Source organism: Ancylomarina sp. YFZ004 (genome assembly GCF_054254355.1).
In genome coordinates this window covers 1-57,671 of record NZ_JBTCHQ010000019.1, presented here as the reverse complement: position 1 = coordinate 57,671, position 57,671 = coordinate 1, and the positions used below count along the sequence as shown (strand labels likewise).

At 37.0% G+C, this 57,671-nt stretch carries 45 protein-coding genes and 1 pseudogene (1 of these 46 running past the window's edge); 18 read left to right on the top strand and 28 right to left on the bottom strand.

The genetic code is table 11. The features are described from left to right. A protein-coding gene (locus tag ACXR6G_RS19615; RefSeq protein ID WP_458363150.1) for a hypothetical protein crosses the window boundary here: on the top strand, positions 1–349 show its final stretch. 1,472 nt of this gene lie to the left of the window's left edge; only the last 349 of its 1,821 coding nucleotides appear in the window; its start codon lies off the left edge, out of view; it ends in the stop codon at positions 347–349. 85 nt (positions 350–434) lie between these two features. Here the strand turns inward: ACXR6G_RS19615 and ACXR6G_RS19610 are convergent, their stop codons facing one another. The 5 genes from ACXR6G_RS19610 to ACXR6G_RS19590 form a co-directional block, all read right to left on the bottom strand. Then, the gene (locus ACXR6G_RS19610; RefSeq protein ID WP_458363149.1) at positions 435–2,621 is read right to left on the bottom strand and encodes a S9 family peptidase; all 2,187 of its coding nucleotides are present in this window, start codon (positions 2,619–2,621) and stop codon (positions 435–437) included. Positions 2,622–2,778: 157 nt separating this feature from the next. Further along, entirely contained in the window at positions 2,779–5,142 is a 2,364-nt protein-coding gene (gene hypD / locus ACXR6G_RS19605) for a trans-4-hydroxy-L-proline dehydratase (protein ID WP_458363148.1), read from the bottom strand. A 45-nt stretch (positions 5,143–5,187) separates the two neighbouring features. Beyond that, on the bottom strand, positions 5,188–5,982 hold the full coding sequence (locus ACXR6G_RS19600) for a glycyl-radical enzyme activating protein (RefSeq protein WP_458363147.1): 795 nt from the start codon (positions 5,980–5,982) through the stop codon (positions 5,188–5,190). A gap of 449 nt (positions 5,983–6,431) precedes the next feature. After that, a complete protein-coding gene (locus tag ACXR6G_RS19595) occupies positions 6,432–6,902 on the bottom strand; it encodes a GNAT family N-acetyltransferase (protein WP_458363146.1) in 471 nt (156 codons plus the stop codon). An 82-nt stretch (positions 6,903–6,984) separates the two neighbouring features. After that, positions 6,985–8,343, bottom strand: a complete 1,359-nt coding sequence (locus tag ACXR6G_RS19590) for an MFS transporter (protein WP_458363145.1) — start codon at positions 8,341–8,343, stop codon at positions 6,985–6,987. 226 nt (positions 8,344–8,569) lie between these two features. Here ACXR6G_RS19590 and ACXR6G_RS19585 point away from each other — a divergent pair. The 4 genes and pseudogenes from ACXR6G_RS19585 to ACXR6G_RS19570 form a co-directional block, all read left to right on the top strand. Further along, a pseudogene (locus tag ACXR6G_RS19585) lies at positions 8,570–9,256 on the top strand (NfeD family protein); the annotation flags it as partial. A gap of 39 nt (positions 9,257–9,295) precedes the next feature. Then, the gene (locus ACXR6G_RS19580; RefSeq protein ID WP_458363153.1) at positions 9,296–9,985 is read left to right on the top strand and encodes an NfeD family protein; all 690 of its coding nucleotides are present in this window, start codon (positions 9,296–9,298) and stop codon (positions 9,983–9,985) included. A 107-nt stretch (positions 9,986–10,092) separates the two neighbouring features. After that, entirely contained in the window at positions 10,093–10,803 is a 711-nt protein-coding gene (locus ACXR6G_RS19575; protein WP_458363144.1) for an MgtC/SapB family protein, read from the top strand. A 30-nt stretch (positions 10,804–10,833) separates the two neighbouring features. Next, the gene (locus ACXR6G_RS19570) at positions 10,834–11,706 is read left to right on the top strand and encodes a class I SAM-dependent methyltransferase (protein WP_458363143.1); all 873 of its coding nucleotides are present in this window, start codon (positions 10,834–10,836) and stop codon (positions 11,704–11,706) included. Here the strand turns inward: ACXR6G_RS19570 and ACXR6G_RS19565 are convergent, their stop codons facing one another. The 5 genes from ACXR6G_RS19565 to tamL form a co-directional block, all read right to left on the bottom strand. Continuing rightward, positions 11,707–12,492 carry an NAD(P)H-binding protein gene (locus ACXR6G_RS19565; protein ID WP_458363142.1) on the bottom strand — a complete coding sequence of 262 codons (786 nt, stop codon included), beginning with the start codon at positions 12,490–12,492 and terminating at the stop codon, positions 11,707–11,709. Between the two features lie 209 nt (positions 12,493–12,701). Then, a complete protein-coding gene (locus tag ACXR6G_RS19560) occupies positions 12,702–15,254 on the bottom strand; it encodes a bifunctional aconitate hydratase 2/2-methylisocitrate dehydratase (RefSeq protein WP_458363141.1) in 2,553 nt (850 codons plus the stop codon). Positions 15,255–15,594: 340 nt separating this feature from the next. Next, positions 15,595–16,956, bottom strand: coding sequence for a sodium-dependent transporter (locus ACXR6G_RS19555; RefSeq protein ID WP_458363140.1), 1,362 nt, complete (start codon positions 16,954–16,956; stop codon positions 15,595–15,597). Between the two features lie 175 nt (positions 16,957–17,131). Then, positions 17,132–18,208, bottom strand: a complete 1,077-nt coding sequence (gene fbaA, locus ACXR6G_RS19550; protein ID WP_458363139.1) for a class II fructose-bisphosphate aldolase — start codon at positions 18,206–18,208, stop codon at positions 17,132–17,134. A 232-nt stretch (positions 18,209–18,440) separates the two neighbouring features. Beyond that, positions 18,441–20,762: a translocation and assembly module lipoprotein TamL gene (tamL, locus tag ACXR6G_RS19545; protein WP_458363138.1), complete on the bottom strand. Its 2,322-nt coding sequence runs from the start codon at positions 20,760–20,762 to the stop codon at positions 18,441–18,443. Between the two features lie 172 nt (positions 20,763–20,934). Here tamL and ACXR6G_RS19540 point away from each other — a divergent pair, with 172 nt between their 5' ends. Further along, positions 20,935–21,702, top strand: coding sequence for a TrmH family RNA methyltransferase (locus ACXR6G_RS19540; protein WP_458363137.1), 768 nt, complete (start codon positions 20,935–20,937; stop codon positions 21,700–21,702). Positions 21,703–21,781: 79 nt separating this feature from the next. On the opposite strand, the gene ACXR6G_RS19535 is transcribed toward ACXR6G_RS19540, so the two are convergent. The 5 genes from ACXR6G_RS19535 to ruvX all read right to left on the bottom strand — a co-directional run bounded on the left by ACXR6G_RS19535 (position 21,782) and on the right by ruvX (position 28,055). Next, positions 21,782–23,230, bottom strand: coding sequence for a TrkH family potassium uptake protein (locus ACXR6G_RS19535; RefSeq protein WP_458363136.1), 1,449 nt, complete (start codon positions 23,228–23,230; stop codon positions 21,782–21,784). 33 nt (positions 23,231–23,263) lie between these two features. Beyond that, positions 23,264–24,604, bottom strand: a complete 1,341-nt coding sequence (gene trkA, locus ACXR6G_RS19530) for a Trk system potassium transporter TrkA (RefSeq protein WP_458363135.1) — start codon at positions 24,602–24,604, stop codon at positions 23,264–23,266. A gap of 229 nt (positions 24,605–24,833) precedes the next feature. After that, a complete protein-coding gene (locus tag ACXR6G_RS19525; RefSeq protein WP_458363134.1) occupies positions 24,834–26,888 on the bottom strand; it encodes a ComEC/Rec2 family competence protein in 2,055 nt (684 codons plus the stop codon). A 145-nt stretch (positions 26,889–27,033) separates the two neighbouring features. After that, a complete protein-coding gene (gene def, locus ACXR6G_RS19520; protein ID WP_458363133.1) occupies positions 27,034–27,588 on the bottom strand; it encodes a peptide deformylase in 555 nt (184 codons plus the stop codon). A 44-nt stretch (positions 27,589–27,632) separates the two neighbouring features. Next, complete coding sequence (gene ruvX, locus ACXR6G_RS19515) at positions 27,633–28,055, bottom strand: Holliday junction resolvase RuvX (RefSeq protein WP_458363132.1); 423 nt, start codon at positions 28,053–28,055, stop codon at positions 27,633–27,635. Between the two features lie 324 nt (positions 28,056–28,379). On the opposite strand from ruvX, the gene ACXR6G_RS19510 reads away from it, so the two are divergent. The 7 genes from ACXR6G_RS19510 (at position 28,380) to ACXR6G_RS19480 (ending at position 38,699) form a co-directional block, all read left to right on the top strand. Then, entirely contained in the window at positions 28,380–30,722 is a 2,343-nt protein-coding gene (locus ACXR6G_RS19510; RefSeq protein ID WP_458363131.1) for a TolC family protein, read from the top strand. A gap of 33 nt (positions 30,723–30,755) precedes the next feature. Then, the gene (locus tag ACXR6G_RS19505; RefSeq protein WP_458363130.1) at positions 30,756–31,841 is read left to right on the top strand and encodes an efflux RND transporter periplasmic adaptor subunit; all 1,086 of its coding nucleotides are present in this window, start codon (positions 30,756–30,758) and stop codon (positions 31,839–31,841) included. 24 nt (positions 31,842–31,865) lie between these two features. Then, positions 31,866–34,979: an efflux RND transporter permease subunit gene (locus ACXR6G_RS19500; protein ID WP_458363129.1), complete on the top strand. Its 3,114-nt coding sequence runs from the start codon at positions 31,866–31,868 to the stop codon at positions 34,977–34,979. Between the two features lie 55 nt (positions 34,980–35,034). Beyond that, the gene (locus tag ACXR6G_RS19495; RefSeq protein ID WP_458363128.1) at positions 35,035–35,925 is read left to right on the top strand and encodes a DUF6268 family outer membrane beta-barrel protein; all 891 of its coding nucleotides are present in this window, start codon (positions 35,035–35,037) and stop codon (positions 35,923–35,925) included. A gap of 248 nt (positions 35,926–36,173) precedes the next feature. Continuing rightward, positions 36,174–37,286 carry an adenylate/guanylate cyclase domain-containing protein gene (locus ACXR6G_RS19490; protein ID WP_458363127.1) on the top strand — a complete coding sequence of 371 codons (1,113 nt, stop codon included), beginning with the start codon at positions 36,174–36,176 and terminating at the stop codon, positions 37,284–37,286. Between the two features lie 167 nt (positions 37,287–37,453). Further along, positions 37,454–37,948 carry a TlpA disulfide reductase family protein gene (locus tag ACXR6G_RS19485; RefSeq protein ID WP_458363126.1) on the top strand — a complete coding sequence of 165 codons (495 nt, stop codon included), beginning with the start codon at positions 37,454–37,456 and terminating at the stop codon, positions 37,946–37,948. A 154-nt stretch (positions 37,949–38,102) separates the two neighbouring features. Further along, on the top strand, positions 38,103–38,699 hold the full coding sequence (locus ACXR6G_RS19480; RefSeq protein WP_458363125.1) for a thioredoxin family protein: 597 nt from the start codon (positions 38,103–38,105) through the stop codon (positions 38,697–38,699). Positions 38,700–39,251: 552 nt separating this feature from the next. On the opposite strand, the gene ACXR6G_RS19475 is transcribed toward ACXR6G_RS19480, so the two are convergent. Then, on the bottom strand, positions 39,252–39,698 hold the full coding sequence (locus ACXR6G_RS19475; protein WP_458363124.1) for a hypothetical protein: 447 nt from the start codon (positions 39,696–39,698) through the stop codon (positions 39,252–39,254). Positions 39,699–39,727: 29 nt separating this feature from the next. Next, complete coding sequence (locus ACXR6G_RS19470; RefSeq protein ID WP_458363123.1) at positions 39,728–40,180, bottom strand: FKBP-type peptidyl-prolyl cis-trans isomerase; 453 nt, start codon at positions 40,178–40,180, stop codon at positions 39,728–39,730. A gap of 504 nt (positions 40,181–40,684) precedes the next feature. Between ACXR6G_RS19470 and ACXR6G_RS19465 the strand changes: the two genes are divergently transcribed. Together ACXR6G_RS19465 and ACXR6G_RS19460 are read left to right on the top strand one after the other, a co-directional pair. Beyond that, the gene (locus ACXR6G_RS19465) at positions 40,685–41,071 is read left to right on the top strand and encodes a BlaI/MecI/CopY family transcriptional regulator (RefSeq protein WP_458363122.1); all 387 of its coding nucleotides are present in this window, start codon (positions 40,685–40,687) and stop codon (positions 41,069–41,071) included. Positions 41,072–41,075: 4 nt separating this feature from the next. Continuing rightward, positions 41,076–42,671 carry a M56 family metallopeptidase gene (locus ACXR6G_RS19460; protein WP_458363121.1) on the top strand — a complete coding sequence of 532 codons (1,596 nt, stop codon included), beginning with the start codon at positions 41,076–41,078 and terminating at the stop codon, positions 42,669–42,671. An 88-nt stretch (positions 42,672–42,759) separates the two neighbouring features. Here the strand turns inward: ACXR6G_RS19460 and ACXR6G_RS19455 are convergent, their stop codons facing one another. Then, on the bottom strand, positions 42,760–43,080 hold the full coding sequence (locus ACXR6G_RS19455; protein ID WP_458363120.1) for a thioredoxin family protein: 321 nt from the start codon (positions 43,078–43,080) through the stop codon (positions 42,760–42,762). A 266-nt stretch (positions 43,081–43,346) separates the two neighbouring features. On the opposite strand from ACXR6G_RS19455, the gene ACXR6G_RS19450 reads away from it, so the two are divergent. Next, on the top strand, positions 43,347–44,351 hold the full coding sequence (locus tag ACXR6G_RS19450) for a TolB family protein (protein ID WP_458363119.1): 1,005 nt from the start codon (positions 43,347–43,349) through the stop codon (positions 44,349–44,351). A 361-nt stretch (positions 44,352–44,712) separates the two neighbouring features. Here the strand turns inward: ACXR6G_RS19450 and ACXR6G_RS19445 are convergent, their stop codons facing one another. The 4 genes from ACXR6G_RS19445 to ACXR6G_RS19430 form a co-directional block, all read right to left on the bottom strand. Continuing rightward, positions 44,713–44,877, bottom strand: coding sequence for a hypothetical protein (locus tag ACXR6G_RS19445; protein WP_458363118.1), 165 nt, complete (start codon positions 44,875–44,877; stop codon positions 44,713–44,715). A 32-nt stretch (positions 44,878–44,909) separates the two neighbouring features. Then, positions 44,910–45,890: a permease gene (locus tag ACXR6G_RS19440; RefSeq protein ID WP_458363117.1), complete on the bottom strand. Its 981-nt coding sequence runs from the start codon at positions 45,888–45,890 to the stop codon at positions 44,910–44,912. Positions 45,891–46,509: 619 nt separating this feature from the next. Further along, positions 46,510–47,082, bottom strand: a complete 573-nt coding sequence (locus ACXR6G_RS19435) for a sigma-70 family RNA polymerase sigma factor (protein WP_458363116.1) — start codon at positions 47,080–47,082, stop codon at positions 46,510–46,512. Positions 47,083–47,223: 141 nt separating this feature from the next. Beyond that, the gene (locus ACXR6G_RS19430; RefSeq protein ID WP_458363115.1) at positions 47,224–47,766 is read right to left on the bottom strand and encodes a hypothetical protein; all 543 of its coding nucleotides are present in this window, start codon (positions 47,764–47,766) and stop codon (positions 47,224–47,226) included. Positions 47,767–47,906: 140 nt separating this feature from the next. Between ACXR6G_RS19430 and ACXR6G_RS19425 the strand changes: the two genes are divergently transcribed. Continuing rightward, positions 47,907–48,428: an RNA polymerase sigma factor gene (locus ACXR6G_RS19425; protein ID WP_458363114.1), complete on the top strand. Its 522-nt coding sequence runs from the start codon at positions 47,907–47,909 to the stop codon at positions 48,426–48,428. After that, the gene (locus ACXR6G_RS19420; RefSeq protein ID WP_458363113.1) at positions 48,418–48,954 is read left to right on the top strand and encodes a hypothetical protein; all 537 of its coding nucleotides are present in this window, start codon (positions 48,418–48,420) and stop codon (positions 48,952–48,954) included. The genes ACXR6G_RS19425 and ACXR6G_RS19420 overlap by 11 nt, the downstream gene beginning before the upstream one ends. Before the next feature lie 221 nt (positions 48,955–49,175). Here ACXR6G_RS19420 and ACXR6G_RS19415 read toward each other — a convergent pair whose 3' ends face one another. The 6 genes from ACXR6G_RS19415 to ACXR6G_RS19390 form a co-directional block, all read right to left on the bottom strand. After that, on the bottom strand, positions 49,176–49,721 hold the full coding sequence (locus ACXR6G_RS19415) for an REP-associated tyrosine transposase (RefSeq protein WP_458363112.1): 546 nt from the start codon (positions 49,719–49,721) through the stop codon (positions 49,176–49,178). 285 nt (positions 49,722–50,006) lie between these two features. Next, entirely contained in the window at positions 50,007–52,157 is a 2,151-nt protein-coding gene (gene yccS / locus ACXR6G_RS19410; protein WP_458363111.1) for a YccS family putative transporter, read from the bottom strand. A gap of 813 nt (positions 52,158–52,970) precedes the next feature. Next, on the bottom strand, positions 52,971–53,765 hold the full coding sequence (locus tag ACXR6G_RS19405; RefSeq protein ID WP_458363110.1) for a YjbH domain-containing protein: 795 nt from the start codon (positions 53,763–53,765) through the stop codon (positions 52,971–52,973). Between the two features lie 254 nt (positions 53,766–54,019). Then, a complete protein-coding gene (locus ACXR6G_RS19400; RefSeq protein WP_458363109.1) occupies positions 54,020–54,721 on the bottom strand; it encodes a hypothetical protein in 702 nt (233 codons plus the stop codon). Positions 54,722–54,747: 26 nt separating this feature from the next. Further along, entirely contained in the window at positions 54,748–55,914 is a 1,167-nt protein-coding gene (locus tag ACXR6G_RS19395) for a hypothetical protein (RefSeq protein WP_458363108.1), read from the bottom strand. Beyond that, a complete protein-coding gene (locus tag ACXR6G_RS19390; RefSeq protein WP_458363107.1) occupies positions 55,911–57,122 on the bottom strand; it encodes a YjbH domain-containing protein in 1,212 nt (403 codons plus the stop codon). The genes ACXR6G_RS19395 and ACXR6G_RS19390 overlap by 4 nt, the downstream gene beginning before the upstream one ends. Between the last annotated feature and the right edge of the window lie 549 nt (positions 57,123–57,671).

Sequence of the window (57,671 nt, the reverse complement as noted above, 5' to 3'; positions counted from 1 at the left end):
ACTAATAAACAATGAATATCAAATTATAAACACCGATTTAGGTTCTATCTCGTTTCATCCTACAAAAAATATACTAATTTCGGAGAAAGAGGGTAAATATTTCTTTTACGATCTCGATACTTTTACAATTGTAGATCGTTTAGATATCAATGGAAAAGTAATATCTGTTTCTAATGACTGGAGTAAATTATTGATCTATGATGAAAGCAATAATCAGATTAGAGTTTTTTCGGTGGATGAAAAAAAGATTCTTTTTTCTTTCAATTCTAATGAGTACAAAGGGGATGGCTACTATTTAATTTATGATAATTACATCTATTACAAAAATACAAAATTGAAGTATCAATAATAAGAAATTAAAGTTCTAAAAAAAGCCAACAGAATCAAGTTCAGTTGGCTTTTTTTATATCTGGGAGTAAATAAAAAATGCTGCCCTATTTCAAATTCTCTTTCAAGAAATCTGTCATCATACTATAAAGGTGCAAACGTGTTTTCCCTCCATAAATACCATGATTACGGTTGGTGTACATGTGCATTTGGAATCTCTTATTATTCTGGACTAATTCTTCAGCCAACTCAAGACTATTCTGCATGTGCACATTGTCATCTGACGTGCCATGAATTAAAAGGAACTTACCTTTTAACTGATCAGCAAAAGAAATGGGAGCATACTTGTCGTAACCTTCTGGATTCTCTTGTGGTGTGCGCAGATAGCGCTCCGAATAGATACTATCGTAATAGCGATACGAAGTGACAGGTGCAACAGCAATTCCTGCAGCAAATACATCTGCTCCACGGAACATACAAAGCGATGACATTTGACCACCAAAACTCCAGCCAAACACGCCAATCTTCGATCCATCGATATAATCCAATCCTGCCATGTATTTACCCGTCTCAATCAGGTCGATAGCTTCCAAATTCTGAATTTGCATGTAGGTGCACTTCTTAAAAGCCTCTCCGCGAGCACCTGTTCCACGATTGTCAACACAAACCACTACAAAACCTTCCTGAGCTAAATATTCGAACCATTCGAAACGGTAACGATCCAAGACACGCTGCGATCCCGGACCTCCGTAGAAAGTCAATAGGGCTGGGTAGTTCTTCGTCGCATCAAAGTTCGTAGGCTTAATCATAAAAGCATTCAGCTCTACATCTTCCGACGTTTTGAAAGAGAAGAACTCTCGCTGAGGTAATTGATAATCTGCCATTTTCTTTTTTAGTGGGGCATTATCCTCAAGTACACGAATTTGCTTGCCCTTGGCATTATGCAAGGTCACCAAAGTAGGTGTCTTTGTATTCGAAAAGTAGTTGATATAGTACTTGAAGCCCTTGCTGAAAACAGCCGAATTCGTTCCCATATCTGTACTCATCTTCTTCGTTCTTTTACCTTTGATATCAACAGCATAAATCTCGCGCTGAAGTGGTGATACTGCAGCTGCCTGATAATAGAAAAGTTTATGAGCCTCATCATAGTCTAAAAATTTAGTCACCTCCCAATCTCCCTTTGTAATCTGACGCTTAAACTTACCGTCAATATCGTAAAGGTAAATATGATTGAAGCCTGATTTCTCACTGGTCAGAATAATAGACTTAGCATCTTCGGTAAAGGTCAAATCATCGTTCACATCAATCCAAGCTTTGTTCTTCTCTTCATAAATCAACTTGGTATCTCCCGTGTTGACATCAGCAAACAAAAGCTCATAATGATTTTGATGGCGGTTCATTCTCACCATGCTCAATACCTCAGCATTACGTGTCCACTTAATTCTTGGGATATATTGATCGGTCTCCTCCCCAACCTGTATAGTTTGCGTTTTCTCCGACTCTAAATTATAAACATGAACACTCACAATAGCGTTATCTTCACCTGCTTTAGGGTACTTAAATGTATAATTCTCGGGATATAAGGCATTGGCTTTTTTCTCAGGGTATCTGCCCTTAAAAACCGTCATATTAAATTGCTTCACGCGAGATTCGTCGAAACGCATAAAAGCAATACGCTTGCCATCGGGTGACCATTGAAAACCTTTCCAAAAAGAGAATTCTTCTTCGTAAACCCAATCGGGTGCCCCATTTATGATGTGATTGTATTTACCATCAAAAGTAAATTGCGTCTCCTTATTAGTCATCAGATCTTTAATAAACAAATTGTTATCGTGGAAGAAACAAACCTGATCGCCTGCTGGAGAAAAATCGGCTAATTGCTGACGTCCTGTTGAAAGCGCATACAGCTTTTTGCTTGCTGTATCGAAAACAAAAAACTCAGCAGAATAAGAATGTCTGTAAATGTTAATTCGATTACTTGCTAGTAAAAGCTTTTTCTCGTCTGATGAGAATTGGTAGCTATCAATTCGCTTGATGGCTGTATTTTCCATTGTAGACAAATCGAAAAGAACTTCGATCAATTTTCCGGTGGCATAGGCATATTTTTCAACGCGTTCACCTTCCTTAAGTATCGTATAATGTAGACCATCATTCATAGAACGTAAGCCGTAAACCGATCTGGCATTGAAAGTGCCATTCATACTCACATTTTCGAGAGTAAAGGCTTTGTCACCATTTTGTGCACTAACAAGAAATGCAATAAGCAGTAAGGGGATTAATAATAATCGTTTCATATATAAGGTTAAAGTAAATGAAGGTTAATCCCGATTCTCGGGACCAGCAAAGCTGGAGTATAAAGTAGAAAGGTTAAAGTTGATGCTTGTTGTCAGTTATCGGTTTTCTGTTATCACATATTGACAACAGAAAACCGACAATAGATAAACAGTACAATTAAAACTCAGTGTGCTCGTTTCTTCGAATGATCTCGTTTTGTAAATCCTCACCCAAGTCGTTGAAATAGTCACTATAACCTGCCACACGCACAATTAGGTCTTTATGAGCTTCCGGGTTCTTTTGTGCATCGCGAAGGGTGTCGGCATCCACCACATTGAATTGAATGTGGTGACCATCCATACGGAAATATGAACGAACCAGATTCATCACCTGAGAAATTCCTGCCTCATCTTCCATAAACTGTGGGCTGAACTTCTGATTCAAAAGAGTTCCGCCTGTTCGAAGATGATCGATTTTTGCAGCTGATTTTACCACAGCAGTCGGTCCTTTGGTATCTGCTCCCTGATAAGGTGAAATGCCTTCGGACAATGGCATTTCAGCCAAACGACCATCTGGTGTTGCTGCCATTATATTCCCGAAATAAACGTGGCAAGTGGTTGGTAGCATATTAATGCGAAACACCCCACCCTTTGCGGTTGGTCTACCATTAATGGCCTCATAGAAAGTTTCGAAAATATCCACAGCGAAATCATCAGCGAAATCATCGTCGTTACCATATTTAGGTGTCTTATAAATTAAATCGCTTCGCAACTGATCGTAGCCTTCGAAATTAGCATCCATTGCTTTTTTCAAATCCGTCAGGCTCAACATTTCCTTCTCAAAAACATTCAATTTAATGGAAGCCAGCATGTCACTCAGACTTCCCAATCCCACGCCTTGAACATATGAGGTATTATAACGAGCACCGCCCGCATTATAGTCTTTGCCATTGCTTATACAATCGTCAACCAAAACCGAAAGGAAAGGCACTGGTAGATAAGTTGAATATAAACGCTCAATCACATTATTACCTCTAAGCTTGATATCGGCAAAGTGTTTCACCTGCTTCTGCCAAGCTGCGAATATCTCGTCATAGGATTTAAAACTAGATAATTCGCCTGTTTGTAAACCAATCAATTTCCCTTTACGAGGATCAACACCATTATTCATGGTTATTTCAAGAATCTTAGCCAGATTGAAGTAACCACTCAGACTATAATTTTCTGTTCCGAAAGCACCTGTTTCAACACAACCAGAACAACCCCCATTACGGGCATCCTCTATGCTTTTTCCTTGGAGTATCATCTCCTGAATAACCGCATCGGTATTAAAAATAGAAGGCTGACCAAAACCAGTCTTCACAATTCTAAGTGCTCGCTTGATAAAACGATCTGGGTTTTTCTTGCTTAATTGAACCATTGAACTAGGCTGCAATAATCGCATTTCCTCAATCACATTCAAAATGACATAGGACATTTCGTTTACAGCATCAGATCCATCTTCTTTTAAACCACCAACATTAATCAGACAGAAATCGGTATAGGTACTACTTTCCATGGCCGTTACACCCATTTTAGGTGGCGCTGGGTGATTATTGAACTTGATCCAGAAAGCCTGCAGTAATTCATACATACTGTCTTCAGCTAAATCACCTGATTTCACTTCCTTCTCGTAAAAAGGCAAAAGGTGTTGATCTAATCGACCTGGGTTGAATGAATCCCAAGGGTTCAATTCTGAAATTACACCCAAGTGAATAAACCAGTAATGCTGCAATGCCTCGTGCATGGTTTCAGGAGCATGAGCAGGAACACGACGGCAAACCTTAACCATCAGCTCTAATTCTGCTTTCCTTTCAGCATTCTTTTCTGCCTTAGCTAAGCTTTCCAATTCATCAGCATGGCGCTCTGCAAAATGGATGATACCATCGCAAACAATATCCATGGCCTTTAGTTCTTCCTGCTTGTCGTAGGCATTGGTATCATTTAAGAAATCTAATACCTCAATGGCTGTAGCGATATCCTTTTTCACATCAAGGAAACCTCTTTGGAACATTTTCTTACCTAAGACAGTATGTCCAGGTGCACGTTGCTCTTGAAACTCAGTAAAAATACCAGCTTCATAAGCATTCAACCATTCTGGAGTCATATTACCAATCAGCTTATCGCGATTGGTTTTTCCTGTCCAGAAAGGAATGATGCTATCCTCATATATCTTGAATGTTTCCTCATCAACCATAAAAGAAACCTTCTCTCTATCGTTTAATATCTTAAGATCGTCCAAAGAGTGAATGCAAATCTCTGGATATGTCGGGCAGGACTTTGGCGCAGGTCCACGCTCACCAACGATCAATTCATTGGGATTAATACAGATCGTCTTGTTGGCAAAAAAGTGCTTAAAAGAAAGGGCACGTTTCACTGGTGTAGAAACCATTTGCGCCTCATCTGACTTATAAAATTCGGTCATTAACAAAGCGCGCTCAGGCGATATGCAGTTGATTGCATTTAAACTTTGTTCTCTTAGTTTTTGTATTCTAATGTTCATCGTTTTAGTTTTTTTGAAATCAATAATTGTTCATTATTAATTTGGTTATCCGCCCACACTTACTTTAAAACCTGATTCTCTGAAAATAGACTGAACCCATTGCGTATCCTCTTCTAATAAAGATGCCATATTAGGCATCGAACTCTCTATACCAAAGCGTCGGAACTTATCCTGTCCGGTTCGGTGATAAGGTAGAATATGGAATTCAGGTTTCTGGGGTAATTCATTAAGGAAATCTAGCATCAAATTGATGTTTTCCTGAGAATCATTGAAGCCTGGAATCATTGGAAAACGAATGATTATATGCTTGCCTTTCTCTGACAAGTACTTCAGATTATTAAGAATCAATTTATTAGATACGCCTGTATTTTTCAAATGGTCGGCATCAAGCATGTGCTTCAAGTCAAAAAGGAATAGATCCACATTGTCAACAATGCGATCAATTTTATCCTTCGAGGCATAAGCCGTAGTATCCAAAGCGGTGTGGATCTCTCTTTCTTTACAAGCTTTAAGTATAGCCTCAAGAAAATCGATCTGCATCAGAGGTTCTCCGCCACTGAAAGTTACGCCTCCACCCGATTCATCAAAGAAAAGCTGATCGCCTTCTATTTCAGAAATCAATTGGTTAATAGTATAAGCTTTGCCTATTTCAGCTTGATCGGCAACTTCCACATCACCCAGACGATTATTTCGGCATATGGATTCAATCCCTGCCTTATAGGATTCGGGGTTATGACACCAAACACAGCGCAATGGGCAGCCCTTAAAAAAAACAGATGTGCGAATCCCAGGGCCGTCGTGCACAGCATAACGCTTAATATCAAAAACAATTGCTTGCATTGTTTCAAACTTTCGAATACGAATAATCAACAAGTTGCAATTATCCCATTAAGGATATGCCTTGGTATTCGCAATTCAATTAATAAAGTGTGAGTTAATTCTTCGACCGGGTAGGATATGGTCGATTCTTACTTCTAAAAAGTAAGGTAAAGGAATGCTTGTGGGATCAGCAAATCCAACATTCATAAAGACCTTTGTAGGAAGGTTTTTGTATAACGGTATTAATCATCATTCTAACAGTCTTTTATCAACCCTCTAAAGATATGATTTTTTTTGGATTGAGAAACTGACATTTAGCAGCTTTCAATACTTAAGCATTATTGATTTCTAACGCAAAGCCGCCAAGCTAAACGCAAAGGGCGCAAAAAGTAGAAGAATTATAAATAAACTCTGCACTCTTAACGATATACTTTGTGATCTTAGCGGTTAAGTTTTAATACTCTATGGATTTAATTCACTTTTATCATGCCGATATGTGGAATGCCATCTTCCAAGTACTCTTCTCCTTTTTGAACAAATCCATGACTTTCATAGAATTTTTTTAAATACTTCTGAGCTGATATTTTGATTATATCTTCTCCATAGTATTCCTTAATGGCTTTTATACTCTCATTCATCAGAGTATGACCATAATCATAACGACGCTCATCTTCTGCAACAATTACACGCCCAATACTACATGTATCAAAATACTCTACCTTATCGAATAGACGAGCGTAGGCACATATTTTCGTGCCCTTAAATCCTAGTACATGTATGGCTTTCTTGTCTTTACCATCCTGATCGAGATAAACACAATCTTGCTCCACAACAAAAATCTGCGATCTCAATTGCATTAAATCATACAGTTCATTAAGGGTGAATTCCTCAAACTTTAAAACCTTCCAATCAAGCTCTTTCCCTTTATTTTGATCTTGCATGCTCATCATTTTAAATACTTAAAAATAATCCACGAATTCAAAGACTCGTGGATTAATCTATTTTATAACTAATCAATATCTGTTACTTTCCATTTGAAGGCAAGTCAAGACCATATCCTGAAATCTTATCTTCACGCTTTAGAAGAATTGCAAACAACAAACCAAGAATACCTAATGCAGCAAACATGATCATCGTATAGGTGTAGTCAAGACTTTCAGCTCCTGGAGCATTGGTTTTATCCAATACTAGTCCTGCCAAAATTGGGAAAATCCATAAGCCAATATTCTGCACAGAGAACATGAAACCATAAGCCGTTCCAATTCGTTTCTCATCAACAATTTTAGCCACTGATGGCCACATTGAAGCTGGAACTAATGAGAATGCAATTCCTAAAATAACCATCAGCACATAAGGGTTAATGGTCGTAAAGGCAAAACAAGTGTGTACTAAAACTAAGATTAGCGATCCATAAATCATCAAGGTAGCTGCTCGTCCGTATTTATCTACAATAAAACCAAAGAGTGGTGTGAAAATCATGGTTCCAATAGGTAACATAGATGAGATATCACTGGAATCATCTATGGATAGATTAAACTTGTTTAGGAAAAAATCTGCAGAGAATGAAAAGAAAGGGAAAACTGCTGAATAGAAGGTTAAACACAAAAGAGTCACATACATAAACGATGGATTCGTAATCAAGTCCTTCAAATCAGACATTCTAAATGGATCACTTTTTGCAACAACACCATCCTCTTGACTTTGCTTATCCAATTTCAAATCATACATCATGTAAATCATGAAAACAAGCAAGGAAATACATACGAAGAGAGCTGCAAACCAAATGGCAGTTGTCCATCCTGAAGGTGAATCAATTAAATAGGGTGACAGCTGAAAAGCCAAGAAAGAACCTGTTCGTGCCAAGCCTAATTTTACGCCAAAAGCTAAAGCTAACTCTTTACCTTTAAACCATTTCACAATAATTTTAGAGATAACCACAATACTGGTTTCAGCACCTAAACCAAATAAGAAACGTCCCAAAAGCATCATCTTTAATTCAGGAGAGTAAGATGGCATAAATGAAGACATAAATTCATATCCCCAACCACCATTGGTATATATTTCACTGGCTCCATATGCCGTAACTAAAGCACCAAAAGCCATAAAAGAAACAAACATGAAACCTGTTCGACGAATACCCAGTTTATCAAGAATAATACCTCCTAAAACGGCCATGCCGAGAAAAACATTTGAGAGAGAATAAACGGAAACAAAGAGACCAAAATCAGTGGAAGAAAAACCAAACTCTTCGGTTAACTTAGATTTTAAAGGTGATAAAGCATCGTAGAAATAATAGTTGGCTGCTAATACAAAACCTACCAAAAGTAGCATTGCCCATCGCATCCATACATTATCGCGAAGAGTTCTTTTAAGATTTTCCATATTCGTTTTTGTCGTTTTATTTAGGTCGAATTATAATCAGCTTCGAAAATACGAAAGCTTTTAAACGTAAAGACACAATTTCAAAGAAATAAATATAAAAGAGTCACGAATTCACGAATAGAATTCATCAATTTAATGTGTGAATTCGTTGCTATCATTTTTTTAATTTGAATTCATGATTATCTTTAATAAGTATTATATCATCTTAACTCAACTCTTTTAAGATATGAAGACTCGCATACTCAGTTTATTACTCTTACTAATCATTCCATTTGTTTCATTTTCTCAAGAGACAAGTGATAGCCTTGACGTATCAAAAACTAAGGTTTATAAGTTTGATATCAAGCAAGATATTGGACCTCCAATTTGGCGACAAACCAAAGATGCTTTTTCGGAGGCTAAAGAATGGAATGCTGATATCTTTTTGATTCATATGAATACTTATGGTGGTATGGTGGTTCATGCTGACTCCATCCGTACAGCAATTCTAAACTCTGAGATGCCAGTTTATGTCTATATCGATAATAATGCCGCATCAGCTGGTGCACTAATCTCTATTGCCTGCGATGGCATTTATATGCGAACAGGTGCTAATATTGGAGCTGCTACCGTTGTCAACCAGACAGGTGAAGCCATGCCTGATAAGTACCAATCCTATATGCGATCGACTATGCGAGCCACAGCCGAATCACATGGAAAAGATACTTTGATTCAGAATGGTGATACAATCATTAAATGGAAACGTGACCCGCTTATTGCAGAAGCCATGGTCGATCCTCGAACCTATATCGAAAATGTGATCGATACGGGAAAGGTTCTGACTTTTACGCCTAACGAAGCTATTAAAAATGGTTATTGCGAAGGAATGGCGAACTCTGTTAAAGAAGTTTTAGAGCAATTAGAAATCGAAGAATATGTAATTAAGAAATATGAACCTTCTGGTATTGAGAAGATGATTGATTTCATGCTGAACCCGATGCTACAAGGTCTTCTCATTATGGTTCTCATTGGTGGAATTTATTTTGAATTGCAATCACCAGGAATTGGTTTTCCTTTAATTGCTTCGATAATTGCAGCTGTTCTTTATTTCTCACCGCTCTACCTTGACGGTCTTGCTGCCAATTGGGAAATTATACTTTTCATTATAGGCGTCGCCTTGCTTGGGGTTGAAATATTTGTTGTTCCCGGATTTGGCGTTGCAGGTGTTTCTGGTATTATATTCATCATATCAGGCCTTAGTTTGAGTTTAATAGACAACGTGAACTTTAATTTTGAGCCACGACATATCAAATCCCTTTTAGGAGCCATTCTTCTGGTCACCTTCTCTATGCTGACCTCAATCATTTTGTCAATTAATCTAAGTAAACGCCTTTTTGCGGGGAGTGGTTTTCTTGGCAGATTGGCTCTAAAGACTGAAGGAAAAATTGAGGAAGGCTATATTGGTGTAGACATGAGTCCTAAGTCACTTGTGGGACAGAAGGGATTCTGTGGAACCGATCTTCGCCCCTCAGGGAAAGTGATTATAAATGAAGAAATATACGATGCCAAATCGGAAGATGGTTTTATAAACAAAGGAACTGAAGTGCTTGTGCTTCGATACGAAACAGGGCAAGTCTATGTGATGAAAGCTGACAATGAGTAAATGTATAAATTTGATTATTTCATTTTACACTTTATCTTTTTTCACTTTAAGCTTTTCACTTGGCTTTTTTGCCTTTATCCCTATCTTTGCGCACCAAATAAGAAAATATGATATCGATTGAAGAAATAATAAATGAGAATAGTATTACAACTGAAACCATAGCTTTTAGAATGCTACTTAGTTTAGTTGTAAGTGCTATAGTGGGTATTGAGCGAGAATATCATAAACAGCCTGCTGGTTTGCGTACACATATTCTCATCAGTATGGGTGCAACCCTTATTATGCTACTTTCAATTTATATTCCCCAAACATTTAGCCAATATCAACCTGCAGATCCTGCTCGATTGGCTGCTCAAGTTGTATCGGGTATTGGTTTCCTGGGTGCTGGAGCCATCATGAAATTTGGCTTTAATGTGAAAGGATTGACCACAGCAGCCTCTATTTGGGTGATTGCTGCTATAGGCTTGGCTATTGGTGCAGGTATGTATTGGGCCACAGCTATCGCAACTGGCATCTTACTATTTTCACTTTTCTTTCTTGATTTCTTCGAGAAGTGGTTGTTCCCAGCCAAATTTATCAAACATCTACGTGTCTATTCTTCGGTTGGTTTCGATCTAAAAACAGATCCTATTCTAGTGCTATTGAAAAAACACAAGGTCAATATCAGAACCATCGATATTGAACAAACATTTGATGAAAAACGCACCAGCCTCTATTTTGTTATTCAGATCAACGAAAAAGTCAAAATTAACACCCTCTCTGAAGAAATTGGCGAGATAGAAGGCGTTCAGAAAGTAAAGCTTCATCAAATCGTTTAAGACTAAAAATTACACTTACACAAACTGTATATGAACCTAATTAATAATGGGAAACTTGATTTTTCCCAACTGGAAAATATCACTAAAAAACCAAAGCTTTTCACTAAAGATAAAGTCAACTTTTGGCAAGATCCCTACATCTCCGAGCATATTCTTTACGCTCATTTAGATGATGAAAGTGATGAAGGTTCAAGAAAATACGAAACTGTAATCAAATCGGTCTTGTGGCTAACTGAATATATGGATATGCCCCAAGGTGCCCGTTTACTTGACTTAGGTTGTGGTCCTGGTTTGTATAGCGAACATTTCCATGGGCAAGGTTTTAAGGTCACTGGAATTGATTTTTCACAAAGCTCAATCGACTATGCCAAGGAAGAAGCTAAAGCTTCTAAATACGATATCGAATATATCTGCCAAAATTATTTGGAGATAGACTACAGCAATGAATTTGATGTGATCACTCTTATTTATGGTGATCTGTGTGTGCTTTCACATCAGGAAAGAGATTTGCTTCTTACCAAGGTTCGTAAAGCTCTTAAACCCGGAGGTTACTTGATATTCGATTTATTTACCAAGCAATTTTTCAAAAAAGGACACGAGAACCAAACTTGGTATTTAAGTCAGGAAGAAGGCTTTTGGAAAGAGGAAGAACACTTGCTACTACACGAACATATCAAGTATAAGAAAGACAAAGTTCGTTTAGAGAAATACACGCTGATTATGAATGATGGTAACATGCAGAGCTACCATATCTGGAAACATTATTTCTCTCTGAAACGTGCCAAAGAAATGCTAACGCAACACCAATTTGATCTCAAGGATTTTTGGAGCGACCTTTGCGGAAAACCCTACGAAATTGAGAGTTCATGGATTGGCATGATTGCACAAAAACCCTTAAAGTAGTTATAGGGCTTTCATCAAATCAGAATGAATAAAATTATAATTCAATCTTCTTTTAAGCTTTTCATTTGTGATGAGTTTAAAAGAAGAATGGCTTCCCTCCTCCTCGTCGAAAATGGGTAGTGACACGCTAATAATCTCGGCAGCTTTAGTATAAAACTCCTTTTTAGAAGGATGGGTATCAGCTGTACAGTTAAAACATTCTTCCCACACATCTTGATTTATGATTTCATTGATGATTTGAATACAATCATCACGATGAATCAGATTGACGGGTGCATCAGCATTTTTCACTGTCTTCCCAGACAGGAAATTACCTGGTTTTCTATTACCACCAAAAAGACCTGAGAATCTAAGAACAGTTGTCTGATAATTCTTATTTCCTTTCAACAAATTCTCTATTGCTACCCAAGGAGATTCACTTAAATCTGAATGCTCATCAACTATCTTAGCTGAATTTTTATAAACACCTGTTGAACTAATCAGTATCAATTTCTTTACTGATGACTGTTCCAATACAGGCAAGAATTGTTTGTAGAGTTCAAGATCCTTAATCGTTAAATTAAGAACCAAAACATCCGTATTCAAGAAGGCCCTCATATCATCATTCAAGTCTTCAAAACGAATCTGAAAAACTTCAATCCCTTTCTCAGATAAACGTTCTTTTTTATCAAGATTGGTAGTAGCCCCTTTTACATTAAAACCTTTTCCTATAAAATCCATTGCTAGGGATTCGCCTAACCAACCACAGGATAGGATACTGATAGATTTCGAATTAGACGTTTGCATAAGTAGGCTATTAAATTATTATTCTGAGATGTTATGACTGAAAACAAAGATTTATAAAATTATTGAATTCATCACCTTTATTAAAAATAAAAAAGCCGAAGAATAGATCTTCGGCTTTGGGTTGAAGCTTTAAGGTTGTCCAATCTTAAAGCTCAAAAGTGATCCGATCAATTCACTTCATATAGTAAACTGATCGAATCAATAATTAATTACAGATCGCGACGTTGGTATAGAGCATCCTCCATATCCATTTCATCAAACTGCATGTATTTGTAAACTTCAGCTTCGTGAGCTTGGATCTTATCTTTGTAAATATCCAAATACTCAGCTGGAGTAGGTAGTTTTCCTAATACAGAAACAACAGCACCAAGTTCAGCAGAACCTAACCAAACCTGAGCACCTGTACCCATACGGTTGTTAAAGTTACGAGTTGAAGTAGAATATACATTCACCTTATCTGGAACACGAAGTTGGTTACCCATACAAAGTGAACATCCAGGAGTCTCAATACGAACACCTAGCTGAGAGAAAGTAGCAAATGTCGCTTCTTCTTTCAATACAGCCTGATCCATACGAGTTGGAGGTGCCATATATGTTCTTACCTTATCAGATGGCGTTAATCCACTCCAAACTTTCTCACAAGCACGGAAGTGACCAATGTTTGTCATACATGAACCGATGAATACATCCTGAATTTCAGTGTTCTGAACATCAGAAAGTAATTTTACGTCATCAGGATCGTTAGGACAACAAAGAATAGGCTCGTGAATTTCAGAAAGATCGATCTCGATTGTTGCAGCATATTCAGCATTATCGTCTCTTGAAAGCAACACTGGGTTAGCTAACCACTCGTTACAAGCATCAATACGGTTTTGAATTGTTTGAGCATCATCATAACCCATCTTGATCATTGATTCCATCAAGGCAACGTTAGACTTCACGTACTCAATAACACGCTCTTCTGATAACTTAATACAACCTGCAGCAGCAGAACGCTCAGCAGTCGCATCCGTTAATTCGAAAGCTTGCTCAACTGTAATATCCTCAAGACCTTCCATCTCGATAATTTTACCGCTGAATATATTGATTTTGTTCTTCTTAGGTACAGTTAACTGTCCGTTCTGAATCGCAAAATAAGGAATTGCATTTACGACATCACGTAAAGTGATACCCGTATTCAATTTTCCTTTAAATTTAATAAGAATAGATTCTGGCATATCCAAAGGCATGAAACCTAAAGCACCTGCAAAGGCAACCAAACCAGAACCAGCTGGGAAAGAAATCCCTAATGGGAAACGTGTATGAGAATCACCACCTGTACCAACAGTATCAGGAACCAATAAACGGTTCAACCATGAGTGAATAACACCATCACCTTGCTTCAAAGGCACACCTTTACGCTCAGACATGAACTTAGGCATACTTTTGTGCATTGCCACGTCAGTCGCTTTTGGATAAGCTGCAGTATGACAGAATGATTGCATAAACATTGGCGCTTCGAACTTCAAACATGCCAACTCTTTAATCTCATCACGAGTCATAGGACCCGTTGTATCTTGAGATCCAACAGTTGTCATTTTTGGAGCACATGATGTTCCTGGCAATACGCCTTCAACACCACAAGCTTTACCTACCAATTTTTGAGCCATTGTATAACCCTGATTAGCCTTAGGCTCTGGATTATTCGCAACAGTAAAAATATCAGCAGCAGGCATTCCTAATAAAGTACGAGACTTTTCAGTTAATGCTTTACCGATGATCAATGGAATACGACCACCTGCACGGTACTCGTCAGTTAATGTATCAGGAGCTAAAGAATAAGTACAAACCACTTCGCCATTGCGAGTAATTTCACCTTTTACATTGTTGATGATGATTTCATCACCTGTATTCAATACAGAAACATCAGTTATGATTGGTAATCCACCTGAATCCTGAGTTGTATTATAGAAAATTGGAGCGATAGCACCACCAATAACCACACCAGCAGTACGCTTGTTTGGTACACATGGAATATCCTCACCAATATGCCATAGTAATGAGTTAGCAGCTGACTTACGAGAAGATCCAGTACCTACAACGTCACCTACGAAAGCAACTTTGTGACCTTCTTTTCTCCATCCAGCAATCGTGTCGATACCGTCTTCGAAACGGCCAGCACCCATAGCTAAAGCATGCAATGGAATATCAGGACGCGTAAACGCCTGAGATGCAGGAGAGAAATCATCTGTATTGATTTCACCTTCTACTTTATAAACTTTAAGTTTGATTTCTTCTGGCAATTCTGCACGAGTAGTAAACCACTCTGCGTTTGCCCAAGATTCAATCACGCTCTTAGCAGCAGTATTGTTCTTAGCAAGATCTGCAATAGTTTGGAAAGAATCGTAAACAAGTACAATTCCTTTAAGAGCTTCTGCAGCCTCTTCAGCTAAAACTTCGTCTTGTAAAGCTTCAACCAAAGCGGTTACGTTGTAACCACCCATCATTGTTCCTAAAATCTTAATTGCTTCAGATTTTGTGATGATTGGTGAAGTCAATTCGTCTTTTAAAAGCTGTCCTAAAAATTCAGCTTTTACTTTTGTTGAATCATCAACTCCAGGAGCGATTCTTTCTTTGAATAAATTCAATAGGAAATCCTCTTTCCCTTGGATAGGATTTTGCAATAACTCGCAAAGTTCTGCAGTCTGTTCTGCATTCAATGGCAAAGCCGGGATACCTTTGGTAGCGCGGGCTGCTTCGTGTTTTAAATATGCGTCAATCATGAGTTTGTTGATACGGTTATGTTAGTTTCGTAACCTCGTATTTAGAATAAGGAAATATTCCTTTATTCATAACAAACTTAGAGCTTTTCTATTTACGCTATTCAGAAAAACATGTGTTTTATATCATATTTTAGAACTTGAAATATGGGGGTAATCCCTACCCTAAATCAAAGGAAATGCTATATTACGGCCAGTCTAAAAAAACATAAAAAACTTAAGTATTTCAAGCAGTTTGAACTCTCCTAAATTAAGGCATCACAAAAACACTTCCCAAACAATAGATATACCGAAACGACATGATTTAGTCATCTCGTTTAATCTAACTAAAGTAGTCGTATGATTAAAAAAGACCTAGGCCATGCAAAAAGACAATTGCAATAGCTCCTGGAGCGATGAATTTTAGAACAAATATAAAAGTGGTGATTATTCCTTTGGATAACTGAGAACCTTTAGCTAATTCTTCTTCAATCCTCTTACGCCCCCAATACCAGCCAATAAATAATGATATAAATAGGCCACCTAATGGCAATAGCATATTAGCGGATATCCAGTCGAGCAAATCGAAGAAATTTAAACCGAATATAGTCTGCTCTTTTAACAAGCCCATTGATAAGGAACAAAAGATGCCAACTATAGAAATCATCACCGTTGCTAAAATAGTCGCTAAGGTCCTTTTAATTTTTAACTCTTCTCTAAAATAGGCCACTACAACCTCAAGTATCGAAATCGATGATGTTAGGGCAGCCACAGTTAATAAGAGAAAGAATAGAATTGAAAAGAAGAAACCACCTGGCATCTGTTGAAACACATTGGGCAGAGTGATAAATACAAGTCCAGGACCACTGCTGGGCTCTATACCAAAGGCAAATACGGCAGGAAAAATGGCAATACCAGCAAGAATTGCAATGAGGGTATCGGCTATAGTTACCTGTAGTGCGGTTTTGGCTAGATTATTCTGGTTACCTATATAGGAACCATAAGTTATCAGAGTTCCCATGCCTAAACTCAAAGAGAAGAAAGCATGTCCCAATGCACTTAAAACACCATCAGCGGTCAATTTTGAGAAGTCTGGGCGAAAGAGAAAATTCAAACCCTCTCTTGCTCCATCCAAAGTAATGGCTCGTATATCTAGAACGATAATTATAAGAATCAATATAGGCATCAAAATCTTTGCATACTTCTCAATACCATCTTTTACTCCAATTATAACAATTGCCATTGTCATGAGCATGAAAGATAATTGGTAAAAAATTGGTAAGCCTGGTTTTTCAATAAATTGCGTAAACATAGACCCTAGCTCATCAGGGCTCTTAGTTGCAAAACTATCCGTAACAGATTTCACAATATAATCGATACTCCAACCTGCTACAACCCCATAAAAGGAGAGAATCATAACAGCTGCAGCTACTCCTAATACACCCACATATTTCCATGGCGAGTTCGGTGCCAAATTCTTAAAAGCTCCAAAGACATTAGATCTTGATTTTCTCCCGATCATAAACTCAGATAGCATAATGGGCAAACCGATGAGAGCAATAAAACCAAGATATACAAATAGAAAAGCTGCACCACCATAGACGCCTGTGATATAAGGAAACTTCCAGATATTCCCTAGACCTACTGCAGAACCTGCAGCAGCGGCTATAACGCCCATTTTACTCGAAAATACATCTCTTACTGGGGGTGTTTTATCTGATTTCATATAGAATTGGGGCTTTTATCAATTTAGGATTAGCTGATGCTTCTGATTAGAATAATCAGTCTATAAAGAAACTAAATTCTCAAAAACTCACAAGTAATATGTATGATGATTATCACACAGATACAAAAAAAACCCGGACAATGTCCGGGTTTTAAATATCTATAATAGGATGTTATTAGTTACGTCCTACAGCATTTAGGTCGTTGAAAGCAACAACCAAACGATCTTTCATTGAAACCTCACCTTCACGTAACCATTTACGTGGGTCGTAATATTTCTTATTAGGCTTTTCTGCGCCATCAGGGTTACCAATCTGTCCTTGAAGGTAATCACGGTGCTTAGCTTCGTACGTACGAACACCATCCCAACATGCCCACTGAGTATCAGTATCTATGTTCATCTTAACAACACCATAAGAAATCGCTTCGCGAATTTCCTCTGCTGATGAACCTGATCCGCCATGGAATACAAAATCAACAGTATTTTCAGCAACACCATATTTCTCAGAAATAAATGACTGAGAGTTTAATAGAATCTTTGGAGTCAAGACAACATTACCTGGCTTATATACACCATGTACATTACCAAAAGAAGCAGCAATAGTGAAACGAGAAGATACTTTTAATAAAGTTTCGTAAGCTAAAGCGACATCAGCAGGTTGAGTATATAATAAAGAGTTATCCATTTCAGTGTTATCAACACCATCTTCTTCTCCTCCTGTACAACCAAGCTCAATCTCAATAGTCATTCCTATTTTGTCCATGCGCTCTAAATATTTAGCACAAGTACCAATATTTTCATCTAAAGGCTCTTCAGACAAATCTAACATATGAGAACTAAACAATGGCTTACCTGTTTGCGCGAAAAATTCTTCACCAGCATCCAAAAGACCGTCGATCCAAGGTAATAATTTTTTAGCAGCGTGGTCAGTATGCAAAATAACTGGAATACCGTAATGCTCAGCTACAGCATGAACATACTTAGCACCAGCAACAGCACCAATAACAGCAGCATCATGCCCATTAGCAGCAATACCTTTTCCAGCGAAAAATGAAGCTCCACCATTCGAGAATTGAATAATAATAGGAGAGTTAGCTTCGCGTCCAGCTTCAAGAGCTGCATTGATCGAATTTGTATTTACTACATTTACAGCAGGAATAGCAAATCCTTCTTGTTTTGCAACCTGAAATAACTTTTGGACATCATCACCTGTGATAACACCTGGCTTAACTACTTCTAATACTTTTTTCATATGTGATAGTTTTTGATAAGATTAACTCAAGAATCTATGAGAAGAATTACACAAACTTTCAGGCTTGAAAGATGTTATATTTCTTATAATCTATTTTTATTAAATGGTTCTAAATTACATGTGGTTCTAGTAGTATTCTCTAGATATATTCCTAACCTAAGTACGAAGTTAAAAAGAAATAATAGAATTTGCATCCTTTTTTCACTAAGAAAATCCCGCAAACGAATGCAATTTAAAATGGATAGCCAATACCGATATTATAGGTTAGCTGAGAGAACTTAAATGTTCTATTTCCAATAATCCATCGCTTATCCCCAGCCAATGATGGATCTCTTAATTTAAGTCCCAAATCTAATCTAAAAAGAATAAAATTTAAGTCAACACGAGCTCCAACACCAGTTCCTAAAGCAACCTCTTTATAGAAATTTTTAATATCAAATATAGCTCCCGGACGATTATCTTTAGATGAGATCGCCCAAATATTTCCAGCGTCTAAAAACATTGCACCTTCAAATTTCCAAATTAATTTAAAACGGTATTCTAAATTCGCCTCCAATTTTAAATCGGCAGTATTGTTTGGATAGATTGCCTCATCGTTGGAATAAGAACCTGGTCCGAGAGATCGAACTTGCCAGGCACGAAGGCCATTGGCTCCACCCGAAAAGTAACTTTTCTCAAAAGGTAATACCTCAAGATTGCCATAGGCATATCCCAAGCCCATAAAAAAACGTCCAACAAATGTATTAGCCTTGTTCAAATGCCAATTGTATCGATAATCGATATCAATTTTCATATATTGCGCATAGCGAATCCCCAGTAAATCATAATAAGTCCCTTCTAATTCCCCTTTATCATTAAAGTCGTTATTCTTTGTTGAACCGACCAGTTGATCAATAGTTTTCAGGGTATTTCCAGCAGTCTCGAAACCAAAACGTAAATAAGTATAGTTACTAAGTTTATTGAGGTTTTGATTATTATAAATGAAAGAATATCGGGTTGTAGATATTACGTGATCAGTGAAGGAATTGGCGATATACAAATTATTAATATCATTAATAAAATCATCACTCAGATTCTTCACCTCAACAAAACTCAACTCAATCAAATTAAGATTATGAGTCAAATATCGCGATGATTTCCAATTATAACCAAAACTAGCATCAACCTGTGTTCTAGTATAATCAGGCCGTTCTTGATAACTATAAGCTAAAGATAGTCTTGTTTTTGGATTGTATTTCTTTTTAAAACGATTGGCGTTAAGAAAAGGTAACAAAAACTTAGGTGTATTTAAACTTATTTCACCACCATACTCTTTTGAAAAGAAATTTTTATTGTCGCTTGACTTTACCGTCTCTGTTGCATTAGACAGACGGATATCTAAGATTTCAGCACCACGTAACAGATTCTTATGCTGGTAATTAACTTTCCCAGCGAAACCGATATTACCCGAAGAGTTGGTTCCTTCAAGCTCAACCGTATAAGCTTGTCTCTTATGAGGTGATAGTTGAATAAAACAATTCAAACTGCCTTCAAATTCATTTTCAGCTTCAGTATCAACTTCGAATCTAATATTTACGAATTTATATTGATTTAAGGCCTGAAGTCGTCTATAAGAATATTCTACTTTCGATAAATCATATAGACTGCCTGGTTGAAATCCCAATGAATTTATAATAACATCTGGTTTTATATTCAGTTTCTTTGTATAGATAAATTGGCATTTTTCATGATTCAATGTATCAAGCTTACTTAGATATATTGAGTCATTCAATAAAACAGGCTTGGGATCGTAATCAGAATTAACGATGATAGATCTAATGCGGTACTTACGCTCAACATTGGAAGCCTGCGGTTTCTTAATCCCAATAAAAACATCCATCTGATGATCCTTACCTACACTATCCATCATAAAATGAATGTACTCCTTAGAAAAGTTGAAGTAACCCTTATTCTTCATCAACTTTGAAATACGTGCACGTTCTTTTCCCAAAATATCAGAATCTACGTTCTGCCCCGTTTTAATTTCACTATTTACAGAATCAGAAACCAAATATTGCCTAATCAGCGAACTATCACTTATTTCCTTAAGATTCTGATAGGATGATATAAAATTACGAGGTAGATCAGCTTTTTCATCGTAGACATTTCTAAATCGATAAGGTACCCCGGCTGTAATTTTGAATTTTAGCTTCGCCTTTTTTCTTCTAAAAATAACGGTATCTTCAATTGTTGCATTGTAGTATCCCTTTTTTCTCAAATATATCCCTAGTTGAATTTTTGATCTTTGAGTTTGATAATCTTCATAGATAACAGGTTCTTCTCCAATTCGGCTTAACCACTTATTAATACCTTTCTTCTTATTTTTCCCAGAAAGATTATATAAGCCCAAATGGAATTTCCAGATACCCAGAATTTTAATGTTCGGTTGTTGTTTAATATTTTGATTGAGTTCGCTTGATGAAATATGTTTATTATCAACCTTAACACTCACCTTACTTAAAAGATATTCATTATCCCCCACATACTTAGTCGTAGAACAAGACACGGTCCCCATAATTAAAAATATGGCGAAGATTAAGGATAGAAAAAAATAACTATTTTTGTATTTATGATTAGGTTTCAAGTAGTGTATTGTATTAGTAGTTATTAATTTTACAAAGATACTTATCTTCAAGAACATTTTAGCCTGATTAATATTTCAAAGTTAAAAATTCAATTCAATTATTGTGCTTTCAAAAAATCAGATCAAACTCATTAGTAGTTTACAGAAAAAGAAATTTAGAGATCAACATCAGCTTTTTGTTGCTGAAGGCTATAAATTGATCACTGATCTACTGGAATCTAAACTAGAAACCAAGTATATCATTCACACGAAAAATGCGAATACCAATGATCTTATAAAGCACAACAAAAATATTGAACTTATTGAATGTGATGCTTCTGATCTAAAAAAAATCAGCAGTTTGAAGACACCCTCAGATATCATTGGGGTTTTTAAAATTCCTAATACAGACTTTGACAAAAATGATATTAAGCATTCCTTGTCTATCTTGCTTGATGATGTTCAAGATCCTGGAAATTTAGGCACAATTATTAGAATTGCCGATTGGTTTGGTATTAATCACATTTTCTGTTCCAGAAATACAGTCGACTTATATAATCCGAAAGTCATTCAAGCGACCATGGGAGCATTAGCTCGTGTGAAAATTATTTATACCGATTTACCACCGCTTGTCGATGAATTCGTTTCGCCAAATTTCCCCGTTTATGGAACTTTTCTTGAAGGTGAAACAATCTATAAGAGTGAACTAAGTACGCAAGGTTTTATTATTATGGGTAATGAAGGGAAAGGTATCTCTCCTGCATTAAAACCACTTGTCAGCAAAAAGCTATTCATACCCAATTTCCCAAGCGATCAAGCAACCTCTGAATCCTTGAACGTTTCAGTTGCCTGTTCTATTGTTTGCTCCGAATTTAGAAGACGTCAGCTTTAAAATAAATAAAACTCTCAGATACAAAAAATGCAGTCTATATTAAAGACTGCATTTTTTTGTTTCCTATATTTAAGTTCATTTATTCTTTCCAGAATGAAGGCGAGAATAATACCAAAACAGTAAAGAGTTCTAGTCGTCCCAAAAGCATTAAGAAAGAAAGGAACCATTTCGCAAAGTTTGGCAATTTTGAGAAGTTTTCCATCGGGCCTATCTCACTAAAGCCAGGACCAATATTACCTAATGTGGTTGCCACAGCACTTAAGGCTGAGAAAATATCTGCACTCCAAAAAGACATCACCACAGTTGAAAACATGAAGATGATGATATAGAAAACAAAAAAGGCAAGGATATTTGTTACAGTACGGTCATCAACAACTCGTTGGTTGTATCGTGTTGGAATAACGGCATTGGGATGAATCAATCGCTTTAGTTCGTAGAAACTGTTCTTGAATAAAAGTAATATTCTCACGACTTTCACACCACCTCCTGTAGAACCTGCAGAACCACCCACAAACATCAATACAAAAATTAGCATACCTAAGAAAGGCATCCACAACAAATAGTCAGCTGTTGCATAACCCGTTGTTGTAATAATAGAAACAACCGTAAATAGGGCATCACGAAAAGCCTGCTCATACCCCATATTAGACGTTACAATGATTCCTGCAGTGATTATAGAAGTGAATAATAAAATCACAAGAGAATAAAAACGAAATTCTTCATCTTTAAACAGCTTATGAAAGCGCCCTGTAACGACAGCATATGATAAAGTGAAATTTGTTCCGGCAATAAACATGAAAGCTATAATGACATATTGCAAATAAGCTGAATCAAAATAACCCACACTGGCTTGCTTAGTCGAATAACCACCCGTTGCCATTGTTGTTAAAGAATGATTAATGGCATCGAAAAATGTCATGCCACCAAACATTAATAAAACACATTCAATTGCTGTAAAAGAAGCATATAAACCCCAAAGATTACGAGCGGTTTCTTTTATTCTTGGAGTCAACTTATCAGGAGCAGGACCTGGAACTTCGGCGCAAAAAAGCTCACGTCCACCAATACCCAGAGTTGGTAGAATAGCTAAGAACATGACAATAATTCCCATTCCTCCAAGCCACTGAGTTAATGATCGCCAAAATAAAATGCCATGTGGCAATTCCTCTATATTATTCAAAATAGAAGAACCCGTAGTCGTAAAACCAGACATGGTTTCAAAAAAAGCATCGGTTACCGATGGTATAAATCCACTAAACAAATAGGGTAAACAACCGAAAATAGAGAATACAACCCACACGAGGCTCACAATAATGTAGCCTTCACGCTTTCCCATGTCTTTTTTAACACCCTTCGAAGATAAATAACTCAATGCTCCCACAGCAAATGTGATAAGACCAGAGTACAGAAAAGCCTTTGTATCAGATTCTTGATAAATAAGAGAAATCAATAAAGAGAGAAAAAGGAAGACACTTTCCCCAACGAGTAGTTTTCCTAGGATGTTGAATATTATTTTTTTTCTAATCACAGTTCAAACTTAAATTCTATTTCAAATATCAAACTATTTAAAAATCTTTTCAACTTTCTTGATGGCTGAAGGCAAAGTAAAGACCACAACTTGGTCGCCTGCCTGAATCTGAGTATCTCCCATTGCAATAATGCCTTGGTCACCCCGGATAATACCTCCAATATTAGCATCCTCCGGAAAGTCAATATCTTTCAACTTACCCATTGTAATTTTGGAATTAGGCTGAACAACGAGTTCAATAACCTCGGCATCTGAGACAGTTAGCCATTTGCAATGCTGAACATCAGCATCCATGGTAAATCGATAAATATAACTGGCAGCTAAAAGCTTTTTATTAATCATGGCACCAACACCAATGCTATCTGCCAAATCGATATAATCGATATTTTCAACTTCAGCAATAGTACGTTTTACGCCCATTTTACTAGCCAACAAGCAAGCCAGTATATTGGTCTCCGAGTTTCCGGTTACGGCAACAAAAGCATCCATTTTCTGAATTCCTTCTTCTCGCAACAAATCCATATCACGACCATCACCATTAATAACCAGGGTTTTTTCGAGTGCATCGGCCAACTTGATGCTTTTGTTCTTATCAATTTCAAGCAACTTAAGATCTAAAGTCTGCTCAAGTTCACTAGCCGTTTTAAAACCAATACGACTACCGCCTAAAATCATTGCTTTTTTAATCTTATAATTCTCTTTTCCTGCAAGGCTCATCACTTTATCGATACTCTCAGCTTTACTGATTACAAAAACCAAGTCGCCTCTCGTAAATCGATTATGACCGCGTGGAATAATGGTTAATCCATCACGCTTAATAGCCACAGCTCTATAATCATTATCGCCAGTCAATTGTGAAACCTCAGCTAAGGTTTTATCCATAATCACAGACTTACTGCTTATTTTAATACCATACAGCAATAATTTACCACCTGAAAACTCGTACATCTGACGCGTTCCAGAACGTGATAGATAATTGATGACTTCTTTTGCAGCCAATCGTTCAGGATAAACGAATTCATCTATTCCTAAACTCTTTAGAAATTCCTTATTTTCCGGGATTAAGTATTCTTGATTGTCAATACGTGCAATAGTACGTTTTGCTCCAAGTTTCTTAGCAAGTAGACTCGAAATGATATTAGTCTCTTCAGATTGTGTTACAGCTATAAAGAGATCAGCTTTCTTAACGTTAGCCTCTTTTAGATCTTTAATAGAGGAACTTGACCCAACAATAGTTAACAGATCCATATGAGAATCTATCAGCTTTAATTTTTCTTCATCACTATCAATCAAAACAATATCATGATCCTGATGACTTAGCATTTTTGCCAGGTGAGTTCCTACTGCGCCTGCTCCAGCAATTACAATCTTCATAACGGTATTTAATTTGAACTTCTTCGATCAAGGAGTCATTATTTATATGAATTGATCAAAAACGAAACGGCAAAATAAAACATTATCATTTAAATATACAGCATAATATGCAAAAATAATATCTTTCAAAATTATGCTAGCTATTGGAACACGATTTTTCAGAAGAAACTATCTGAAAATGAACTGACTATTAATAATTTATAAAGCGAATATTATACACTTAGAATTATCAATCTACACTCAAAGGAATACAAAACGAACCCTTTATGCGTGTGTCCCATATTCGTGTATTGGAATCATCAGGCGATTTCCTATCTTTTTGAGGATAATTACTCGCATCCCTAACAAGAGCTTTCCCTTTAAATTCTTTGGTAAGTTTCTCATACCCATTGGCATTATTTCTTAGAATCAGGTAATCCACTTTTAAATCTTTCACATTCTCTTTAAGTGCTGAATTACCTACTATTGCAATCGTTTTATCATTTAAAACACGAAGCTCATTTTCTTTTAGAAGTTCATATGAATAATGCTTCACCCCTTTTGCCATAGCATAAGGATAAAGCAAACGATTCTTCTGCTTTTCAGTAAGAATTGTATCACTCAAGACTAAAATATTCTGACCATCTCTAATGCATATTAGAGATTGTTTATGAACATTAAACACAAGTAATTCACTCGATTGACTTCTATCCAGATCAGAAATATGTATAAGCTGAAAGGCTATTAAGAAAATGACACTCGCAAAAAGAGCTTTCTTACTTTTTCCAAAAACACTGAATGCTAAGCCAATAATTAAACAGTAGAGAAACACAACTTGCAATGATGTAAATGTGATTCTTTCAACTAAGGCACCTGGCAAAGCTTGAATTTGATAAATCAAGCCATGAATAAGCTCTACAAAATGCTGTAGCAGATAAGTGAACCACTTAGTAAGAAGTTCGATGTCGGAGAAAATAAGCAATAGAGCTGAACCATAAATTAATAATCCAGCAACGGGGATAATCACAAAATTCGATAGAAAAAAGTAGGCTGGAAACTGATGAAAATAATAGATAGCTAGAGGAAATGTTCCAATTTGTGCGGCTAAAGAGACTGTGAATAATCGCCATGACCAACGCAAAACAAAAGAATTTACCTTAATCATATTTTCAAATTTGGGTTGAAAAAAAACAATACTTACTACAGCTAAGTATGAAAACTGAAAACCGACGTTGAATAAAACAAAAGGATCAATCAGAAGTAATAATAGAGCTGATATGGACAAGGAATTATAAATGGTTCCCTTTCGATTAATCATGAGTGCAATAGCTAGAATTGAAAACATACTTGCAGCTCGCATTACCGATGGAGACAAACCTGTTAATAAAGCATATGACCACAAACAAGCTAGGAGTATCACGCCTCGAATAAAACGTCCAAGCATAGAACCTGCTAGAAAACTAAGCAAAAATTGCATCACGCCAAATATGATTCCGACATGCAGTCCCGAAACAGCTAGTACATGAGTTGCCCCAGCAGCCGACCAAACTGATTTAACATCTTCAGAAACTTCTTCCCGAGCACCTAAAGTAAGAGCAGCTAAAATCTCATAGGCTTCATTCTTCAAGCCAGCCTTTTTATAGATATTTAAAAGCCTCTGTCTCCATGCAACTGCTATATGCTTAAAACTAAAGCTTTTATTTTTCTCGATCAACTTCCAGGATGAACCTCTCACATAGGTCGAATATAAAATATAACGATGTTGTAAATATTTCGCGTAGTCGAATTCGTTGGGATTACCATTATTCTTAACTCTCTCGAGCTTTGACGACACCAAAATTTCATCGCCAGCTTCTAATTCTCTGGATAAGGAATCTTTAGCTAGATATAATAGAACTTGTACATTCGTATTTTCCCATCTATCTTTATTGTAAACCTCTTTTAGTTCTATAACACAAGCCATCGATTTGGCTTTTTCATCTGGACTCCTTTTTAAGTTTCCCTTAAAAGCTGTAATTGAATCAACAGATGATAAAGTCATTCTTGCATTGGAATGATAGACTCTTATATATCCAGAACCTATAACGAAAAGAAAAATGAAGATGCCATAAATAAAGCTGTAAGCATATGATTTTCTGAAAAAAGGAAGCGATTGAAAAATAAGAAGTGAAAGAAACGAGAGGGAAATTAAGCTATATATCAGCCAATTATCCACAACAAAAAACTCAGACAAAACGATGCCTAAAGTGAAAGGCAATAGTAGTCGAATAAAAGGCACTGTGTGTAGGAATTCCCTGAAATACATCTTACTAATCTATATTTAAAGAAATATTAAATTAGTAAAGCAAGTTGATTAAATCAAAAAAAAAATCCTCTTACTCAGAAGAGTAAGAGGATTTTCAATTTTATATTAAGCGCATTTCCTTAGGAATCTAAGTTCTGCTATCTTATTATTTTGCTAGATTAAATCGATATTTAGCGTCGAATTTACCTTTAGAGATACCTGTCAGCTTCGATTTTAAAAGACGCTTGCGAAGTGGCGAACAATGGTCAGTGAACATGATACCTTCTAGGTGATCGTACTCGTGCTGAATAACGCGAGCAGCAAAACCAGAATATTCTTCCTCATGAAACGCCCAATTCTCATCGTAATACTCAATTTTGATGCTTTCAGGTCGAGTCACATCTTCATTTAAGCCAGGAATACTCAAACAACCTTCAGACATACTCCACTCCTCGCCATTACGTTCTGTAATCTGAGCATTGATAAACATCTTCTTGAAACCTTCTAATTCAGGCTCTTCATCTTCAAAATTTGAGCAATCGAGCACAAACATACGAATTGATCGTCCTACTTGTGGAGCTGCTAAACCAACACCATCAGCAAAATACATGGTTTGCCACATATCTGCCATAAATTTCTCCAAATTTGGATAATCCTTATCAATATCCTTTGCTACTTTTCGTAAAACTGGATGCCCGTAAATTGTAATGGGTAAAATCATTCTTTATTGCTTAAATCAACTGAGCGAAGTCAATTGGTAATTTATTAAAACATGTTTCTTTTGGCTTCCATATACGACTGTAGTATAATGGTTGCACTAATTTTATCGATAACCGCCTTATCTCTTCTCTGCTTCTTGGTCATTCCACCATCAATCATCGTTTGAAAAGCAATTTTAGATGTAAAACGTTCATCAACCATTTCGATAGGCATATCTGGGAATCGCTTCTTCAATTGCCCAAGAAAAGGTCTCAAATATTTCATCGATTCGCTATCCTCGTTATTCAATTGCTTTGGATAGCCTACGACAATACACTCAACCTCTTCGGTCTCCATATACTTTTGAATGTAATCCAAAACATCTTTGGCATGAACCGTATCCAATCCATTTGCAATAATTTGCATCGGGTCACTTACAGCTAATCCCACTCGTTTTCTACCGTAATCTATAGCTAAAAGTCGTGCCAAGGTTCGTATCTTTTTTTATTTGATGGGCAAAGATAGAAAAACTTAATGGAAGCGTAAACTCAAAGACTTTATAATCGCATTATTACCTTAATTTAGACCATAATGCAAAGATTCTCAATTGATGGTATAATCAGAATATAAAACACAGTCTTATGTTTAGTAATAGTTGGATCGATGTATTTACCTACTCATAATGCTGTTTCACCGATAATCCAATCAACTTCAACGACTTATTTTTTTTGTATATTACTTCCTATTACTTTTGCTCCAGATTACAAGATGACAACTAAGAAAACCAATTTAAATTTCTAAATGTATTTAAACATGAAGAACAAGATTATTCTAATCATTTTACTATTCACTTCTATTGCTGGTTTTGCTCAGCAACAGAAAGATTACCATATCGCAATACTAGGCGATAAGCTTATTCCTGAAACAGATCAAATTCTCATTCAACTTAAAGATGAGATTAAGTCGGTTGTTGGTCAATCAGCGAATATCGTATTCAAAGATTCGTTCGTTCTATTGAATGATTTGAATCTTGATAAAGCCAAAAGCAATTACGAAAACATGGTTCAATCAGACGATGTTGATCTAATCCTCTCTTTTGGATCAGTCAACAACTATGTGATTGCTAAGAACAAAGCATTTCCAAAGCCAGTTATTCTTTTTGGCGTTATCAACGACGATTTCATCACTTTTCCTGAAGGACAGCTTAGTTCTAACATTCCTAACCTGACTTATATACTCACTCCCAAATCGTATAAAAGAGATTTGTTGCAGTTTAAGGAAATATTCCCTTTTAAGAAGATTGGAATTATAGTTGACGATTACTTAACTAAAATACATCCGGTTAAGGAAACCATAGATGAAATATTTAAAACGATAGAAGCTGAGTATGTTCTTATCACGATCAATCAAGCTAATGATATTGATGGTAAATTAAAATCACTTGATGCGGTTTACCTATCTGGCGGACTGTTTTTCAGTAAAGACGAGCAAGCACGTTTGGTTAATAAGATTAACGAACGAAAACTGCCTAGCTTCACCTCTATCGATGAACACTTTTCTGATTATGGCGTTCTTTTAACCTCTCAGCCCATAAATAATCTGGATCAATTTTTCAGACGGATTGCGTTGAATATTGAATCGGCTGTGCATGGAGATAATTTAGCTCAGCTTCCTATTTATATGGATATAGAGGCAAAACTGTCACTAAATATAGAAACGGCTTTTCAAATTAACTTCCCTCTTAAATACAGTTTCCTTTTAAGAACTAATATTGTGGGGAACGCGAATCAAATCTCTTTTCAAAAGCAATATACACTTCATGAGGTTCTGGAGCAGGTACTGGATCAGAATTTGAACCTAAAAGCAGAACAGAAAAACATCGAACTGGCTAATCAAGAAGTTAAGCTATCGAAGAGTGAATACCTGCCAGATTTATCAACGTCCTTTAGTGGTGCATATTTGGATCCTGAACTTGCAAAAGTTTCAAATGGATCGAATCCTGAATACAGCACATCGGGGAATATAAAATTTGAACAGCTAATTTTCTCTGAACAAGCCAGTGCCAATATCAAAATTCAAAAAGAATTGAAGAAGGCTACTAAGGAAAGCTACAATTCGAAAGAGAAAGATGCCATCTTAAATGCGGGAGTAGCCTATTACAATTCTTTAATTTCTAAAGCTAATTTTTTAATAAACGATGAGAATTTAAGAGTTACACGTCAGAATTATGAGATTGCTCAGCAAAAATTTGATGCAGGACAAACAGGAAAATCTGATGTTTTGAGATGGAAAAGTGAATTGGCAATGGCAACACAAAATATTGTCAACAGCTATACACAACTCAATCAGTCTTTCAATGAGCTGAATCAAATTCTAAACAACCCTATAGGACTAAAAATTGATGTTCTCAATGAAGATTTTAAGAATTCTGGTGATAAAGGTGATTTCAAGTTTTTTAATATGCTTGATGATCCATTCTTAAGAGAGAAATTCACTCGTATTGTCGAAGAAAAAGCCATTGAGAATGCTCACGAGTTAAAATCATTGCAACACAATATCAGCGCAAGCAAACGAACTGCAATGCTTTACCAAAGAAGCAAGTTTCTACCAACAATTGGTTTGCAAGGGCAATACAACCATACATTTAGTCGAGATGGTGAGGGGAGCAAATACCCAACAGGTTTTACAGGTTCTCCTGATGGCTACTATAATGTTGGTGTACAGGTGAGTCTTCCAATTTTTCAAAAGAACCAAAGAAATATAAACCGACAAAAATCGTTTATACAACGCGACCAATTAAATATTCAGAGAGATGATGCCATTGTATCTATCAAAAGAAATATCAATGATATTATCCTGTCTATCGTTAGTCAGTTTTCAAATATAGAGTTATCAAAGGTTTCAACCGAGGCTGCCAAAGAGAGTTTGGAATTAATGCAAGTTTCCTATTCAAATGGAGCAATTGGCATTACATCCCTAATCGATTCTCAGCAAGCTTATTTTCAGGCTCAGCAACAACAAGCCAATGCGGATTATAATTTTCAACTGAGCATTTTGCAACTCGAACGAATCATGTCGTATTTCTTTACGCTACATTCCGAAGAAGAAAATCAAATCTTCATTAATCAGGTTAGAAAGCAAATTGTTCAAAACTAAAAATCACATTTCCACCTTATAAATATTAAGCATATGCGATCTATATATTATACATTAATTTTATCAATAGTCATGCTTGGGTCGGCTTGTTCGGACAAGAAAGAGCCAGTACAAAAAGAAAAATTACGCCCCGTTAAGTATGCCGAAATTAGTTATTCGGGTATCGGACAAGTTAGATCATTCAACGGAACGGCTAGATCTGACAAAGAAATCAACTTAAGCTTTAGAACCAGTGGTATCCTAACAACCTTGAATATTTCAGCTGGTCAGAAAGTTACAAAAGGTGATCTATTGGCTCAAATCGATAACTCTGAAGCACGTTTATCTTTAGAGCAATCTATCTCTTCTTTGAATAGTGCCAAATCAAATCTAAACACCAGCACATCGACCTTAGATCGTACCAAGACTCTTTTTGAAAAGGGATCAGCCTCTTTAAGTGACTACGAGAATGCGAAATCATCCTTTGCATCGGCGAAAGCTGATTTTGAATCGAAAAAACGTAGCGTAGAAATCCAGAAAAAACAAGTTGGTTATGGTATTATCTACGCACCTGCCAGTGGTATTATAGCTTCAAAAAATGTGGAGAACAATGAGAATGTTAGCTCGGGAAGCGTTATCGCTATTTTAAATGCAGGAAGCTTTATGGAAATCAGCTTAGGAATGCCTGAAAATGTGATTAACCGTGTGCATAAAGGCATGAAAGTTACTGCAAAATTCCCAGCTCTTCAGGGTAAAAGCTACGAAGGTGTTGTTAAAGAAATTGCGCCGTCAATCGAAAGTGGATCGGCTACTTACCCGGTTAGAATTAAACTTCTGGGTCATAACTCTGAAGTCAAGTCAGGAATGGCTGCCAATATCACTTTTACATTTCCAAAGACAGATAATCAAGAAGTGTTGATCGTTCCAATTTCGGCTGTAGGGGAAGATAGTAAAGGGAACTTCGTTTACCTTATCGAGAAGCAGAGCGAATCAATTGGATTAATTAAAAAGCAACACTTTACCATAGGCGAATTATCGCCTGTAGGTTTCGAGATTGTAAAAGGATTAAAATCGGGACAAACGGTGGCAACAGCAGGTTTACAAACCTTGCTTGACGGACAAAAAGTTAGCCTTAAATAATATCAACACTTTAAATCAGCAAATATGAATCTTACAAAATTCGCAATTGAAAAAAGTCGAATTACATTCACACTGCTTGCTGTAGTGGTGATAATGGGACTAACGCTATACAAATCTTTACCTCGAGATAGTATGCCGCCTTACACGGTAAGGGTTGCAACAATTATCTCTTCGTTTCCAGGAGCCAGCCCCGAGCGAGTTGAGCTTTTAGTTACCGATAAAATAGAGAAAAAAGCACAGGAAATTCCAGAAGTAAAAGAAATAAACAGTACCTCACGAACAGGCTTATCTATTGTTTCGGTTACTCTAAAAGATAAAGTTTCACCTGAAGAACTGCAAAGTATTTGGGATAATTTAAGACGCAAACTTAATGGCATTAAAGGTCTACCAAAGGGCGTAAATCCAAACTTAAATGATGACGATGTTGGGGTCGTATACGGTATCATTGTTGGCCTAATAAGCGATGGCTATTCTTATACCGAAATGAAAGACTATGCTGACGATCTTCGCGATGACTTAATCAAGCTGGAGGATGCCGCAAAAGTCGAGTTTGGTGGTGTTCAGGAAGAGCGTATTTTTATCGAATTCGACGAAGCACAGCTTAAAGAATATGGACTAACCTCGACGAGTCTGCAGAATACCATTGCATCGACCAATATTTTAGATTCGGGTGGAGAAGTTAATCTTGAAGATGAAAAAATTATTCTTGAGCCAACAGGTAATTACGACTCTCTTGAAGATATTCAGAACACCTTAATTCCAATTGGGGATGGTAAGCAAGTTGTGCAGCTTCGAGATATTACCACTATTCGAAAAGGCTATGTTGAGCCAGCAACTTCTATTGTTCACGTTAATGGCCAGCCAGCTATTTCCATGTCAATATCGCTTATCGATGGGGCAAACATTATAAAACTTGGAGAAGAGGTTGATAAAGTCATGTCTAAATGGAATAAGAAATTACCAATTGGATTAGAAATACAACGTCTTTCGTCCTTAGATACTTTTGTAGACAAAAGCATTGGTAGTTTTATTGGCAACTTGATGCAATCTATCGTGATTGTATTGCTTGTAATGCTGATGTTTTTAGGACTTAGAACAGGACTTATTGTAGCCAGTTTGATTCCTATTGTTACCATCGCAACATTGATGTTGATGGGACTTATCAATATGGGCTTAAATCAGGTTACTTTAGCTGCTCTTATTATGGCATTAGGAATGATGGTAGATAATGCCATTGTGGTTTCCGAATCTATAATGGTTAAAATGGAGAAAGGAGCCTCTGCTAAAGATGCAGCCGTTTCTTCATGTACAGAGCTCATCATTCCACTTTTAATTTCAACTTTAACCACATCAGCTGCCTTTTTATCATTCTACCTAGCCGAATCAGTTATGGGAGATATTATGGGACCTATTTTCGTGGTGATTACTTTAGCTTTGGTTTCTTCATGGATTATTTCATTAACCGTCATCACCATGATGTGTTTCTTTTTCCTTAAAGTGAAGCCGAAAACTGAAAGCAAACCAGCTCTTGTAGATCGTATGTTCGATGCCTTAAAGGTTTACTACAAATCTCTTATTATGATTGTGCTTGCGTATAAGCGCTCAGTAATCGTCGGAATTTTCGCTCTTTTCTTTTTATCTCTTTTTGGATTTGGAATGGTTCCATTCATGTTTTTCCCAGATAGTGATCGTAATATGATCACCATCGATATCAATCTGCCTTTGGGAACTAAGATTGAAAAAACAGAGAATGTTGTAGAAGAAATTGAAGATTTCATTGCTGATAAACTATTGGTAAACGATAGCAGAACCGACGGCATCTCTGATTGGTCATCTTATATCGGACAAGGACCTAACTCTTACGATTTAGGATACTCACAAGATGAAGCCAACTCAAGTTATGCCCATATTCTTGTCAACACGAGTTCTTTTGAAATGAATAATGAATTGATCACGCGCTTGGACGAATATTGCTTTTCTAAGTTCCCCAATGCCGATATTAAAGTTGGTCCTTTGGGAGCTGGTGGTGGTGGAACACCTATCGAGATTAAGGTTTCAGGACAAAATCCAGATATTCTTTCTGAATTATCAGAACAGATTAAATCGAAATTGTCTACCATTAATGGAACCAAGAATGTGAAGGACGATTGGGGACCAAAAACCAAGAAGTTCATTATCGATATAAACCAGAACAATGCACAAATTGCAGGTATTACCAATCAGGATATAGCCACTTCACTGAAAACAGTATTGGATGGTTTCCAAACAGGAGAATACCGTGAGGATGATAAAAACATTCCTATTCTTTTGAGAGGATTCGATAGCCAGCAGCAAAGCTACGAGTCCATTGAAACGATGAATGTTTTTTCTCAACAATCGGGAAGATCAGTACCCTTATCTCAGGTTGCGAACATTATTCCGCAATGGCAGTACGCAAAAATTAAGCGCCTCGATCTTATTCGAAGTGTTAATGTTTCCAGTGAGCTGAATGTTACGGGGAACGCCTCTGAAATAATGAATGAATTGACACCTTGGCTCGAAGAGCAAACTGCAAATTGGCCTGAGGGTTACATCTACACATTAGGCGGTGATAGCAAAAGTACAGCAGATAATATGGGTGCTGTAATTGCCTATTTGCCTTTATCAGCATTCATTATTTTGCTTCTACTGATTATACAATTCAACTCGTTCCGTAAAACATTAATGGTGGTTAGTACCATTCCATTGGGAGTAATCGGTGTGGTTATTGGCTTAATTGTTCTTAGATCTTACTTTGGATTTATGGCTTTCCTTGGAATTATTTCCCTTGCCGGAATTGTCATTAACAATGCCATTGTCCTCATCGACAGAATAGAAATTGAGATTAATGAATTGAAACGATCAGCTCAGGATGCAGTAATTGCAGCTTGTCTGCAGCGTTTCCGACCTATTTTATTGACAACATTTACAACCTCACTCGGTTTAATACCACTTTACTTAGGTGGTGGGTTAATGTGGGAACCTATGGCCGCTTCAATTATGGTGGGTCTATTGTTTGGAACTATAATCACACTGGTGTTTATCCCAGCTTTCTATAGTATTCTCTACAAGGTTCACTACTCCGATTATAAATTCAACGAGGCCTTATTAAAAGATTAATCCACTAATAAAAATGAGGTAGCTGAATTCTAAGCTACCTCAACAACACAAACAAATGACTAAAAATACGCTTAAGCTAACATTGGCAATAATCTTTGCCTTTGTGATTTCGAGTGCACAAGCACAAATGGAGAAAGAAGATTTGGCTCTTGATTATTCATATATTGGAAGTGGAGACGCTGATGAATCAAATGCCATATCTTTTAATAAGTTCATAGCCAAAGGGACTGCTTACCGAAAAGTAACAAAAAATAGATCTCTGTATTTTCATACAGTCTCTTATGCCAACATCAATATTAATTATTCTGATGCCTTAAATATTGCAACAGAGTTGGAACACTTTCATTCCTTTAGTTATTCTATTGGAGCAAGTATTCCACTGAAGAACAAATGGAGATTAACGGCTATTTTCTCGCCTACGCTGGCTTCAAATTTTGAGGGGAATGTCCAATTTAGCGATCTGCAATATTTAGGAATCGTTTTCTTTGGCAAAGCAATCAACCAATCGAAAAGTCTTTATTTAAATATTGGTGCCATGTATTCAAACACATTGGGTAGCCCAACACCACTACCCTATTTCAGTTTGACTTGGAGTCCTAGTAAGAAATTCAAATACGAATTAGGATTCCCTAATACAGGCGTTACTTATAAGGCGAATGAGAAATTATCTTTTGGTAGCAAACTCTTTATTACTGGAGATAATCTAACATTGGGCGACAATTTAACTTACCAGAATAAAACAACACCTATCGACAATATCAGGTTATCAAATTTCGGTTGGGGATTGGATGTGAAAAAGAGATTTAACAAGCACATCAGCCTTAAAGTGGCAGGTGGTTACACTTTCTCTCGTAAATTCGAATTTAATGATGGAAGTAAAGTGCTTCAGGATTTTAAATTGGATAATAATTTTTATACCAACATTGGGCTTTCAATTTCATTTTAAGAAGCTATTCATATATGTCATTTAAATTTCACGCAAAGCACGCAGAGAAAAATTACAAGAACGCAAAGACAAAGTAATCAAGCCATATACTTTTGCGTCCCGAAAATTTTCGGGATTAGCGTAAATCTTTGAATGCTTTATGTGAAATTTTGTGTTTAAACAGCCCATCAGTTCAATCATAAAATGTAAGTTTGTATTTAGTTTACCCGATCCATCTCGCACGCTAGCCCGTATTTCAAAAGTAAAGAATGATTAGAATCAGTTCCCAAAATAAGAAAATCATCAAGGATTTTTTAATCATCGATTTGGTGTGGATTATAGGTTTCCATTTCTTTACTTTCCTTCAACTCATCGAGATAGACAGCGATATTCAAATTCCAAGAGATCTTCTTCTTCAAAAAATAAAGGGTTTCAATCTACTTTTCAGCAGTCTGGTTTTGGGTACACTCTTTGGTTTTATCAATCTTTACATTCAACGCAACACCGATCGACTCCGATCAAAATCATATGGTTATATCATCGTCACCTACTCGGTGGTGCACATCATTCTTGTTTTCACAGTTCTCACCATTATAGCCATACTATCAGTATTCATTTTCTCTGAAACAGTAAATAGGAATAACTTTGAACGAATTGCAGATTTTTTTCTATCGAGAAACCTGCTAAGCATTCTGGTTTACACCTACATCTTAAGTGTCTGCATTTTTCTGGTTAAAATTATCAACAAAAAACTGGGCGAAGGGGTTTTATGGAATCTGATTATGGGTAAGTACCGCCAGCCCAAAGAAGATAGCTTACTCTTTCTTTTTATCGATTTAAAATCGTCGACCACCTATGCCGAATTATTGGGACATCGAAAATACAGCGAACTGATTCAAGATTGCTTTTCGGATCTCACTCCTGCCGTTTCAGCTTGTAATGCCAAAATATATCAATACGTAGGAGACGAAGCCGTACTCAGTTGGAAATACGAAAATGGCATTGAACAGGCCGATTGCGTTCGCTTCTTTTTCCATTTCAAATCCATACTCAAGGCTCGCTCGAATTATTATCATGAAACCTATGGCTTTGTACCCGAATTTAAAGCAGGGATACATGGCGGGGAAATAATGGTGGCCGAAGTTGGCTATCTAAAACGATCTATAGCCTACCATGGTGATGCCATTAACACGGCGGCTCGCATACAAGGCCAATGCAATAGTTTCGAACGCGACATTCTACTTTCTGAAAAAGTGGTGAAGGATATCCTAAAAACCAATCAAGCTGATTTCATCGAATTGGAGAACATTCAACTTAAAGGCAAAAAGGAAAAAGTGAAGCTCTTTAGTATCGATCAGTTTAGCTTAGAGAACAATTCATAAAGTAATAGATATATAATCCACAACTCATTTCATTGGATACCCCATTCTAGTCTCTCCTTTTATCAAGACACATTTCTCAAGTTTTAACAGCTCAATAACAAACTTTACTTCTCATTATCATTCAATTGCCGTATATTTAAGACTTCAATATCTTTATATATACTAGAATGAGATTCAGCATACAACTATTCCTATTTATCGGACTTCTTTTGATGACTAAACCTGGGTCTGCACAAGAAATTAAGACTTACAATTTCGATGAGCTTGAGCCCATTTTCCATTATCAAAACGATACCACCTACGTGATTAACTTTTGGGCCATGTGGTGTAAACCTTGCGTTGAGGAACTCCCACACTTCGAAGCTATTCGTAAAAACTATAGCGATAAAAAAGTAAAGGTCATTTTAGTGAGTCTCGATTTTGGCAATAATGTAGAAGATCGATTAAACAATTTTATTAAGCGTAAAAAGATCAATTCCAATGTCCTAATTCTGGACGATCCCGATGCCGATAGCTGGATAAATAAGATAGCCGAAAAATGGGATGGCGCACTTCCTGCCACAGTCATTTACAAGAAAGAACAGAGAGAAGTTTTCACTCGCCAAGTTACATACGAAGAACTAGCTGAGTCAATCGATAAAATGAATCATCAATCAAATTAAAAATCAGACAAGATTTCAGACGCTGATTAAATATGATTTTTCATGATAAAAAAAACAACTATTTAAGTCTCGCACAAAATCATAATAGATCATTAAAATCTGTGTCTAAACTATATTATTTACACTAAGCACAAACAAATTAAAATTGAGCATTATGAAGAAAATAATCATTCTGGGCCTATTCATATTGGCCACAATTGGCCTAAGCGCACAATCTTATCAGGTTGGCGACAAGGCAGCAGATTTTAAACTGAAAAATGTAGATGGGAAGTATGTCTCTCTTTCCGATTATAAGAATGCTAAAGGCTTTATTGTGATATTCACTTGCAACCATTGTCCTTATTCGGTGGCCTATGAGGATCGAATTATAGAGCTTGATAAAAAATACAAAGCGAAAGGTTTTCCTGTGATTGCCATCAACCCCAACGACCCTGAAATATTTGAGAGCGACTCGTTCGATAACATGATTAAACGATCAAACAAAAAAGGTTTCACCTTCCCTTATTTGCTTGATGAAAAGCAAGACGTGTATAGACGATTTGGTGCAACAAAAACCCCTCACGTTTTTATTCTCAGCACAAAAGATGCGAAACATACCGTAGAATATATTGGGGCTATCGACAACAATTACAAAGATGCATCGCAAGCAACAAAGCATTATATTGCTGATGCGGTTGATGCCTTACTCAAAAATAAAAAGCTGGCGGTTACCAATACGAAAGCTATTGGTTGCAGTATTAAATCGAAATAATTAATAAAAATAAAGTATAAATCTTTACGGATAAGATAAGCCAGACTCTATGAGTTTGGCTTTTTTTAATCACATAAGATCTTAATTGAATAGAACATCCCAAGAGAATGGAGCTCTCGCAAGCTGCAAATGAGACGATCCCGAGAGAATGGAGCCCTCGTAAGCTGCAAACGAGACGATCCCCGCTAGGGCGAACTTGTAGCTCGTGCTCTGCGAATGCAGTCCCGCTGCCGCACGAAACGAAGTTCGACGAAGTCAATCTATCGTGTGGTTTCTACATCCCACATACCCTTTTTAAAATATTTAATTCTCTTAACTCTCTCTTATTAATATTTATAATTCGTTTTCTACAGCAATTCTTTAAATTAACACACGATAGAATCGTGCGGCAAAAGCGTTTCAACTTTATAAGCAAAAAACGCTGTCAGCTGCAAGCAGGCTGACAGGTTTAATATGACCACAGACCTGTCAGGTCTCGTTTATTAAATACGTTTAAACAAAAAAAAAGGAACCGTTTCGGGTTCCTTTCTGTATTTTATTAAAGCTTTTGCTCTATGCCTCGTTGGTCGTAATCACAAAAACAATGAGAGGTTCGTCGGTCGTATTCTGCACCGAGTGAAAGCCATCTTTGCTGACTGCCGTGATGTTTCCTTTAGTTATTTTGTGGGTTCTTACTTGGCCATCAGCACCGGCTTTATCGGCATACTCGCCTTCGCCATGCATCACCACATAAAGCTCCTCTTCGCCTCTTGGTCCATGATCGTGAAATCCAGCCTGATCGTGCTTGTTAAAAAAGACCATGAAACAACCAATCCGGTTATTGATCAACTCATCCACATCGAACATTTGCAAAAGGTAAACAATGCCATTACCACCATACATTGGCTGGCGGATATCAACACGAACTACCGAACGTTTATCCTTTCCAAAAGGAATAACACTTAAATCGATGTAATGAGACACCCTCTCTATAACTTGATTGGCTTCGAGAATTTGCATACTTTCTTCGTTTTGTTTCGTATCGTTTATTACTTCTTTACAGATATCAAATGAATATCGAAAATCAAGACAGAACCACCTGGAATACTTCTTGTATCATAATTTCCATAGCCTAAATGAGCAGGAACCAAAAGTGTTCCTTTTCCGCCTTCTTTAAAATAAGTGATTCCTTCGGTCCATCCTTTTATAACTCTTTTCAATGGAAATGAAATACCTCTCTCACTACTCTCGTCGAAAACTTCTCCATTTAAATAAGATCCAATATAGGCTACCTGAACAGTTGATGCACTTGTAGGTTGAACGCCCTCTCCTGCCTCATCGACGGTATAATACAAGCCCGACTCACACTTTATTGCTTCCAGTTTATTGGTTTTTATATAATCTGTAATCTGTTTCTCATTTATAGTCGAGTAATCTTTTGCTGGCCCGCTTGAACATGAAACTAAAAAGGCACATACGATGGCTAATAAGCTATACTTCATTTTTATCAGTTTTTATTGAAAAGCAAATATAGTAAAATGTGGGCATGTTGGCTATCGTTCATGTCATTGCTCCGCTAGCTCGTGCTCTGTGAATGCAGTCCCGCTGCCGCACGATTCTATCGTGTGGTTTCTACATCCTACATATCCTTTTTATAATATTTAATTCTCTTAAATCTCTCTTATTAATATATATAATTCGTTTTCTACAGCAATTCTTTTAATTACCACACGATAGAATCGTGCGGCAGCAGCGTTTGAACTTTCTAAGCAATAAACGCTGTCAGTTGCATCCCGAAGTATCGGGACTGGCAGGTTTAAACGATTTGCTCTTACAAAAACACAAGGGTAAAAGACTATACCTGTGACTATTGGTGACTTTCGAGCAATAACCATACTATATAACTAGTAACTATTACTATATTTATAGTATTAATTACTATAAACATAGTATGATTTAAAAATAATCGATTACATTTGGAGTATAAATTAATAATCGAAAACACTATGGACGTAAAATCATTGACAAAAGCAGAAGAACAAATCATGCAAATTATCTGGAAATTGCGCGAAGCTATTGTTAAGGATATATTGGCACAATTTGAAGGAACTAAGCCTGCCTATACGACTATAGCAACCGTTTTGATCGTATTAGAAAAAAAAGGTTTTGTTTCGCATCGTAAAATTGGAAACTCTAAACTATTTACGCCCGCCATAAGCAAAGCTGAGTATACCAAATTTCAGTTTAGCTCTTTATTGGGAAACTATTTTGGCGGATCGTTCCCTAAAATGGCTAGCTTTTTTGCTCAAGAAAACGATATGGACATTTCCGACTTGGAAAAAGTTCTGAAAGAAGCAGAGAAGGAAATGAAGAAAGATCAAGAAAAAATTTAGAAAGATGGAAGTATTATTAGATATATTAATTCGAGCTTCAATCAGTATAGCTGTATTCTATGCACTGTACTGGCTGCTTTTAAGGCAATCTACTCACTTTACTGCGAATCGTCTTTTCCTACTGATAAGCCTAATCATTTCAGTCGTACTAGCAGCGGTTCCTGTTCAATATCAAGTATTAATCCCAGCTCCTTCATCACCCGTTTTGAGTGAATACAATGGGGTTTTTAATCGCGATATTGCAAACACGACCACCGATGTTCAAAATTCAAATGGCATGGGCTTATTTGGTGTTTTGCTCATTATTTATAGCATTGGAGCTGCGATTGTATTGCTACGCTTGCTTATACAATGCAGAAAACCAATACTGATTATTAGCAAATCGAAACCTAAAAAAATTTACGATTGTTTGATTCACGAAAACAAGGTATTCAATTCACCCTTTTCGTTTTTCAATCGCATATTAATCAATCCTGAATATTTTCAGCAGGACGAAATATATGACATATTAACTCATGAAAAAGTGCACATTCAGGAGCGTCATTGGATCGATCTGTTCATTATAGAGCTGTTAACAGTCTTTTTCTGGTTCAATCCATTTATATGGTTCTTTGAACGAGCAATTAAACAAAACCATGAATACCTGGCCGACGAAGGTGTATTATCCCGGGGCCACTCACCTGTCAGGTATCAGGCATTATTAATTAACCGGCTAATGGGGACACAAGTAATTGGTTTGGCCAATCACTTTAGTTCGTCCCTCGGCCTAACCCGATTTAAGATGATGACAAAAGAAAAAACAGCGAAACGTAAATTGTTTCGAATGATATGGGGCGTACCTGTATTGGCACTTCTATTAATGGCTTTTGCTAAACCCGAATACAGCGTTAAAACAGATAAAGAAATACAAATAGCAGTAAATGATATTAAGTTATCAGCTAAAAACACACCTGTTAAGATAAAGGGTACAGTAAAAGATGACAAAGGAAACCTGATGCATGGTGCTTCTGTTATACTTCGAGGTACTACAACGGGAACTGTTGCTGATAAAGATGGGACTTATGAAATTGAACTACCTAAAGAAGGCGAATTTGTCTTGATCGCTTCATATGTAGGTTATGAATCAGTTGTTAACACTATTTCAATAAAATCAACAACACCTACCGAATGGAAACATGATTTCATTATGGAACGTGAAGTGATTGGAATTTCTATAGATTTAAAGGATGCAGGTGATGTTCCACCACCACCGCCACCAGTTCCTGCTCCTGAATTTGACAAAAACTCAGATAAACCTGTTTTTATTATTGTTGAGGATATGCCAGAATACAAGCAAGGCTTTTACGGCTTATCGCAGTATGTAAAAAAACAAAAAAGCAAGCTCCAGAATAAATTTGGTAAAGACTTAAATGGCAAAGCAACCGTAGGATTTACTGTTGATGCAAATGGTAAAGTAAGCAATATTCAAATTCTTGATAAAAGCAATGATATCGTTGCGAAAGCTGCTAAAATAATTGCAAGTGGAATGGAAAATTGGAAACCAGGATCGCAACGAGGAAAGAAAGTTTCTGTTGATTTTGCATTGGAATTAGAGTTCTAAGCAAACTTCGATACAAGACTAACAAAATAAGTGCTGTTACTCCTTTCAAAAGGAGTAGCAGCACTTATTTTTTTTAACAAGCCCCATACTATGCTTGAATTAAACGTTCCAATTTCTCTTTTAATTGAGCTTCTGGAATTACGCCCATTGACTTCTCAAGGACTTCCGATTTTTTGATAAAAAGCAAGGTTGGAATACTTCCGATACCATACTTTGTTCTCAAGTCTGGGAATTTATGAACATCCACTTTTTGAATATCTACTCTTCCTTCGTACTCACCAGCCAATTTTTCCACTGTTGGCATTAAAGCCTGACAAGGAGGACACGTGTCAGCATAAAAATCTAACATGATTGCTTTGTCTTCTTTCAATAAGTTCTCTAATTCTTTGGCACTTTCTATTGTTCTCATATTTCAAGTTTTTAATTTTATTCTTTAATTATCTAACAATACAAAGATGAAGAGAATCTAAAGTTTAGTAGTTGGCTAAAATTCCCGAAGACTTGACAATTATTCCTTTCTATTTCATAACAACTAAATTTTAAACGAATGTGTTGGTGATTCATCGGATTCCTCTAAAAAGAGAGAATTTTGCAAAACTTAAGATGGCGTCAGAACTTTTATTAAATTTAAACTTCAAGTCAAACCACTGTAACCGACTAAAAGCTACTACCAATATGAAAAAGATACGACTCATTTTAAGTTTGCTTACAATTTTCAGTTCCGTATTCTCACAAAACAATTCGGAGACTTTCCCTGAATTAAAAGGTCCTTATATGGGACAAAAGCTACCTGGATTAAGTCCTGAGCTTTTTGCACCAAATATTATATCCAATGGATTGGCAAATCGAGATGTTGCCATATCTCCTGATGGGAAAGAGATGTATTTTACCCTGCACACAGCTAAGTTTCAATATGCCATAATCGTTTGTTCCAAACTGGTAAATGGCAGTTGGACACGTCCTGAAATTGTACCCTTCGCATGCGATTCGCGCTATAAATATTTAGAACCTGCTTTAAGCTACGATGGTCAGAAACTATTCTTCGTATCGGACCAACCCAATGATGGAAGCGACAAACCTGTAGCCGAAGATATTTGGGTGGTTGACAGAAAGAACGACACATGGGGAGAACCTTATAATATTGGTGCACCCGTAAATTACGAAGGAGGAGATTTTTTCCCATCACTAACAAAAGATGGCACGCTTTACTTCACCAGAAACGAACTGGAAGGACGAGTTAGTAATATTTACAGATCTCGCCTTGTGGATGGCAAGTATAGCAGCCCTGAGAAATTACCAGCACAGATTAATTGCGGTACGACTCGTTTTAATGCCTATGTTTCTCCCGACGAAAGCTTTGTGGTTGTGCCTGCTGTGGGTGTTGAAAAAGATTACAGAGGCGTGCACTACTATATTGTTTTTAGAAACGATGATGATACTTGGCAGGAACCTCTTGCATTAAGCTCTGAGATTAATACGCCAAAGGGAACAGGCTGGTCATTCTATATTTCTCCTGATATGAAGTATATCTTCTATATGGCAACAAAGCCACTGGCTAAGAAAAATCATCCAGAAACTTTAAGTGTGGACTTTCTACATCAATTCTCCGAAATGCCTCAAAATGGGAATTCAGATATTTATTGGGTAGACGCTAAAATTATAGAGGACTTAAGACCTTAGGCTAAAAAATAGCTGTCTCAAATCTATTTCCCCCCGCTAGCGCGAGCTTGTAGCTCGTGCTCTGCGAATGCAGTACCCGCTGCCGCACGATTCTATCGTGTGGTTTCTACATCACAACAAGAACCCTTTCTAAAATATTTAATCCTCTTAAATCTCTCTTATTAATATCTATAATTCGTTTTATACAGCAATTATTTTAATTACCACACGATAGAATCGTGCGGCAGCAGCGTTTGAACTTTATAACCAATAAACGCGATATAAAAAAAACGATTTGTTTAATTAAAAGTATGAAGCTTCATACTTTTAATTAAACAAATCGTCTTCTAATTAATTTAGACTAAAACTCCAACGATAAAGATTAATCACCACAACAGCCACTATCTGAGTTTTCATATTTATCATCTTCTTTAAGCTCTTCGATTTTAATATCGCAGCAGCTCGACTTCTTGTCTTTGTCTTCTTTTACCTCTTCGAATTGTACAGCACAACAGCTCGATTTCTTTGATTTCCCAAATAATCCCATTTCATTAATTTTTAATGATTTATAATTTCTGTTTACATGATAATGTTGAAGGCATAACCGGTTATTACGGCTACCAGGAAGATGACTCCAATAAAGGATATCAATAATTTCCTTTTGAAGATCTTAGCCAGCATGGTCATTTCTGGTATTGCCATTCCGGCCCCACCAATAATTAATGCGATTGCTGTTCCCATTCCGACACCTTTTGATATTAGAGACATGGCAATTGGAATAGCCGTTTCGGCACGGATATACAAAGGAATACCGATCACAGAGGCAATGGGTACAGCAAATATATTTCCTTCACCAGCGTATTGTGCTATGGTTTCGCCCTTTGGCAAATAGCCATAGATTGCTGCACCTACAGCAACTCCTGCAAAAAGGTAAGGTAGTATTGGTAATAAAGAGTCCCAACCTGCCTTAAGTGAAAGTTTAGCTTTTGCACCAATAGATAAAGCTCTTCTCGTATCTACACCATTATTTATGGTATGCGCTCCACCTGATACTTTAACCGCCTTTACATACTTCGAAAAGCCAAATTTGTTGAGTAAGTATCCAAATAAAACCGATAAGGTAAATGCAAAGGCAAAGTAAATGGCTGCATTGGCAACGCCTACTGTTGCAGCAAGCATGGCTACAATAATCGGATTTAACAGAGGCGATGAAATTAAGAATGACATAACTGAACCGAATGGCACTTTTGCATTTAAAAAGCCCACAGTCATTGGTATTGTAGAACAAGCACAGAATGGCGTTACAGAGCCAAATATGGCTGCAGCAATATTGCCAATTATGCCTTTACCTGCGAATAATTTCTGAAGTTTATTTTGATTCACATGCATCATGATGTATTCGATGATGGCCGTAATGGCAATGAATAAAACAAAGAGTTCGAGTGTGATAAACACAAAATTCCCTAAGGTCTTGGTAAGACCATCGTAGAATGGGGTTTGTATCAACCCCAATGAGTGATAGAATAAATTTCTGAATCCTGATATGATACTTTCTTGCATGATTTTTTCTTGTTGATGATGTAATAAAATAATTGACTCTAGATTCTAGTCAATTATTAAGCTGGACAACAAGTGGTCTTTCCACTCCTTCCATATATCTGTCTAAAGCAGATTATAGATTTATTCTTCGCCATTTTAATAAACTGTTTATGAATTTTAATTCATAGTAAAGGCGAAGAGGGAGTGCAAAAGATGCAAGAGGAGCTATTTTTTATTGGGAGAAAACTATAATATCCTTAATATAGACCTGTAACCAATTCTGTTCTAACAAATTGGCGCTTCGCCTCAACCGAGCTTTTTGCGAACTCATGAGCTTTGCGAATAAACCAGACTTCTTTTTTGGCTTGATCCAAAAAACGAAGCAAAAAAAATCAAGGCTGCTTTTTTAATATCTTTCTTATTTGCCTCATGCTTAAGTGCGGCCGGGTGATTTTCGAACAAAGTTCTCAACTTCCCGATCTCTCTAAAGCTTTCGTAAAACGAAAAACATTAAAAAAAGATGCCATATTTCGAGGAGCACAAAAAGACCCCCTTCATTCTGTTATTAATCTTAAATGTATTGGTATCACTAAAATACACGACATCAACAAAAACGTTTAGGACGCTATTGGCCTGTAACCTAATCTTTTCGATCAGCTCTTTTTTCGAGGAGAGGTGTACAATGGCTCTTTATTTCACATGATACAATATTGCCTTGAGCATCGAATTCAATATCACAACATTCAAAAAACTGCTCTCTCAGTTTTTTACGAGCACGTTGAATTCTCGACTTCGCTCCTGGCAGACTTATATCCAACTTCTGAGCAATTTCTTTTTGAGGTATGCCATCTATATCGCTCCATTGCAGTGGCAGCGCATATTCTTCTGGCAAGAGATGAATCAAATCGGCTACATCTTCAGAAAGAATCTGCTGAAAATCAGATGAGTTTAAATGATTTAGATTAATGTATTCTTCTTCCCGTATAGTCTTATTTTGTAATCTGAAGTAATCGATAATGGTATTTCGGGCCACGTAAAACATCCAGCTTTTTAGATTTCTAATCTCCTTATCTCGAATACAAGACTCCATAGTTTTCAGAAACACTTCCTGTAAAACGTCGTTAGCAGTTGATTCATCTTTTATCTGTTGACGAATAAAAGCCAAAAGGTGTGTACTGTACTTTAAATAAATACTGTGAATATCGCACTGCATAAGTTTCTTTCTTTGTTATGTGACTCAAATTAGAGAATATAATCTGTTTTTTCAAACTGTATAATCGTAAAGTCCAGATTCTATATACCATTAAAACCCCCAAACCTTGAATGATCTGGAGGTTCCTTTCATTATTAAGCATTAGTTGTTCTTCGCGCTTGAAGCCCCACAACAACTTGATTGATTTTCGACAGTAGATGCTTTCTCATTTTTAACCGTTTCGTCGGCTGAAGTCTCATTTATACTAGAAGGACAACAAGTAGTTTTAACCTGAGGTTTTGAACAACAAGATTCCTTAATCTCTTCTGAGTTCGAATCATAATTTCTTTGATTACTTTCCCTATTCAAATTACTTGTATAAATCAGCATACCCACAGTTAAGACAGATACAATCCAAAGAAAAGCTTTTGACTTTCTTTTATTTGGAGCTCCCTCTTTTGAGTCTGTTCCACAACAAGAATTGCTCTTTTTAAAATACAGGCGATAAAATCCTATAGCTAATGAAATTAAAGCCACTGCAATAAGATAAGGTTGTATGGCATGTAGAAAACTTAACTGACTGGCTCCTATTCCGACTGAAGCCAAAACGCCAGCTAATATTGGCGCCCCACAACATGTCACGCTACCTAATACGGCCAATAATGCAGCTCCTACTCCGGCTAAAGTTGATTTCTCTTTTTTCATTTATTACTAATTTATTTGAATACATATTTAATAAGTCGGAGAGACAATCGAAAAGATGCAACATCATTAAAGAAAATTGAAATTAAAATGTAACTATCTTTAATTTCTCTTACTAAATAAGTGTAATCAAATTTGAAGCATTGAAAAAGGAAGATCAATTTAATCAGATACTATCGGAGAATAGCGAGCGCATACATAGGATATGCCGCTACTACAATTCGAATACGGAGGATCAAAAAGATATGTATCAGGAGGTGCTGGTAAATATCTGGAAGAGTCTGGACAATTTCAGAGGCGATTCGGCTATCAGCACCTGGATTTATCGTGTTGCGGTAAATACCTCGCTAAGCTTTACGGGTAAAACCTACAAGCAAATGAAACTGATCGTAAGCACCGATACGCAGAACCTTTCCTCCATTCTCGACGATGAAGGTTTGGAAGACAAGCAAAAAGAAGAAAGTCAGTTTAATCTGCTGCAAAGCGAACTGAATATGCTTTCGGTTATCGACAAAGCCTTAATATCACTTATGCTCGAAGGCCTCAGCATGAAAGAAATTGCTGATGTCATTGGTATTAATGAACCTAATGTAAAGGTGAAAATCCACAGAATTAAAGCACAACTCAAAACCAAACTGACAAGAGGAGGTACAGATGAACTTTAAAAGAAATACTACGGATAATCTCGATCAGTTGGTAGGTAAACTCCAAAAAGAGGATAAAACATATGGTAATCTATTCAAACTTCTTAAAGTTGTCTATTGGATTTACATTCCCATTTATATTCTGCTCGCCATTGGAATATTCTTAATAACTAAAGAAATCAATAATCTGTTTGCTGGCCTTTGCTTCATTATTTCTTTTATAATATTTGCATTAATTGCAGGCAACTATCAGAAAGATTTCAAAAATACCGATTACTCTTTACCAACTCTTATGATGTTGAAGAATGCGGAAAAGCGATATCGCCCTTTTCAATTAAAAGGTTTATGGGTAATACTTGCTATAATTTTCATGGATGCAGGCTTTAGTATTAATTCCTTTGCGAAAAATCATATCATGACAATTCAGATTATCTTTTTAGGATCAATGTTAGTAGGATTACTCATTGGAACAATAATTTGGTTTATCAAACACAAACCCCTGCGGGATAATGCACTTAGACTTATTGCCGAAATTGAAGGTGAATAAAAGAAGAACTCACGCTATAAAACAAATGCCCTCTCTTAGTGAAAGAGCATTTTTGTTTACAAGTTCACGAAAACAAATATTAAGCTTTAGTTTCTTTAGCAATTTGGCTCGCTTCTCGTAGCAACTGCTCGCTTACCTCAGCAATATTGTAGATTAAAACAAGTTTTTGGCGTGCTAGCGCGAGCTTGTAGCTCGTGCTCTGCGAATGCAGTCAAAAAAGGCTACAAAATTTCAACAGAAATCTGCCCAGCTTCTCCAGCATATTTTTTTGCGCTGCTGTATTTCCAATGAATTGCTTGTTCTACAAAACCTGCTTCAACCGGATTATTATGAATGTAGTTTAGCTTTTGAGATATGACTTTATTACTCCACAATTCAATAGGTTGGTTGTTTTGTTGCCAAAATTGCCGATGTTTCACATTGCTATTCATTTTACCAGCACGCTCCATCATCCAAAGCATCCACTCTCTTCTACTTTCCTGTGGATTTTCTTCAATCATCCTTTGAATTTGCTTTGATGAGTAGCTTTTAAACTCTTTAATAATTTTACCTGGATCAGAATTTTGATCGTTAAATATCAAGTGGATATGACTAGGCATAATGCAGTAAGCATATATGACCATTCCCTTGTGAGTACAACAATATTGTAAACTCTTTGCTAGAGCAGCAAAATATGGCTCACGAACAAACACATCAATCCAATAGACAGTAGCAAAACTAATGAAGTACAGACCTTCTTTGTTATGGAACTTATATTTCCGACTCAAAACCTTAAAATTTAACCTAAGTTAAATAATATCTGGCAATTATAAAGTATTTGTTTAATTCTACAAACAAAGATTTTAAGTTTACTATTATGACCGTTTTCTAAAATAGTCTGTCACATTGCTCTAAGTGGCTTGTACTGTGTTTTAATTTCTGCCTATTCAGAATACAGATCCCGATATCTATCGGGAACAAGCTCGCACTAGCAAGAAATAGATCAAGTATAATACAAATGCCCTCTCGTAATGAGAGGGCATTTTTGTTTTTCCAATTCACGAAAATAAGTATTAAGCTTTGGTTTCTTTAGCAATTTGGCTTGCCTCACGAAGCAACTGTTCGCTCACCTCAGCAATATTGTAGATTAAAACGAGTTTTTGGCGCTCTACTCCTTTTTCGCAAGAGGTGAGTAAAGTCGACAATTCATCCAGAAAACTGTGAAGACCAATGGATGGATCACAAGGCTCGTTTTCGTGTAATGCTGTTACCGCTCTGGCCAATACCTTTTCAATTTGCAGAAACATATCCTGCTGTTCCTTGCTGATATACTTAGCCGTATTTTTATGAGCCCCTAAAGCAGATAGGTAAGACAATAGAGCATGATTGAGATAGGTTAAGGAGAAAGCATGTTTCTGAAATTTCTGTTGCTTTTTAGGTTCCAACTTCATACTCTTCCAAGCCAAAACTAAAGCATTATCCGCTAAATGCGCCTTATGCCTGGCAATTCGATAATTCAAATCATCCGTTTGGTGCTCCTGATATTCTGATAAAATAGAACTAAAGTAGATTCTGTTTTTTTCCAGAGCTGTTGTCAACAAGCCAGGCAGGCGTTTCTGTTGCCAATCGGGCCATAAAAAACGAACAGCTGCAATGGCCAATACGGCACCTATGATGGTGTCCATAATGCGAGGCCCCAAAATGATTAGGCCCTTACCCGCAGTCACATTAAAAGCAGCGATAACAAAGATGGTAACGAAAACTACCGAGACTGCATAGTTTTTACGCAACCAAACGAAAAAGGCATAGGTCGCAACAAGCATCAAAAGGGTTTGCCCCGCCATGGTTGGTAGTAGCTGAACAATAAGCACACCTGCAAGCACGCCCGTTAAGGTTCCTAATACCCTTTGGAATAATCGTCGGCGAGTTTCACTATAACTGGGCTGACACACAAACAAACTGGTCAGTAAAATCCATTCTCCTTTTTCAATATTAAAGCCAAGCATCAGCACATAAGCAATTAAAAAACAAGCACTCAGTCGAATTGCATAGCGCAAACGAGGATGATTCCAATTCAATTGTTCGGTAAAACGTTCCCATAGCGATCGGCTATCTCTGTCCACACGTGGAAGCAAGCCAGTTTCAACATTAAAATTCAGGTTCTGTAGGGAAATATGTGACTGAGTCAGATTTTTCAACAATAGAGATAAGTTATTCGTCTCATGCTTGGAGAGTTGCCTCTTAATTTGATCATTTAAGGCTGAAATGGTCCATTTTAGAGCAACCGGATGCTGATAACTAGTTCCCGTCAGCATACTTTTCGAAAGTTGATGACAGGCTTGTGATAATTGTAAGAGGAGTTGTCCCAATCCTTCCAACATTTCATGATTATCAGTGTCCTTACTCAATAAATCGTAGCGCTCGTGACTCGAAGCCGCTCTTTCGTGAAGACTCTGCAACAACAAAAACTGATGCAAGTATGGGCGAAGCAAAGTCTGATCGTCCAGAGCATCAGCATAGGAATTCAATACATTTTTACAACGTTCAAGAGAGTTAACCACTTGTATATTTTGAAGAGATAATCGGTTAATCAATTTTTCCTGAACCTTTGCTTCGCTAGGGAAAAGTTCCGATTTCTTTTTCATGTATAAGGATAAATCCTCAAATCCCTGAGCCAACTGTTCCTCCAACAAACGCCAGGGACGATAGGCTAGCAATGATAATGAAAGGACGCCATAACACAAGGCTCCAGCTGGTAATAAAAGAGGTTGCCAATACCACTGAATATTAGGATCTCCTCCCAGCATGGTGTAAATGGCCACCAACAAGGCTCCAAATGTAACGCCTCTATAGCGTTCGCCAAGTCCTCCCAATATGATAAAAGTGAGTGTAGAACCTACTAATCCCACACCAAATAAAATGGGGAAAGGACGTAATAATTCGACAGATGCACTTGATATGGCAAAGCTGATTAGCGTGAGGATTAATGCTTTTATTCTCCCCTTAGGATGATCATCGGTTTCGGATAAGGCACCAGCCAAAGCGCCCAAGGCTAGTGTGACACCGATAAATGTAAGATTAAGGGCAACAAAGGGAACCACCAAAACAGCCACGGCAATGGCGCCTTTTAATGCAAACAAGCGATTGGGATAGCGCCAAAAAGTGCTCACCCAAAACTCCTGCAATCCCCTGGCTTTCAATTTCCTTTTTCTCTCCACACCCATTTTCAGACAATTAAATCTTAATTAAGCTTTAAAGGTAGCAGAACAAATTGAATACATTGGAAGGTCGAATTAGAATTAGCCTTATGAAACTGAGTGTGAAAGCCAGCTTTCTGCTTGAGAAAATAAGTTCATAAAAATGCCCAAACCTTGAAGAGTTGGGCATTTATGTTAGCTATTTAAAGCGATGTTCTGGTGGAGCTGCAGGGGATCGAGATGAGATATAGCAATGCTGAATATAAGCACATTATACAAATAAGGTATCCTAATAGGTATCTATAATTATAAAATAAGAAACTAATTGTTCTAGATTATTTCTACGGGACTAATCGAATTCGCTTGGCTCAGTTGACCGAAAAGCCTTTTCAATTAAAACTTGAATAAATTGAAGATCATCTTTGATCATACAGAATCATATTCAAATCAGCGTCTGATATCAGTCTTCTTTCTTTTATTTCATAAATTTCTAATCACTCATTGCAAATTAATTCCCGCTAACTATCGGGACATTCATTGTTGATCATTTCTTCGGCACAAATGAAGCAGCAAGGCCCATGCCTCACTGCTTCATTTTTTTTTATTCGATATAGACCCTACCTGTTTATCTAGGCTTCACTGAAAAGTCGAAAGGTCTGAGTGTACCGAGCTTGCGAGCTCACTGTAAGTAAACGAAGTCCGCCTCAAGCGTGATAAAGGGTGATAAAGTCTTAAAAGTCAAAAGGTCAAATAGTCGATCCCGTAAGGTTGATCTAAAATTAATCAATGATGAAAAGAAAAAATACATCCATCTTTTCTAAACTTTCCTTCCTTTACCCTTTACCCTTTACCCTTTATCCTTGTTTCCCTTATCCTATATCCCATACCCTTATTAACTCTAAGCTTATTCCCTTTTAGATAGATTTTATAGGCAAAACCGCCCACAAAATGCTTGAGATCATTGGCAAAGGCATGCAGGTAAAGGTGTTTAAAGAGCAAAACAGATGCCCCAACATTGAGACTCTGACTGTCGTATTCGGCAATGAGAGAGAACTGCTTCATAAATGAGGGGGATACTGAAACTCCTCCAAAAACACCATCCAATTGACCACCATTATAAGCGCCCAAGCCTGAACCAAGACTAAGCCCAATATTATATCCTTTCCAATTAAAATTCTTACTTGCTACGCTATAAACTGTTCTATAAAAACGACTCTTGCTTCCAGGTGAGGCATCTAAAATATCATTTTCTCCAGGACTTGAACTAAAAATATCATTACCACCAATAAGCAAAGCCGGCAGGTATTTTTTCTCCTTTAATAGCTGAGCTCTGAAAGTGAAAGACCTATCCTGATTTGTGTACCTCCCTGAGTTTTCCATCTTAAATAGGGTACAGCGATAAGTCAGCTCGAGAAAAGGTAAAAAGGTCAGATTCAGGAAGTAATTCCCCGTATTATATGAAAAAGCAGACGGCGTTATATTTTCTGGCAGATAGTTTGACCCAAACATAAAAGTTCCATCTCTCTGCATTTCAGCAGAAGGTATATTCAGTAAACCTGTACTCCCTGAAGTTGCCTGGGCACTCAGCCAAAGGGGAAAACAGATCAGAAGTAGAAGTTGAATGCTTTGTTTCACAGGACGGTATTTGTTTGGATACTTTTTAAATTTAATGGATAATAATTGAAAAGAAGACTGTCCGGAAGTAAATGAATTATCTGGAATATCATCATTTTCAGAATTAACATATAGATATGTTTTGTCATGAAAATTATATTATTATGTGAATCCTTTTTGCTTTTCAGTTATCGCCTACTTCTGTATCACACTTTACCAAATCCAGATATAGAAAAGAGGGTGCCAAAGATGTATTGACACCCTCATTAATCCGATTAAAATTTATAACCAACTGACAGACTCAATTGAGGACCTGCAATAGAAACCTTTTGAGTTTGTGAGTCCACAATTTCAGCCTGGGTATATTCCCCAATCATATAAGAGAATTCAGCTCCAATCAAAATATGCTCGCCAAACACTTTGTCAATCCCAATAACAGGAGCAAAGGAAACATCGTGACCATTCAGGTCTTCTGATGTCATCACGTCGTTTTCCGATTGCATATCAAGCGTGTTGTTGATATCATAGTAGAAAGCTTCTAAACCACCATACAACTGAAAGCCTTCTCCAAAAGCGACCAACTCAGGGGCATAAAAAGCACCCAATGAGAAACGGGTAAAGGAAACCTTAAGTTCGTTAAGACCAAGTCCCTGCTCTTCTGCTTTATCAGACCAGTACGAAACGCCTGCTCTGGCTCTGAATTCAGAAGCCACAATAAAGCTTATATTTCCCCCAATAACGATATTCGACCCCAGCTCCTCACGACTGCCAGCAGCAGGCAGATAGGTATCGTTCCAATAATCCATTTTAGGACTATATAAACCTGCACTAAGGTTCACACTGTGAACAACAGAAGCTTTTTCTTTATTTTCGCTATCAAACTCTTCGTAAGGCTTATAAGAGTGCTGAGCCTTTACCTGTGAACTCACAACTGTTAAAAGAAACAGTACAACAATCAAAAAATTCTTTGACATCATATTTTTGTTTTTAAAGTCGACATTAATTAGTTACCCGATCCTCCTGTATGACATCTATGCCGTCCTCTAGGACCCCAAATTACAGGTGTTTTTGGAATATCAATCGTATACCCCTTGGTGACATTTCTCAAATGCTTTATTGTGTATTGTCCACTTATAGTTCTATAGTAGCCCAATTGAGCCTTAACTTTTTTCTTTTTAGTAAAAGAAGTCGTAATAGGCTTCTTTAAATCATCGGCGGCTTGTGTTGTTGAAGAATCAAAGGATTGAGATATAATCGCTACAAGTTCTTCATCACAGACCCCTGAAAAAAAGATAGGTTGTGATAAAGTAAATCCCTCATTTTTCCATTTATCTTTCTTTACAATAACAACACGGCCGATTTTTTTTAACAATAATTTAAACATACCATCACTTTGATCTAAATCAATAGTAACAACACTCTTAGTTATAGAGGATACTAAAAGGGCTGTATAGTCGTCAGAAACAGTTTTGAGTGATCCTTTTGTTCCTTTTTTACCAGTCTGTCCCGGAATTGGAAAGGTAATCTCGATAGGAATCTCAAAGGTCTGTCCTTCCGGTAATAAGCTGAATGATTTCAAGGCAATATGTCCATCAATCAATTCCACTTCGTTACTTTCGGCAGCTATTTCGGCAGCAGCAGGTGTTTCGGTAATGCTAATCTCAACAGATTCTGTCACACAACCAGCAGGAAAAACAACAACAGCATCGGATCCTTCCACGTCTACGTTTGTCTCTACTGTAGGATCTACTGTTACCGACTCATTGACTTCAGCCATAAGTACAGTCGTATAGTAGTTCCAGTCCGATCCCTCAGCGACAGCACTTCGGTCGATAGTAATGGTACATGTTTTAGAAACAAAACCTTCTCTTTCCATAAGAACAGTAAGCACACCATCGTCACGCGATTTGACGTCAAGAGTAAGTACGCCAAAACTAACCAGTAAACTTTCGGTAGATCCATCAGGATAGGTCAGTTTTGCTACAACATCCGACAAAGAGACTCTCGTCTCAGAGTTAAGCACTAAAATTTCCGCGGTTTGAACTGCTTCTGGTGTATAAAACTGAATGGGTTCAACGTCTTTTTTACAGCTCTTTATTAGAGCTAAGCTACCTATGATACATATCACACTGACAAAAGACATAAATCTAAACACTCGATTTTTTTTCATAAATTAAGTAATTGAGTTTTGATATAAATAGGATTGTAATTATTCTCAGTTCTGTTCGCATTGGGTCGTGTTTCGTAATAACGCCCCTTTACGAACTCTGTACCCGCATTGTATTCCCAATCGAAGTAGGGCGCAGTAATCAGCCTAAAGCTCCTCTTTCTTTTTCGTTTCTTAAACATTAGAGGCAGGGTAAAATGGAAACCCCCATTGGATTTCCCTCCTGAATACATAGCAAAAAAACCGATGGACACAGGACCAAAGTGACGGCTTAAATCAGCACGCAGGCCACAATCACCATTAATGTACTTCCCATAAGTCAGAGCGGCCTGCAAATTGAATATAGTATCGAAATAACGTGTTTTCACAAACCAAGTCAACTGATCGATGCTGGACCTAATCCAGCGACCTTCGAAAAAATGTGATGATCCCGTTAGCCCCATATTGGTTTCCAACTCCACTCGATTATTAAAAAAGGGATGATAAACACTGGCATCTACACCGTAACGATTGGCATTAAAATGCCCCAGCACAGCTCTGGCAAAAAAGGACTTCCCCATTCTGAAATTCTGAGCCAGACTAACAAAACCCGGACGGATTTTATCGCCTTCGGGTCCAAAATCATTGATCAGTGGAAAAATAAGCTGACCGGTAAACTGCATCCCCCTCCAAAGATCCACCTCCATGGCTGGGGCCAGATTGAACTGTGTTTCATATATCTGATTTAAGCTCGTATTCTGAACCGCAAGTTGAGGATAAAGAACAAAATCGACCTTATTGAGATTGGTATTCCAAGAGTTCTTATTCTTTAAAAAGTCATAGTTCTTATCAAGTTTGTAACTAATGTGCAAGGCATCTACCATCCCCGATTTGGGCAGATCTCCTTTTCGATACAGCAACCACTTAGCGGCAGGCACCTGTATCTGTATTTGAGGCATGCCATGATTCATCAGATAGAGCGATATTTCGATATGCTTCTCCGAATGGGCAACAAGGGTATCCAAAGCGACAGCAATGGCCTCCACATCCCATCGGTACACATTATTTTCAAGGGCAACAAGTAAATTATCATTCTGAGATAAAACATTGACATTCTCAAAGCCAGACAAACATAATTGATAACTCAAAAATTGATCTGAGTCTTGCCCCTTAGCAGACGTAGAGAACGCCAAGGCTATGAGTAAAAAAAGGCTTTTCAATATGTTTCTCATAGGAGAAAAATCGTTTCAAAATAAAAGATCAAATACTTGTTTACGGATAAACGCCATTAATCCCTTTCCTTTTTTCTTATAACTTAGCCTGGGTACAAAGCACACTCAAGCCTGTTATCCGATCTCATACAACACTGAAGAAGGGCATTTATAAATGCTTAATTAATTTCTACACGAACAGGCGGAATCTATTTAAATAAACATATCCATCTGTTTATGACTACTATATCACCTGAAATAGTATCCTATATCTAAGATAAAGATATAATCCATATCCACCAATTAATACTTTAGCTATCATTATGATGTTCGAGACAAGGTGAAGGGTAGAAAGGACAAAATAATTATGAATTATGAATTAATAATTTTAAAAATAAATCCCGATTCATCGGGACGGGAGGAGAGAAAGAGTAAAAAAGTGGAAGAGTGAAAAAGTAAAAAAGTCTGTAAAATGTGGTCCTAGCATGAGCCATCCATTTGCTCTAATTGGACTGGACTTGCTACAAACTATTTCCCCTCATTCCTTTTAAGGAGGGGTGGATGGTTTTC

Coding starts and splice junctions, on each gene's coding strand:
- ACXR6G_RS19490 (WP_458363127.1), top strand. CDS start 36,174: ATGATTAGAATCAGTTCCCAAAATAAGAAAATCATCAAGGATTTTTTA.
- ACXR6G_RS19455 (WP_458363120.1), bottom strand. CDS start 43,080: ATGAGAACAATAGAAAGTGCCAAAGAATTAGAGAACTTATTGAAAGAA.
- ACXR6G_RS19495 (WP_458363128.1), top strand. CDS start 35,035: ATGACTAAAAATACGCTTAAGCTAACATTGGCAATAATCTTTGCCTTT.
- ACXR6G_RS19475 (WP_458363124.1), bottom strand. CDS start 39,698: ATGCAAATTCTCGAAGCCAATCAAGTTATAGAGAGGGTGTCTCATTAC.
- ACXR6G_RS19480 (WP_458363125.1), top strand. CDS start 38,103: ATGAAGAAAATAATCATTCTGGGCCTATTCATATTGGCCACAATTGGC.
- ACXR6G_RS19575 (WP_458363144.1), top strand. CDS start 10,093: ATGATATCGATTGAAGAAATAATAAATGAGAATAGTATTACAACTGAA.
- ACXR6G_RS19500 (WP_458363129.1), top strand. CDS start 31,866: ATGAATCTTACAAAATTCGCAATTGAAAAAAGTCGAATTACATTCACA.
- ACXR6G_RS19390 (WP_458363107.1), bottom strand. CDS start 57,122: ATGAGAAACATATTGAAAAGCCTTTTTTTACTCATAGCCTTGGCGTTC.
- ACXR6G_RS19525 (WP_458363134.1), bottom strand. CDS start 26,888: ATGTATTTCAGGGAATTCCTACACACAGTGCCTTTTATTCGACTACTA.
- ACXR6G_RS19400 (WP_458363109.1), bottom strand. CDS start 54,721: ATGATGTCAAAGAATTTTTTGATTGTTGTACTGTTTCTTTTAACAGTT.
- yccS (WP_458363111.1), bottom strand. CDS start 52,157: ATGGGTGTGGAGAGAAAAAGGAAATTGAAAGCCAGGGGATTGCAGGAG.
- hypD (WP_458363148.1), bottom strand. CDS start 5,142: ATGAACATTAGAATACAAAAACTAAGAGAACAAAGTTTAAATGCAATC.
- ACXR6G_RS19450 (WP_458363119.1), top strand. CDS start 43,347: ATGAAAAAGATACGACTCATTTTAAGTTTGCTTACAATTTTCAGTTCC.
- ACXR6G_RS19580 (WP_458363153.1), top strand. CDS start 9,296: ATGATTGATTTCATGCTGAACCCGATGCTACAAGGTCTTCTCATTATG.
- ACXR6G_RS19510 (WP_458363131.1), top strand. CDS start 28,380: ATGAAGAACAAGATTATTCTAATCATTTTACTATTCACTTCTATTGCT.
- def (WP_458363133.1), bottom strand. CDS start 27,588: ATGATTTTACCCATTACAATTTACGGGCATCCAGTTTTACGAAAAGTA.
- ACXR6G_RS19460 (WP_458363121.1), top strand. CDS start 41,076: ATGGAAGTATTATTAGATATATTAATTCGAGCTTCAATCAGTATAGCT.
- tamL (WP_458363138.1), bottom strand. CDS start 20,762: ATGGGGACCGTGTCTTGTTCTACGACTAAGTATGTGGGGGATAATGAA.
- ACXR6G_RS19430 (WP_458363115.1), bottom strand. CDS start 47,766: ATGAAAAAAGAGAAATCAACTTTAGCCGGAGTAGGAGCTGCATTATTG.
- ACXR6G_RS19565 (WP_458363142.1), bottom strand. CDS start 12,492: ATGCAAACGTCTAATTCGAAATCTATCAGTATCCTATCCTGTGGTTGG.
- ACXR6G_RS19470 (WP_458363123.1), bottom strand. CDS start 40,180: ATGAAGTATAGCTTATTAGCCATCGTATGTGCCTTTTTAGTTTCATGT.
- ACXR6G_RS19570 (WP_458363143.1), top strand. CDS start 10,834: ATGAACCTAATTAATAATGGGAAACTTGATTTTTCCCAACTGGAAAAT.
- ACXR6G_RS19395 (WP_458363108.1), bottom strand. CDS start 55,914: ATGAAAAAAAATCGAGTGTTTAGATTTATGTCTTTTGTCAGTGTGATA.
- ACXR6G_RS19440 (WP_458363117.1), bottom strand. CDS start 45,890: ATGCAAGAAAGTATCATATCAGGATTCAGAAATTTATTCTATCACTCA.
- ACXR6G_RS19420 (WP_458363113.1), top strand. CDS start 48,418: ATGAACTTTAAAAGAAATACTACGGATAATCTCGATCAGTTGGTAGGT.
- ACXR6G_RS19465 (WP_458363122.1), top strand. CDS start 40,685: ATGGACGTAAAATCATTGACAAAAGCAGAAGAACAAATCATGCAAATT.
- trkA (WP_458363135.1), bottom strand. CDS start 24,604: ATGAAGATTGTAATTGCTGGAGCAGGCGCAGTAGGAACTCACCTGGCA.
- ACXR6G_RS19435 (WP_458363116.1), bottom strand. CDS start 47,082: ATGCAGTGCGATATTCACAGTATTTATTTAAAGTACAGTACACACCTT.
- ACXR6G_RS19590 (WP_458363145.1), bottom strand. CDS start 8,343: ATGGAAAATCTTAAAAGAACTCTTCGCGATAATGTATGGATGCGATGG.
- ACXR6G_RS19560 (WP_458363141.1), bottom strand. CDS start 15,254: ATGATTGACGCATATTTAAAACACGAAGCAGCCCGCGCTACCAAAGGT.
- ACXR6G_RS19610 (WP_458363149.1), bottom strand. CDS start 2,621: ATGAAACGATTATTATTAATCCCCTTACTGCTTATTGCATTTCTTGTT.
- fbaA (WP_458363139.1), bottom strand. CDS start 18,208: ATGAAAAAAGTATTAGAAGTAGTTAAGCCAGGTGTTATCACAGGTGAT.
- ACXR6G_RS19505 (WP_458363130.1), top strand. CDS start 30,756: ATGCGATCTATATATTATACATTAATTTTATCAATAGTCATGCTTGGG.
- ACXR6G_RS19445 (WP_458363118.1), bottom strand. CDS start 44,877: ATGGGATTATTTGGGAAATCAAAGAAATCGAGCTGTTGTGCTGTACAA.
- ACXR6G_RS19595 (WP_458363146.1), bottom strand. CDS start 6,902: ATGCAAGATCAAAATAAAGGGAAAGAGCTTGATTGGAAGGTTTTAAAG.
- ACXR6G_RS19600 (WP_458363147.1), bottom strand. CDS start 5,982: ATGCAAGCAATTGTTTTTGATATTAAGCGTTATGCTGTGCACGACGGC.
- ACXR6G_RS19485 (WP_458363126.1), top strand. CDS start 37,454: ATGAGATTCAGCATACAACTATTCCTATTTATCGGACTTCTTTTGATG.
- ACXR6G_RS19555 (WP_458363140.1), bottom strand. CDS start 16,956: ATGAAATCAGATAAAACACCCCCAGTAAGAGATGTATTTTCGAGTAAA.